The 57,671-nt window shown below is 54.2% G+C and carries 47 protein-coding genes, 2 tRNA genes, 3 pseudogenes and 1 other annotated feature (1 of these 53 only partly in view); of the genes and pseudogenes, 29 read left to right on the top strand and 23 right to left on the bottom strand.

The annotated features are described in order from the left end of the window. The 6 genes from OGY62_RS10215 to OGY62_RS10190 all read left to right on the top strand — a co-directional run. On the top strand, positions 1-165 hold the 3' end of the coding sequence (locus OGY62_RS10215; RefSeq protein WP_286459713.1) for a CmpA/NrtA family ABC transporter substrate-binding protein. Its footprint begins 1,095 nt before the window's first position; the window shows 165 of its 1,260 coding nt (coding positions 1,096-1,260); its start codon lies off the left edge, out of view; it ends in the stop codon at positions 163-165. A 1-nt stretch (position 166) separates the two neighbouring features. Then, positions 167-1,048 (top strand): nitrate ABC transporter permease, encoded by an 882-nt coding sequence (ntrB, locus tag OGY62_RS10210; RefSeq protein WP_012132174.1) that lies wholly within the window; start codon positions 167-169, stop codon positions 1,046-1,048. 10 nt (positions 1,049-1,058) lie between these two features. After that, entirely contained in the window at positions 1,059-1,847 is a 789-nt protein-coding gene (locus OGY62_RS10205) for an ABC transporter ATP-binding protein (RefSeq protein WP_012132175.1), read from the top strand. A gap of 9 nt (positions 1,848-1,856) precedes the next feature. Beyond that, on the top strand, positions 1,857-5,924 hold the full coding sequence (gene nirB / locus OGY62_RS10200) for a nitrite reductase large subunit NirB (protein ID WP_286459711.1): 4,068 nt from the start codon (positions 1,857-1,859) through the stop codon (positions 5,922-5,924). Next, a complete protein-coding gene (locus tag OGY62_RS10195; protein WP_286459709.1) occupies positions 5,921-8,533 on the top strand; it encodes a nitrate reductase in 2,613 nt (870 codons plus the stop codon). The genes nirB and OGY62_RS10195 overlap by 4 nt, the downstream gene beginning before the upstream one ends. A gap of 94 nt (positions 8,534-8,627) precedes the next feature. Further along, the gene (locus tag OGY62_RS10190; RefSeq protein WP_024130295.1) at positions 8,628-10,034 is read left to right on the top strand and encodes a YchO/YchP family invasin; all 1,407 of its coding nucleotides are present in this window, start codon (positions 8,628-8,630) and stop codon (positions 10,032-10,034) included. On the opposite strand, the gene narL is transcribed toward OGY62_RS10190, so the two are convergent. Beyond that, complete coding sequence (narL, locus tag OGY62_RS10185; RefSeq protein ID WP_012132179.1) at positions 10,035-10,685, bottom strand: two-component system response regulator NarL; 651 nt, start codon at positions 10,683-10,685, stop codon at positions 10,035-10,037. After that, positions 10,678-12,474, bottom strand: coding sequence for a nitrate/nitrite two-component system sensor histidine kinase NarX (gene narX, locus OGY62_RS10180; protein WP_286459707.1), 1,797 nt, complete (start codon positions 12,472-12,474; stop codon positions 10,678-10,680). Before narX ends, narL begins: the two co-directional genes overlap by 8 nt. Before the next feature lie 359 nt (positions 12,475-12,833). Between narX and OGY62_RS10175 the strand changes: the two genes are divergently transcribed. The 5 genes from OGY62_RS10175 to narI all read left to right on the top strand — a co-directional run bounded on the left by OGY62_RS10175 (position 12,834) and on the right by narI (position 21,278). Further along, positions 12,834-14,225 (top strand): NarK family nitrate/nitrite MFS transporter, encoded by a 1,392-nt coding sequence (locus OGY62_RS10175; RefSeq protein WP_024130296.1) that lies wholly within the window; start codon positions 12,834-12,836, stop codon positions 14,223-14,225. Positions 14,226-14,618: 393 nt separating this feature from the next. Next, positions 14,619-18,362, top strand: coding sequence for a nitrate reductase subunit alpha (locus tag OGY62_RS10170; RefSeq protein WP_012132184.1), 3,744 nt, complete (start codon positions 14,619-14,621; stop codon positions 18,360-18,362). Continuing rightward, positions 18,359-19,894: a nitrate reductase subunit beta gene (gene narH, locus OGY62_RS10165; protein WP_012132185.1), complete on the top strand. Its 1,536-nt coding sequence runs from the start codon at positions 18,359-18,361 to the stop codon at positions 19,892-19,894. Before OGY62_RS10170 ends, narH begins: the two co-directional genes overlap by 4 nt. Next, positions 19,891-20,601 carry a nitrate reductase molybdenum cofactor assembly chaperone gene (gene narJ / locus OGY62_RS10160; protein WP_012132186.1) on the top strand — a complete coding sequence of 237 codons (711 nt, stop codon included), beginning with the start codon at positions 19,891-19,893 and terminating at the stop codon, positions 20,599-20,601. Before narH ends, narJ begins: the two co-directional genes overlap by 4 nt. Further along, on the top strand, positions 20,601-21,278 hold the full coding sequence (gene narI / locus OGY62_RS10155) for a respiratory nitrate reductase subunit gamma (RefSeq protein ID WP_012132187.1): 678 nt from the start codon (positions 20,601-20,603) through the stop codon (positions 21,276-21,278). Before narJ ends, narI begins: the two co-directional genes overlap by 1 nt. Positions 21,279-21,477: 199 nt before the next feature. Here narI and OGY62_RS10150 read toward each other — a convergent pair. The 4 genes from OGY62_RS10150 to OGY62_RS10135 form a co-directional block, all read right to left on the bottom strand. Next, positions 21,478-21,562 (bottom strand) — tRNA-Tyr (locus OGY62_RS10150). 36 nt (positions 21,563-21,598) lie between these two features. Further along, positions 21,599-21,683: transfer RNA gene (locus OGY62_RS10145), tRNA-Tyr, on the bottom strand. 158 nt (positions 21,684-21,841) lie between these two features. Beyond that, a complete protein-coding gene (gene purU / locus OGY62_RS10140; protein ID WP_049011367.1) occupies positions 21,842-22,684 on the bottom strand; it encodes a formyltetrahydrofolate deformylase in 843 nt (280 codons plus the stop codon). Between the two features lie 52 nt (positions 22,685-22,736). After that, complete coding sequence (locus tag OGY62_RS10135; RefSeq protein ID WP_115182331.1) at positions 22,737-23,192, bottom strand: YchJ family protein; 456 nt, start codon at positions 23,190-23,192, stop codon at positions 22,737-22,739. A gap of 111 nt (positions 23,193-23,303) precedes the next feature. On the opposite strand from OGY62_RS10135, the gene rssA reads away from it, so the two are divergent. The 3 genes from rssA to galU all read left to right on the top strand — a co-directional run bounded on the left by rssA (position 23,304) and on the right by galU (position 26,423). Beyond that, the gene (rssA, locus tag OGY62_RS10130; RefSeq protein ID WP_012132192.1) at positions 23,304-24,209 is read left to right on the top strand and encodes a patatin-like phospholipase RssA; all 906 of its coding nucleotides are present in this window, start codon (positions 23,304-23,306) and stop codon (positions 24,207-24,209) included. A gap of 90 nt (positions 24,210-24,299) precedes the next feature. Next, the gene (gene rssB, locus OGY62_RS10125; RefSeq protein WP_104868604.1) at positions 24,300-25,313 is read left to right on the top strand and encodes a two-component system response regulator RssB; all 1,014 of its coding nucleotides are present in this window, start codon (positions 24,300-24,302) and stop codon (positions 25,311-25,313) included. A 201-nt stretch (positions 25,314-25,514) separates the two neighbouring features. Then, complete coding sequence (galU, locus tag OGY62_RS10120) at positions 25,515-26,423, top strand: UTP--glucose-1-phosphate uridylyltransferase GalU (RefSeq protein WP_012132194.1); 909 nt, start codon at positions 25,515-25,517, stop codon at positions 26,421-26,423. A 127-nt stretch (positions 26,424-26,550) separates the two neighbouring features. Here the strand turns inward: galU and hns are convergent, their stop codons facing one another. Then, entirely contained in the window at positions 26,551-26,964 is a 414-nt protein-coding gene (gene hns / locus OGY62_RS10115) for a histone-like nucleoid-structuring protein H-NS (RefSeq protein WP_012132196.1), read from the bottom strand. Positions 26,965-27,505: 541 nt separating this feature from the next. On the opposite strand from hns, the gene tdk reads away from it, so the two are divergent. Continuing rightward, positions 27,506-28,123: a thymidine kinase gene (gene tdk / locus OGY62_RS10110; protein WP_012132197.1), complete on the top strand. Its 618-nt coding sequence runs from the start codon at positions 27,506-27,508 to the stop codon at positions 28,121-28,123. Positions 28,124-28,287: 164 nt separating this feature from the next. Here tdk and adhE read toward each other — a convergent pair whose 3' ends face one another. Beyond that, positions 28,288-30,963 carry a bifunctional acetaldehyde-CoA/alcohol dehydrogenase gene (gene adhE, locus OGY62_RS10105; RefSeq protein ID WP_047463440.1) on the bottom strand — a complete coding sequence of 892 codons (2,676 nt, stop codon included), beginning with the start codon at positions 30,961-30,963 and terminating at the stop codon, positions 28,288-28,290. A 477-nt stretch (positions 30,964-31,440) separates the two neighbouring features. Here adhE and OGY62_RS10100 point away from each other — a divergent pair, with 477 nt between their 5' ends. The 6 genes from OGY62_RS10100 to oppF all read left to right on the top strand — a co-directional run bounded on the left by OGY62_RS10100 (position 31,441) and on the right by oppF (position 38,484). Then, on the top strand, positions 31,441-32,088 hold the full coding sequence (locus tag OGY62_RS10100) for a YchE family NAAT transporter (protein WP_024130298.1): 648 nt from the start codon (positions 31,441-31,443) through the stop codon (positions 32,086-32,088). A gap of 771 nt (positions 32,089-32,859) precedes the next feature. After that, on the top strand, positions 32,860-34,491 hold the full coding sequence (gene oppA / locus OGY62_RS10095; RefSeq protein WP_286459705.1) for an oligopeptide ABC transporter substrate-binding protein OppA: 1,632 nt from the start codon (positions 32,860-32,862) through the stop codon (positions 34,489-34,491). 123 nt (positions 34,492-34,614) lie between these two features. Beyond that, entirely contained in the window at positions 34,615-35,535 is a 921-nt protein-coding gene (gene oppB, locus OGY62_RS10090; protein WP_012132201.1) for an oligopeptide ABC transporter permease OppB, read from the top strand. Between the two features lie 14 nt (positions 35,536-35,549). After that, complete coding sequence (gene oppC / locus OGY62_RS10085) at positions 35,550-36,458, top strand: oligopeptide ABC transporter permease OppC (protein ID WP_047463442.1); 909 nt, start codon at positions 35,550-35,552, stop codon at positions 36,456-36,458. An 11-nt stretch (positions 36,459-36,469) separates the two neighbouring features. Then, positions 36,470-37,483 (top strand): murein tripeptide/oligopeptide ABC transporter ATP-binding protein OppD, encoded by a 1,014-nt coding sequence (gene oppD, locus OGY62_RS10080; RefSeq protein WP_012132203.1) that lies wholly within the window; start codon positions 36,470-36,472, stop codon positions 37,481-37,483. Beyond that, complete coding sequence (gene oppF / locus OGY62_RS10075) at positions 37,480-38,484, top strand: murein tripeptide/oligopeptide ABC transporter ATP-binding protein OppF (RefSeq protein WP_012132204.1); 1,005 nt, start codon at positions 37,480-37,482, stop codon at positions 38,482-38,484. Before oppD ends, oppF begins: the two co-directional genes overlap by 4 nt. Positions 38,485-38,547: 63 nt before the next feature. On the opposite strand, the gene OGY62_RS10070 is transcribed toward oppF, so the two are convergent. Together OGY62_RS10070 and cls are read right to left on the bottom strand one after the other, a co-directional pair. Next, positions 38,548-38,877, bottom strand: a complete 330-nt coding sequence (locus OGY62_RS10070; RefSeq protein ID WP_012132205.1) for an HI1450 family dsDNA-mimic protein — start codon at positions 38,875-38,877, stop codon at positions 38,548-38,550. 34 nt (positions 38,878-38,911) lie between these two features. Further along, positions 38,912-40,372 (bottom strand): cardiolipin synthase, encoded by a 1,461-nt coding sequence (gene cls, locus OGY62_RS10065; protein WP_012132206.1) that lies wholly within the window; start codon positions 40,370-40,372, stop codon positions 38,912-38,914. A gap of 142 nt (positions 40,373-40,514) precedes the next feature. Here cls and OGY62_RS10060 point away from each other — a divergent pair, with 142 nt between their 5' ends. Then, positions 40,515-40,688, top strand: a complete 174-nt coding sequence (locus tag OGY62_RS10060) for a YciY family protein (RefSeq protein ID WP_012132207.1) — start codon at positions 40,515-40,517, stop codon at positions 40,686-40,688. Positions 40,689-40,738: 50 nt separating this feature from the next. Here OGY62_RS10060 and OGY62_RS10055 read toward each other — a convergent pair whose 3' ends face one another. Next, entirely contained in the window at positions 40,739-41,035 is a 297-nt protein-coding gene (locus tag OGY62_RS10055) for a YciI family protein (RefSeq protein ID WP_012132208.1), read from the bottom strand. Positions 41,036-41,259: 224 nt separating this feature from the next. Between OGY62_RS10055 and tonB the strand changes: the two genes are divergently transcribed. After that, entirely contained in the window at positions 41,260-41,970 is a 711-nt protein-coding gene (gene tonB, locus OGY62_RS10050; protein WP_071259038.1) for a TonB system transport protein TonB, read from the top strand. A gap of 57 nt (positions 41,971-42,027) precedes the next feature. Here the strand turns inward: tonB and yciA are convergent, their stop codons facing one another. The 4 genes and pseudogenes from yciA to OGY62_RS10030 form a co-directional block, all read right to left on the bottom strand. Beyond that, positions 42,028-42,429 carry an acyl-CoA thioester hydrolase YciA gene (yciA, locus tag OGY62_RS10045; protein ID WP_012132210.1) on the bottom strand — a complete coding sequence of 134 codons (402 nt, stop codon included), beginning with the start codon at positions 42,427-42,429 and terminating at the stop codon, positions 42,028-42,030. 130 nt (positions 42,430-42,559) lie between these two features. After that, complete coding sequence (locus tag OGY62_RS10040; protein WP_012132211.1) at positions 42,560-43,099, bottom strand: septation protein A; 540 nt, start codon at positions 43,097-43,099, stop codon at positions 42,560-42,562. A 55-nt stretch (positions 43,100-43,154) separates the two neighbouring features. After that, positions 43,155-43,898, bottom strand: a complete 744-nt coding sequence (locus OGY62_RS10035) for a YciC family protein (protein ID WP_049009722.1) — start codon at positions 43,896-43,898, stop codon at positions 43,155-43,157. A gap of 25 nt (positions 43,899-43,923) precedes the next feature. Continuing rightward, positions 43,924-44,013 (bottom strand): annotated as a pseudogene (locus tag OGY62_RS10030) (YkgJ family cysteine cluster protein); the annotation flags it as partial. A 250-nt stretch (positions 44,014-44,263) separates the two neighbouring features. Between OGY62_RS10030 and ompW the strand changes: the two are divergent. The 3 genes and pseudogenes from ompW (at position 44,264) to OGY62_RS10015 (ending at position 46,847) form a co-directional block, all read left to right on the top strand. Continuing rightward, the gene (gene ompW / locus OGY62_RS10025) at positions 44,264-44,902 is read left to right on the top strand and encodes an outer membrane protein OmpW (RefSeq protein WP_047463524.1); all 639 of its coding nucleotides are present in this window, start codon (positions 44,264-44,266) and stop codon (positions 44,900-44,902) included. A 125-nt stretch (positions 44,903-45,027) separates the two neighbouring features. Continuing rightward, positions 45,028-45,303: pseudogene (locus tag OGY62_RS10020) on the top strand (hypothetical protein). 74 nt (positions 45,304-45,377) lie between these two features. Then, positions 45,378-46,847 carry a GGDEF domain-containing protein gene (locus OGY62_RS10015; RefSeq protein ID WP_047463528.1) on the top strand — a complete coding sequence of 490 codons (1,470 nt, stop codon included), beginning with the start codon at positions 45,378-45,380 and terminating at the stop codon, positions 46,845-46,847. A gap of 51 nt (positions 46,848-46,898) precedes the next feature. Here OGY62_RS10015 and trpA read toward each other — a convergent pair whose 3' ends face one another. From trpA to trpL, 6 genes are all read right to left on the bottom strand, one after another. Beyond that, a complete protein-coding gene (trpA, locus tag OGY62_RS10010; RefSeq protein WP_049009727.1) occupies positions 46,899-47,705 on the bottom strand; it encodes a tryptophan synthase subunit alpha in 807 nt (268 codons plus the stop codon). Then, the gene (gene trpB / locus OGY62_RS10005) at positions 47,705-48,898 is read right to left on the bottom strand and encodes a tryptophan synthase subunit beta (RefSeq protein WP_012132217.1); all 1,194 of its coding nucleotides are present in this window, start codon (positions 48,896-48,898) and stop codon (positions 47,705-47,707) included. Before trpB ends, trpA begins: the two co-directional genes overlap by 1 nt. A 10-nt stretch (positions 48,899-48,908) precedes the next feature. After that, positions 48,909-50,270 (bottom strand): bifunctional indole-3-glycerol-phosphate synthase TrpC/phosphoribosylanthranilate isomerase TrpF, encoded by a 1,362-nt coding sequence (trpCF, locus tag OGY62_RS10000; protein ID WP_502873549.1) that lies wholly within the window; start codon positions 50,268-50,270, stop codon positions 48,909-48,911. Continuing rightward, positions 50,271-51,866, bottom strand: a complete 1,596-nt coding sequence (gene trpD, locus OGY62_RS09995) for a bifunctional anthranilate synthase glutamate amidotransferase component TrpG/anthranilate phosphoribosyltransferase TrpD (RefSeq protein WP_286459700.1) — start codon at positions 51,864-51,866, stop codon at positions 50,271-50,273. Continuing rightward, entirely contained in the window at positions 51,866-53,428 is a 1,563-nt protein-coding gene (locus OGY62_RS09990) for an anthranilate synthase component 1 (protein ID WP_286459697.1), read from the bottom strand. Before OGY62_RS09990 ends, trpD begins: the two co-directional genes overlap by 1 nt. Positions 53,429-53,451: 23 nt before the next feature. Continuing rightward, positions 53,452-53,546 (bottom strand) — a sequence feature (Trp leader region). Next, the gene (trpL, locus tag OGY62_RS23305) at positions 53,523-53,567 is read right to left on the bottom strand and encodes a trp operon leader peptide (protein WP_353654535.1); all 45 of its coding nucleotides are present in this window, start codon (positions 53,565-53,567) and stop codon (positions 53,523-53,525) included. Its footprint overlaps the feature before it by 24 nt. A 135-nt stretch (positions 53,568-53,702) precedes the next feature. Between trpL and rnm the strand changes: the two are divergent. From rnm to rluB, 3 genes and pseudogenes are all read left to right on the top strand, one after another. Then, positions 53,703-54,583, top strand: a pseudogene (gene rnm, locus OGY62_RS09985) (RNase RNM). Next, positions 54,580-55,200: an L-threonylcarbamoyladenylate synthase gene (locus OGY62_RS09980; protein WP_012132222.1), complete on the top strand. Its 621-nt coding sequence runs from the start codon at positions 54,580-54,582 to the stop codon at positions 55,198-55,200. Before rnm ends, OGY62_RS09980 begins: the two are co-directional and overlap by 4 nt. Before the next feature lie 100 nt (positions 55,201-55,300). Next, positions 55,301-56,176: a 23S rRNA pseudouridine(2605) synthase RluB gene (gene rluB / locus OGY62_RS09975; protein ID WP_012132223.1), complete on the top strand. Its 876-nt coding sequence runs from the start codon at positions 55,301-55,303 to the stop codon at positions 56,174-56,176. Between the two features lie 91 nt (positions 56,177-56,267). Here rluB and cobO read toward each other — a convergent pair whose 3' ends face one another. Together cobO and OGY62_RS09965 are read right to left on the bottom strand one after the other, a co-directional pair. Then, positions 56,268-56,858: a cob(I)yrinic acid a,c-diamide adenosyltransferase gene (cobO, locus tag OGY62_RS09970; protein WP_112002048.1), complete on the bottom strand. Its 591-nt coding sequence runs from the start codon at positions 56,856-56,858 to the stop codon at positions 56,268-56,270. Then, a complete protein-coding gene (locus tag OGY62_RS09965) occupies positions 56,855-57,616 on the bottom strand; it encodes a YciK family oxidoreductase (protein WP_047463540.1) in 762 nt (253 codons plus the stop codon). Before OGY62_RS09965 ends, cobO begins: the two co-directional genes overlap by 4 nt. Positions 57,617-57,671 lie beyond the last annotated feature (55 nt).

Raw genomic sequence — 57,671 nt, 5'->3', positions numbered from 1 at the left:
ATTAACCGCACGGACATCTGGCGGGACGCCGCCGCAGCGGTAGGCGGCATCACGCCGCCTTCTCAGCTGTTACGCACCAGCACCCTCATGGATGGTTCCGTATGGACCGGGCGGGACCCCGAACGTTACGCCAACAGTTTCACTCTCCATCATCAAGGGGCCTGACATGAAAACAGTACAAAACGCGCAAAGACGCATCCCTGAACCCGCCGCCGGTGAAGTGATTACGCTGCCGCCCGTTACGGTGCGCAGGCGTAATCCGCCGCTGTCGCATCTGATGCGAACGCTGGCGCAGCGAACCGTTCCCGCATTGCTGGGGCTGGCGCTGCTGGTGGTGGGCTGGCAACTGGCGGCCATTAACAGCAAAGGCTTCCCGACGCCGCTCAGCACCCTTGATTCCGCGCTGACGCTGTTTGCCGACCCGTTTTATAACGGTGGGCCTAATGATATGGGGATTGGCTGGAATGTGCTGGCGTCGCTACAGCGTGTGGCGATTGGTTTTGGGCTGGCGGCGCTGGTGGGTATCCCGCTTGGCTTCCTGATCGGCCGGTTCACCTTTTTCTCGCGCATGTTTACCCCGCTGATCGCGCTGCTGCGACCGGTCAGCCCGCTGGCCTGGTTGCCAATTGGCTTGCTGCTGTTTCAGAAAGCGGAACCGGCATCAAGCTGGACCATTTTTATCTGCTCTATCTGGCCGATGGTGATCAACACCGCCGAAGGCGTGCGCCGCATCCCACAGGATTACCTTAACGTTGCCCGTGTCCTGCAACTCCCGGAATGGACGGTGATGCGCCGTATTCTCTTTCCGGCGGTTCTGCCTGCGGTGCTGACCGGCGTGCGCCTGTCTATCGGCATCGCCTGGCTGGTGATTGTGGCGGCGGAAATGCTCACCGGCGGCCTTGGCATTGGCTTTTGGATCTGGAACGAGTGGAACAACCTCAATGTGGAAAACATTCTCATCGCTATCGTCATCATCGGCGTGGTTGGCCTGCTGCTGGAGCAGGGTTTAATGCTGGTGGCGCGTCGTTTTAGCTGGCAGGAAAAATAAGGGGAACACCATGAAACCGTTAATTCAGGTACAGGCCGTCAGTCAGCGTTTTTCTACCGCCAGCGGCGAATTTCTGGCGTTGCAAAACGTCTCTTTCGACATTCATGAAGGTGAAACCGTCAGCCTTATTGGGCATTCCGGCTGCGGGAAATCGACGCTGTTGAATCTGATTGCCGGAATTACGCTCCCTACCGACGGGGGGCTTATTTGCGACAACCGGGAAATCGCCGGGCCGGGGCCGGAAAGGGCGGTGGTCTTTCAGAATCACTCGCTGCTGCCGTGGCTGACCTGCTTCGATAACGTTGCGCTGGCGGTTGATCGGGTCTTTCGCCGCACGATGGGGAAAACAGAGCGTCGGGAATGGATTGAACACAATCTTGAACGGGTGCAAATGGGGCACGCCATGCACAAGCATCCGGGAGAAGTGTCCGGGGGGATGAAGCAGCGCGTCGGCATCGCCCGGGCGCTGGCGATGAAACCCAAAGTGCTGCTGATGGATGAACCGTTTGGCGCGTTGGACGCCCTGACGCGCGCGCATTTGCAGGACACGGTGATGCAAATCCAGCAGTCGCTCAATACCACCATTGTGCTGATTACCCACGATGTGGATGAAGCGGTGCTGCTCTCCGATCGCGTGCTGATGATGACCAACGGCCCGGCGGCGACGGTAGGCGACATTTTGCCCGTCACGCTTCCTCGCCCGCGTAATCGCGTGCAGCTGGCTGACGACAGCCGATACCACCAGCTGCGCCAGCAGATTCTTCACTTCCTCTACGAAAAGCAGCCGAAGGCGGCGTAGGGAGGCGGTATGACGCAGCGACTGGTCATTATCGGCAACGGGATGGCTGCCACCCGTCTGGTGGAGGCGCTGTTGGCGCAGGCGCCGCAGGCCTTCACGATAACCGTGGTGGGGGAAGAACCGCAGCATGCGTATAACCGCATTCAGCTTTCGCCCGTACTGGGCGGCGAAAAGCGCTTTGCGCAGACGCTGCTGCATCCGCCTGAGTGGTATCAGCGCCACGGCGTCACGGTGCTGACGGGGGAAGCCGTCATCGCCGTTGACGCGATAGCGCGTACGGCCACCACCACCGGTCGAACGCTGGCGTGGGATGCGCTGGTGTTTGCCACCGGCTCGGTTCCGTTTATTCCGCCGATCCCCGGCGCTGATTTACCCCATGTGCATGCTTTTCGCACGATTAACGATGTGGACAGCATCCTGCATGGCTGCGGGCCGGTTGCCGTGCTGGGCGGCGGTGTGCTTGGGGTCGAGGCGGCTGCCGCGCTGCGACTAAAAGGTGACAATGTCACGTTAATTCATCGCGGCAATCGGTTCATGGAGCAACAGCTTGATGAGCAGGCCGGGGAACTGCTGGCGGAGCACCTTGTCGCACGCGGGATTGACTGTGTGCTGTCGTCCGGTATCGACAGGATTACGCCTGATGACGTCACGTTGACGAACGGTTGCGTGCTGTCTGCAACGCGCGTGGTGATTGCCACTGGCGTAAAACCCAATACGGCGCTGGCGCAGGCAAGCGGGGTGCTCTGTCAGCGTGGAATTGTGGTGGACGGGCAACTGCGCACGGCGGTGGCGGGGATCAGCGCGATAGGCGAGTGCTGTGAAATCGACGGGCAGACCTGGGGGCTGGTCGCGCCCTGTCTGGCGCACGCGGAGGTGCTGGCGGCCCGCCTGGCGGGAACCCCCGGCGCTGATTTTCACTGGCAGGACAGCGGTACGCGTCTGAAGGTGACGGGTATCGATCTGTTCAGCGCCGGGGAGGTAAACGCCACGGCGGGTGATGACCTGCTGCGCACATTTGACCCGCTGAGCGGCCATTACCGTCGTCTGCTGATCCGCAATGGACGGTTACAGGGGGTGCTGCTGATGGGCGATTGCCGCAGCGCCGCGCCGTTGACTGATTTGCTGGCGCAGGCTGCGTCGGCGAATCCTGACTGGTTATTCGACAGATTTGATACGCAGCCTGCGGCTGCAGGACAGGTGACTATGACAAAACCCACGTTGGCTGTTGTTGGACACGGTATGGTTGGCCACCATTTTCTTGAGCAATGCGTTAGCCGCAATTTGCATCTTGACTATCAGATTGTGGTCTTTGGCGAAGAGCGTTATGCCGCCTATGACCGCGTTCATCTGTCGGAGTATTTCGCCGGGCGCAGCGCAGAATCGCTCTCGCTGGTGGAAGGCGATTTTTTTGCCCGCCACGGTATTGAGCTGCGGTTGTCGCAATGCGTTACGGCGATCGATCGGGATGCCCGCGTTATTCGCACCGCCAGCGGACATGAAACGCACTGGGATAAACTGGTGCTGGCAACCGGATCATATCCCTTTGTTCCGCCGGTGAAAGGCGGTGATTCAGCGGCGTGTTTCGTCTATCGCACGCTGGACGATCTGGATGCGATTGCCGCGAAGGCAAAACACTCTCGCCGTGGGGTGGTGATTGGCGGCGGGCTGTTGGGGCTGGAGGCGGCGAACGCCTTGCGGCAATTAGGGCTGGAGACGCATGTTGTCGAGTTCGCGCCATCGTTAATGGCGGTTCAGCTTGATAACGCTGGCGCGGCGATGCTGCGCGAAAAAATCGAGGCGCTGGGCGTGAGCGTGCATACCTCGAAATCCACTGCGGAAATTGTCTCCACCCCGCAAGGGTTACAGTTGGTGTTTACGGATAGTGAGCGTCTGGAGACGGATATGGTGGTGTTTTCTGCCGGTATTCGCCCGCAGGATGCGCTGGCGCGCGGCGCCGGACTTCGTATCGGAGAACGCGGCGGGGTGTGTATTGATAACCACTGTCTGACCTCTGACGCGGATGTTTTTGCCATCGGTGAATGTGCGCTCTGGGACGGCAGGGTGTTTGGGCTGGTTGCGCCGGGCTACCAGATGGCGCGCGTGGCGGCAGCGCAGTTGGCCGGTGAAGATGCGGCGTTCAGCGGGGCGGATATGAGCACCAAACTCAAATTGCTGGGGGTGGATGTGGCCTCGTTCGGCGATGCGCAGGGGCGCACGCCAGGCGCGCAAAGCTATCAGTGGACGCATGGCCCGGAGCAAATCTACAAAAAAATTGTGGTCAGCGCGGACGGCAAGACGCTGCTGGGCGGCGTGCTGGTGGGTGATGCGGCGGATTACGCCACGTTATTGCAAATGATGCTTAACGGTATGGCGCTGCCCGGACAGCCGGAATCGCTGATTTTACCTGCTTTGGCGGGCAGCGCGCCGAAAGCTTTGGGCGTTGCGGCATTACCGGACAGCGCGCAAATATGCTCTTGTCATAACGTCAGCAAGGCGGACATTTGCCAGGCGGTCAGCGCGGGCGCAACGGAGATGGGCGCAATCAAGCAGTGCACCAAAGCGGCAACCGGCTGCGGTGGGTGCAGCGCGCTGGTGAAACAGGTGATGGAGTTCCAGCTGGCGGCACAGGGCGTGGAGGTTAAAAAGGATATCTGCGAACACTTTGCGTACTCGCGACAGGAGATTTACCACCTGGTGCGGGTGAACCGCATCCACACCTTTGAGCAACTGATTAGCCGCTATGGTCGCGGGCATGGTTGTGAGATTTGCAAACCACTGGTGGGCTCGGTGCTGGCCTCCTGCTGGAATGAGTATCTGCTAAAACCTGCGCATCTGCCGTTGCAGGACACCAACGATCGTTATTTTGCCAATATCCAGAAAGACGGTTCGTATTCCGTTGTACCGCGCATGGCGGCAGGCGAGGTGACGCCGGATGGGCTGATTGCCATAGGCGAAATCGCCAAACGTTATCAGCTCTACAGCAAAATTACCGGCGGGCAGCGTATCGACTTGTTTGGCGCGCGCCTCGAACAACTGCCGGATATCTGGCGCGATCTGGTTGCTGCCGGTTTTGAAACCGGGCACGCCTACGGGAAGTCGTTGCGCACAGTGAAATCCTGCGTCGGGTCAACCTGGTGTCGCTATGGCGTTCAGGATTCAACCGGTCTGGCCGTCACGCTGGAGAACCGCTACAAGGGACTGCGCGCCCCGCACAAAATCAAAATGGCGGTCTCCGGCTGTACCCGCGAGTGTGCCGAAGCGCAGGGGAAAGACGTTGGTGTGATCGCCACCGATAAGGGCTGGAACCTGTATGTCTGCGGAAACGGCGGTATGAAGCCGCGTCATGCGGATCTGTTCGCCAGCGATCTGGATGACGCCACGCTGATTAAATTCGTGGATCGCTTCCTGATGTTCTATATCCGTACCGCCGATCGCCTGCAACGCACCAGCACCTGGATGGATAATCTTGAAGGGGGCATCGACTATCTGCGCGAGGTGGTTATACACGACAGCCTGGGTATCGGCGACGAGCTTGAACAAGAGATGGCGCGGATTGTGGAAACATACCAGTGTGAATGGCAAACCACGCTGAATGATCCGCAGCGTCTGGCGCTGTTCCGCGCCAGCGTGAACGGCGACGAACCGGATGAAGCCGTAGCGCGCCAGATGCTACGTGGGCAACCGCAGCTGGCGAAACCGGCGGCGCCAGCGAGAACCATCCTGCCGAAAAAACCCTGGCAGGAGGTTTGTCAACTGGAGGAGATCCCCGAACAGGCGGGCATTGGCGCCCGTCTGGGCAACCTGCAAATTGCGCTGTTTCGCTTTGGTCAGACGATTTACGCCCTTGATAACCATGAACCCGGCAGCGACGCAAACGTGCTTTCCCGGGGAATTCTGGGGGATGCCGGCGGTGAGCCCGTTGTCATTTCACCGCTCTACAAACAGCGTATTCGCCTGCGCGATGGTCGACAGTATGACAGCGGTGAACCCGTTGTGCGCGCCTGGCCGGTGAAAGTCGAAGCGGGCAAGGTATGGGTGGGGAATCAGGCGCTACTGCTGCGTGCGGAGGCGTCATGAATGAAACCCGGACAACGTGCCCTTACTGCGGCGTCGGCTGTGGAGTGATCGCCCGCGTCAGCGAACAGGGCGTCACGGTTCAGGGCGATCCCGATCACCCGGCCAATTTTGGGCGACTGTGTGTGAAAGGCGCCGCGCTGGGGGAAACCACCGAACTGAGCGGGCGGTTATTACACCCGCAGGTTAACGGTGAAACGGTAAGCTGGCAGCAGGCGCTGAACACGGCGGGCGAGCGCCTGCGCAGCATCATCACGCAATATGGCCCAACGTCGGTGGCTTTCTACGCCTCGGGACAACTGCTGACGGAAGACTACTATGCGGCGAATAAACTGATGAAGGGATTTATCGGTGCGGCCAATATCGATACCAATTCGCGCCTGTGCATGTCGTCAGCCGTTACGGGCTACAAACGCGCGTTTGGCGCGGATGTGGTGCCATGCAGCTACGAAGATATAGAGCGCAGCGATCTGGTGATTCTGGTCGGCTCGAACGCGGCGTGGACGCATCCGGTGCTCTATCAGCGCCTGGTGCAGGCGCGAAAAGAGAACCCGTCCATGAAAGTGGTGGTGATTGATCCCCGGCGCACCGCCACCTGTGATATTGCGGATATGCACCTTGCTCTGACGCCCGGCAGCGATGGCGGGCTGTTTGTCGGGCTGCTGCACGCCATCGTGACAAGCGGCGAACATGACGTCGATTTTGATGATGCGCAGGCGGCGTTTGCCCGCGCCAGCCGCTGGCCTGTTGAGCGAGTCGCGCAATTTTGTGGTCTGGAACCCGCGGAAATCCGCCGGTTTTATGATGGTTTTCTGACCGCGCCGCGCGCAATCACCCTTTACACGATGGGGATTAACCAGTCCGCCAGCGGCAGTGATAAATGCAATGCGATCATTAACGTACACCTTGCCAGCGGTAAATACGGGCGGGAAGGCTGCGGGCCCTTTTCGCTGACCGGACAGCCAAATGCGATGGGAGGGCGTGAAGTCGGCGGGCTGGCGACACAGCTGGCGGCGCACATGAATTTTGAGCCGCAGGATCTGTCGCGGGTTGCCCGTTTCTGGGGCACGGAGCGGCTGGCGCAGACGCCGGGGCTGATGGCGGTGGATCTGTTCGACGCTATCGCGCGCGGCGAGGTGAAGGCGGTGTGGATCATGGGCACGAATCCGGCGGTATCGCTGCCGGACACTCATGCCGTTTGCCTGGCGCTGTCTGCCTGCCCGTTGGTCATTGTCTCGGAGGTGGTGGCCGATACCGATACCAGTCGACTGGCGCATATCCGGTTTCCGGCGCTGGCCTGGGGGGAGAAAAACGGCACCGTGACCAACTCTGAACGGCGCATCTCGCGTCAGCGCACATTTTTAACTGCCCCCGGCGAGGCCAGAGCAGACTGGTGGATTGTCGCGCAGATGGCGAAACAACTCGGTTTTGGCGAGGCATTCGCCTGGCAGGATGCGTGGGATGTCTTTCGGGAACACGCTGCGCTGTCGGGGTTTGAGAATGACGGCGACCGCGCGTTTGATATTGGCGCGCTGGCGGATCTGAACCGCGCGGCGTGGGATGAAATGGCGCCTGTCCGCTGGCCAGTCAGCCGTCACCACGGAGCGCTGGACTTGGCTCGCGGCTGGCATCGCAATAAGCGTCTGCGGCTGGTGCCCGTTGAACCGGAGGGCATGAGAACGCGCTGTGACGCGCTCTATCCGCTTATTTTAAACAGCGGCCGCCTGCGCGATCAGTGGCACACCATGACCCGAACCGGAACGGTGGTTCGGCTTATGCAGCACATTAGCGAACCGATTGTTGAGGTTTCACCGTCCGATGCCGCCCGTTTTCACCTGGTGGATGGCGCATTTGGCCGTATCAGCTCCTCGCGCGGGGTAATGGTCGCCAGAGTGGTGATTCAGGCCGGCTTGCGGGAAGGGACGGCGTTTACGCCGATGCACTGGAATAATCGCTTTGCCCGGCAGGGAAGGGTGAATGCGCTGGTCGCGCCCGTCTGCGATCCTCAATCTGGGCAGCCGGAGAGTAAACAAACGGCGGTGCGCATCACGCCGTGGCAGCCGCGCTGGCAGGGGGAACTGTTCATCCGCGAAGAGATAACCTTTCCTCCTTTTGTTCACTGGTGGCGTAAAGCGGCGGAAGGCGTGGCGCGTTTCACTCTCGCAAGCGATCGTGACGATCGCGACTGGTTGCTGGCGATGTGCCGCGAACAGCGCTGGCAATTGCAGACCGCGCAGACGCCGCAGGGGCTGAATATTCTGGCCTGGCAGGCGGGACAATTAATGCTGGGGTTCTGGTCAGATGCGATAAAACCCGAAACAGACGATGCGGCGGTGATTGCCGCGTTCCGCCATCCGCCGGAAAACGCCCCTGAACGGCATGGCCTGTTGAGTGGCAAACCGGGCGGCGGGATGCCCGACCAGGGACGCATTATCTGTAGCTGCTTTAGCGTGGGGGAGTGTGCTATTCAGCAGGCTATCGCACAAGGGTGCGACTCCGTTCAGGCGCTGGGCAAAACATTACGCTGCGGCACCAACTGCGGCTCATGCGTACCGGAGCTGAAAGCGCTGCTGGCGCAAACGGCATCCGCCGGAAGCCTGGGATTCTCCTGAAAATGCGATAAAGGGCTGCAAAACGCGGATGGAAACGTTATGGTTTTAGTTAATTGTGAGATTTCATTCGTTTAATGTAAAAGCAGCTGACAATTTGAGCCGTATTGTTTATCGCCCTCTTTCCCTTTGCATACTCTTGCTGCTGGCAGGCGGTACTGCCAGCGCGCAATCCTCGTTTATTCAACAGGCGGAAAATCCCTTCGATAACAACCAGGATGGTTTACCTGATTTGGGCATGACGCCTGAGTCACACGAAGGTGAAAAACAGTTTGCTGAGATGGTGAAAGCCTTTGGCGAAGCGAGCATGACCGACAATGGGCTGGATACCGGCGAGCAGGCGCGTCAGTTTGCGTTTGGCCAGGTGCGGGACGCCGTGAGTGAACAGGTTAATCATCAACTGGAGTCCTGGCTTTCGCCCTGGGGGAATGCGAGTGTCGATCTCAGGATTGATAACGAAGGGAGCTTTACCGGCAGTCGTGGGGGCTGGTTTATTCCCTGGCAGGACAACACGCGGTATCTGACCTGGAGTCAACTCGGGCTGACTCAGCAGGACGATGGCCTGGTCAGTAATGTCGGCATCGGCCAACGCTGGGCGCGCGACGGCTGGCTGTTAGGGTACAACACTTTTTATGACAATCTGCTGGATGAAAATCTGCAACGGGCGGGATTTGGCGCGGAAGCGTGGGGCGAATACCTGCGATTATCCGCCAATTACTACCAGCCTTTCGCTTCCTGGCATGAACAGACCACCGCCTTAGAGCAGCGTATGGCGCGCGGCTACGATGTTACCGCGCAGATGCGTATGCCGTTTTATCAACACCTCAACACCAGCGTCAGCGTGGAACAGTATTTCGGCGAACGGGTGGATCTGTTTGACTCAGGCACGGGATACCATAATCCGGTAGCGGTAAAACTGGGGCTTAATTACACGCCGGTGCCGCTGGTGACGGTGACGGCGCAACATAAACAGGGCGAGAGCGGGGTGAGCCAGAATAATCTGGGGTTGAACCTGAATTACCGTTTTGGCGTGCCGCTGAACAAACAGCTGTCGGCCAGCGAGGTGGCGGAGAGTCAGTCGTTGCGCGGCAGTCGCTATGACAACCCGCAGCGCAATAATCTCCCGACGATGGAGTATCGTCAGCGTAAAACGCTCACTGTTTTTCTGGCGACGCCGCCGTGGGATCTCCAGCCTGGCGAGACGGTGCCGCTGAAGGTGCAGATCCGCAGTCGGCATGGCGTTCGTCATGTGACGTGGCAGGGCGATACGCAGGCGCTGAGTCTGACGGCAGGAGCGAAGGCGGACAGCGCAGAGGGCTGGACCATTATCATGCCGGCCTGGGACAGCAGCGAAGGGGCGACAAATCGCTGGCGGTTGTCGGTCGTTGTTGAAGATGAGCAGGGCCAGCGTGTCTCCTCCAATGAGATCACGCTATCACTGACTGAACCGTTTATGGCGATGCCCGATAACGATCCGCGCTGGAAGCTGCTCCCGGAGGAGTAATCAGAAGATGCGTTCCTGATGCACCCATACCGCCGCTTCGACGCGTGACTTCAGCTTCATCTTCTTCAGCATATGTTTCACATGCACTTTGACCGTACTCTCGGTGATATCCAGGCGGCGGGCGATCATTTTATTCGGCAGCCCCTGGGCGATCAGCTTCAGGATATCGCGTTCGCGCGGCGTCAGTTGGGTCACGTCGCGGTCAGAGGTCGCGCGGTTTGCCCGCAGGCTGGCGGCCAGAACCGGCGTTAACGCTTCGCTCAGCACCATTTCGCCAGCGGCCGCTTGCTGTAAGGCTTTCAGCAGATCTTCCGGCTCCATATCTTTTAACAGATAGCCGTCTGCGCCGCGCTTCAGCGCCGTCACCACGTCTTCTTCATGATTGGACACGCTGAATACTACGATACGGCCTGACAGTGATTTCTCACGCAGCTTATCCAGGGTTTCCAGACCGTTCATGCCCGGCATGTTCAGATCCAGCAGGATCAGATCGGGATCAAGAGACTCTGCCAGCTCAATACCCTGCTCGCCATTACTGGCTTCGCCGATCACGCTAATATCGGGCGCCATGCTGACAAGCTGTTTAACACCGGTCCGTAACATCGGATGATCGTCGATCAGCAGGATGGTAGCCGGTTCCTGATTACTCATGGGTATCTCCTTGGACTTCTGTGAAGTTTGTTTCGGGAATAAAGGTGACAGCAACTTCCGTACCGCCCGTCTCACGACGGCGTACACGACAATCGCCACGCAGGCTCTGCGCGCGGTCACGCATAATAATCATGCCATAATGGTTACTGCGCTCGGCGTTTTCTGGTACGCCGCAGCCGTTGTCTTTTACTGTCAGTTTGACCTGATTGCCATTTTGCACCACGGCGACGGCCACCTCATCGGCATGGGAATGCTTGAGGGCGTTACTTAACGCTTCGCGGGCAATTTGCAACAGGTGGATAGCCTGATGCGACGGCACCCGTCGCGGCGGGAGCTGATAATCCAGCTTCACCGTAAAACCAAATCGGGCGCTATATTCCTGACAGCTCGCCTCCAGCGCAGGCCGCAGGCCGGGTTCGGTCAACTGTAACCGGAAGGTGGTCAACAGTTCACGTAGCTGTACCCAGGAGGTATTCAGTTCGTTGCGGATCTGGCTGAGCAACTCGCGGCTGCCTTCCGGCAACGTCGCGCCCTGCATTTGCAGACAGCTGACCTGCATCTTCATGCAGGAGAGCGATTGTGCAATAGAATCATGAAGTTCGCGGGCAATGGTGGCACGCTCTTCCATCACAATCAACTGTTGCTGGCGTTCCTGATTTCTGTCCAGCGCCAGCGTAGCGGTCAATTGCTCGACCAGCGTATCAATCATCTGCTGCTGATCGTGACTCAGATGGCGCCCGTGCGGCAGCGTCGCCAGCAGAATGCCGTATTGCGTATGGGCATCGGTAAGTCGCCATTTCAGCGTGGTGCCGCCGTTGATCGCGGGCAGCGCGCCGCGCGGGCAGAGGTGGCACCCTTTGTCATCACAACTGCTGTCGGACTGGCAGGTGAACTCCTGATGATTATCTTCATCTTCCAGGTCATAAACCCGCAGTTCAATATCGTGCAGCAGCGTCAGGTTTTGCAGGCCGTTCAGCACCGGGGAGAGGCGCTCGCACAGCGGCACCTGGGAATGCAGGCGGCGGTTGGCCTGCCACAGGAATGAGAGGATCTGGTTTTTATGCTCCAGCCCGGCCGTCTTTTCCTGCACGCGTTGTTCCAGTACGGCGTAACTTTCGGCCAGTTCTTCTGACATGTTGTTGAGCGCTGAGCCTAACATCGCCATCTCATTGCGCCCGCTGATATGCGCCCGCTGGGTGAAGTCGCGCTGGCTGACGGCTCGCGCCATCGAAAGCAGTTGTTTCCACGGTTGCAGCAGGCGCGCCCGTAGCCAGATGATCGTAAAGACGAACAGCAACGCCATAAAGATGGCCATTAACCGATGCACCATCACCACGCGCTCAATGCGCAGCTCGGTCGTGTGATCAAAGGCGGTGACTAACCGATCCAGACCGGTGACAAAACGCATAACATCGCCGGCAACGGCGTTTCTGTCCTGCGCGCGTTGCAGCCCTGGCGCCAGTTCCGTATGCCAGTAGTCCTGTAGTGCGCGAAGCTGCTCTTGTTGCCCGTCGCGTTCCGCAGCGCGGGTCAGTTCAGGGCTGAACGCCGTCTGTTTCATCTCATCCAGCAGTTTTTGGTCGTGGGCGCTCAGCGGCACTGCTGCCAGCAGGCGATAGCTCTGCATACGCAGCGAACCGGCCTTGTTGATCGCATGGGCGCTGCCTTGTACGCCCTGAACCAGCCAGCCAGAGATAGCCATGCCCGCCACACCGATAGCGGTGGACAGGAGAACAATAAGCGCCAGTTGGTTGACCAGCGTGAGTGGAGAGAGACAACGTTTAAACATGTAGACTTCTTCCTTCAGGCTTCCTGCTCAGGAAACCTTAATGAATGACGATTCTGCCGGGATGCTCACCGAGGGGCGTTTCGACAGTGACGTTATTCTCAGCCATACCCTGGAGTATACCCATACCTATAACGAGTTACCTCTTAATTGCTGGTGGTGGGAGGGGATCGCGAAGCCGGGGGGTAGGGTTATACAGCACCGTGAAAAACCACATCTTTTTTGTCGACAAAGCCTACTCACTAAGGGGCATGATAATTTTTAGCCGCGAATAATGACGGCTTTTCCTTTGATTTATATCAACTTACCCCCGGCTGTAAACCCTAATGTGGCAGACATCGAATCGAGTAACAGAGGTGTCTATGAGTCACTCATCTGCCCCCGAAAGGGCATCTGGAGCTGTAATCACAGAATGGCGGCCGGAAGATCCCGCTTTCTGGGAACAGCGTGGTCATCGTGTTGCCAGCCGCAACCTGTGGATTTCCGTCCCCTGTTTGCTGCTGGCGTTTTGTGTATGGATGTTATTCAGCGCCGTCGCGGTGAATTTACCGAAGGTCGGTTTTAACTTCACCACCGATCAGCTGTTCATGCTGACCGCCTTGCCGTCTGTTTCTGGCGCATTACTGCGTGTGCCGTACTCCTTTATGGTTCCTCTGTTTGGCGGCCGCCGCTGGACGGCGTTCAGCACCGGGATTCTGGTCATTCCTTGCGTATGGTTAGGTTTTGCCGTGCAGGACACCTCCACGCCGTTTAGCACCTTTATTCTGATTTCTCTGCTGTGCGGTTTTGCCGGCGCGAACTTTGCCTCCAGCATGGCTAACATCAGCTTCTTCTTTCCAAAACAGAAACAGGGTGGTGCGCTGGGTCTGAACGGCGGTTTAGGCAACATGGGCGTGAGTGTTATGCAGCTGGTCGCGCCGCTGGTGGTCTCGTTGTCTGTCTTTGCCGTATTTGGCAGTCACGGTGTGGAACAGCCGGACGGTTCGCAGCTGTATCTGGCGAACGCCGCCTGGATTTGGGTGCCGTTCCTGGCCATTTTCACCCTGGCCGCCTGGTTCGGTATGAATGAGCTGGCGACCTCGAAGGCTTCGCTGAAAGATCAGTTGCCGGTACTTAAACGTGGGCACCTGTGGATGATGAGCCTGCTGTATCTGGCGACGTTCGGTTCATTCATCGGCTTCTCCGCCGGGTTTGCGATGCTGTCTAAAACGCAGTTCCCGGAAGTACAGATCCTGCATTATGCCTTCTTCGGGCCGTTAATCGGCGCGCTGGCCCGTTCTGCGGGCGGGGCAATTTCCGACCGTCTGGGCGGAACGCGGGTGACGCTGGTTAACTTTGTGCTGATGGCGATTTTCAGCGCCTTACTGTTCCTGACCTTGCCTTCTAACGGCCAGGGCGGCAGCTTTATCGCCTTCTTCGTTGTCTTCCTGGCGCTGTTCCTGACTGCCGGGCTGGGCAGTGGGTCTACTTTCCAGATGATCTCCGTTATTTTCCGCAAGCTGACGATGGACAGGGTTAAAGCGGAAGGGGGTTCTGAAGAGAAAGCGCTGCGTGAAGCCGCGACCGATACCGCAGCCGCATTGGGCTTTATCTCTGCGATTGGCGCAATCGGCGGTTTCTTTATTCCGAAAGCATTCGGGACATCTCTGGCATTAACCGGCTCACCGGTCGATGCGATGAAAGTGTTCCTGATTTTCTATATCGCCTGCGTAGTCATCACCTGGGCGGTATACGGACGTCATTCTAAAAAATAAAAAAGTAATTGTTTGATTATCCATTGCGCGGCGTTAGACCGCGCTTTTTTTTGCCTGTTTTTAGTTACAACATACTTATTTATAAATAAATAGCGCCGGTTTGTCAGAACAGCGTTCATTTATGCCTTGCAGGAGGCATACCCCTTAATACCCACTTATAAAGAATTTAACATTTACATAATGGATGGATTTGAAAATATTTATATTAATCAGCATGTTGAGTGAATAAAAATAATCCTCCTTAAGGGGTATGTCAAAAAACACCCCCGATTTTCATCCCCGTCTGCCTTGATCGTTATCAATTCTGACGCCCTTTCAGAGCGTTACCTTCACAGCCAATCCAGCAATGTCGATTTATCAGAGAGCCGTCAGGCTCCAAACAGGAGAAACCCGATGAGTAAATTCCTGGACCGGTTTCGCTACTTCAAACAGAAGGGCGAAACCTTTGCCGATGGGCACGGCCAGCTTCTCGAAACAAACCGGGACTGGGAGGATGGATACCGCCAACGTTGGCAGCATGACAAAGTCGTGCGTTCAACCCACGGGGTAAACTGTACCGGCTCTTGCAGCTGGAAAATTTATGTGAAAAACGGTCTGGTCACCTGGGAAACCCAGCAGACAGACTACCCGCGTACCCGCCCGGATATGCCGAACCATGAACCTCGCGGCTGCCCGCGTGGCGCGAGCTACTCCTGGTATCTCTACAGCGCAAACCGCCTGAAATATCCGCTGATGCGTAAGCGCCTGATGAAAATGTGGCGTGATGCGAAAAAACTGCACAGCGATCCGGTAGAAGCCTGGGCTTCCATCATCGAAGACGCCGATAAAGCAAAAAGCTTCAAACAAGCGCGTGGTCGTGGTGGCTTCGTTCGTTCTTCCTGGCAGGAAGTGAACGAACTGATTGCGGCATCCAACGTTTATACCATCAAAAATTACGGTCCCGATCGCGTGGCGGGCTTCTCGCCGATTCCGGCAATGTCGATGGTCTCTTACGCATCCGGTGCTCGTTACCTGTCTCTGATCGGCGGGACTTGCCTGAGCTTCTACGACTGGTACTGCGACCTGCCGCCTGCGTCTCCGCAGACCTGGGGCGAGCAGACGGACGTACCGGAATCCGCTGACTGGTACAACTCCAGCTACATCATCGCCTGGGGCTCTAACGTTCCGCAGACCCGTACCCCGGATGCCCACTTCTTTACTGAAGTGCGTTACAAAGGCACCAAAACAGTTGCCGTTACGCCTGACTACGCTGAAATCGCCAAGCTGTGCGACCTGTGGCTGGCGCCGAAGCAGGGGACTGACGCCGCAATGGCGCTGGCGATGGGCCACGTCATGCTGCGTGAATTCCACCTTGATAACCCGAGCCAGTATTTCACCGATTACGTCCGTCGCTATACCGACATGCCGATGCTGGTGATGCTTGAAGAACGCGACGGTTACTATGCCGCTGGCCGTATGCTGCGCGCCGCCGATCTTATTGACGCGCTGGGTCAGGAAAACAACCCGGAATGGAAAACCGTTGCCATCAACACCCGCGGCGATATGGTTGCGCCGAACGGTTCTATTGGCTTCCGCTGGGGCGAGAAAGGCAAATGGAACCTCGAACAGCGTGACGGTACGTCAGGCGAGGAAACCGAACTGCAACTCAGCCTGCTGGGTAGCCAGGACGATATCGCAGAAGTGGGCTTCCCGTACTTTGGCGGTGAAGGCACTGAACACTTCAACAAAGTCGAGCTGCAAAACGTTCTGCTGCACAAGCTGCCGGTGAAACGCCTGCAACTGGCGGACGGAACCACCGCGCTGGTGACTACCGTTTACGATCTGACGATGGCGAACTATGGCCTGGAACGCGGTCTGAACGACGAAAACTGCGCAACCAGCTACGACGACATTAAAGCCTATACTCCGGCGTGGGCAGAGCAGATAACCGGCGTACCGCGTGCGCAAATCACTCGTATCGCCCGTGAATTTGCGGATAACGCCGATAAGACGCATGGTCGTTCAATGATCATCGTCGGCGCCGGTCTGAACCACTGGTATCACCTCGATATGAACTATCGTGGGCTTATCAACATGCTGGTGTTCTGCGGCTGTATCGGTCAGAGCGGCGGCGGCTGGGCGCACTATGTCGGCCAGGAAAAACTGCGTCCGCAGACCGGCTGGCAGCCGCTGGCGTTTGCTCTTGACTGGCAGCGTCCGGCGCGTCACATGAACAGCACCTCCTATTTCTATAACCACTCCAGCCAGTGGCGCTACGAGACGGTTACCGCGCAGGAACTGCTGTCGCCGATGGCGGATAAATCCCGCTACAGCGGTCATCTGATCGACTTCAACGTGCGTGCTGAACGCATGGGCTGGCTGCCGTCTGCGCCGCAGTTGGGCACCAACCCGCTGTACATCGCGCGTGAAGCGGAAAAAGCCGGGATGACGGCGGTGGATTACACCGTTAAATCGCTGAAAGAAGGCTCGATTCGTTTTGCGGCGGAGCAGCCGGAAAACGGGAAAAACCACCCGCGTAACCTGTTTATCTGGCGCTCGAACCTGCTGGGTTCATCCGGTAAAGGGCATGAGTACATGCTGAAGTACCTGCTGGGTACGGAAAACGGTATTCAGGGCAAAGATCTGGGTATGCAGGGCGGCGTGAAGCCGGAAGAAGTGGAATGGCAGGATAACGGTCTTGACGGCAAACTGGACCTGGTGGTGACGCTGGACTTCCGTCTGTCGAGCACCTGCCTGTACTCCGACATCGTGCTGCCGACCGCCACCTGGTATGAAAAAGACGACATGAATACCTCGGATATGCATCCGTTTATTCACCCGTTGTCTGCCGCCGTTGACCCGGCCTGGGAATCGAAAAGCGACTGGGAAATCTATAAAGGCATCGCGAAGAAATTCTCTGAAGTCTGCGTGGGACACCTTGGCAAAGAAACCGATGTGGTGACGTTGCCTATTCAGCACGACTCCGCTGCCGAACTGGCGCAGCCGCTGGACGTGAAAGACTGGAAAAAAGGCGAATGCGACCTGATCCCAGGTAAAACCGCGCCGCACATCATTCCGGTGGAACGCGACTACCCGGCGACGTATGAGCGCTTTACCTCTATCGGCCCGCTGATGGAGAAAATCGGCAACGGTGGCAAGGGTATCGCCTGGAACACTCAGAGCGAAATGGATTTGCTGCGCAAGCTCAATTACACCAAAGCTGAAGGCCCGGCAAAAGGCCAGCCGATGCTGAATACCGCGATTGATGCCGCCGAGATGATCCTCACGCTGGCGCCGGAAACTAACGGCCACGTAGCGGTGAAAGCCTGGGCAGCGCTGAGTGAGTTCACCGGTCGTGACCATACGCATCTGGCGACCAATAAAGAAGAAGAGAAAATCCGCTTCCGCGATATTCAGGCGCAGCCGCGCAAAATTATCTCCAGCCCGACCTGGTCTGGCCTGGAAGATGAACACGTCTCTTACAATGCCGGTTATACCAACGTTCACGAGCTGATTCCGTGGCGTACGCTGTCTGGCCGCCAGTCCCTGTATCAGGATCATCAGTGGATGCGTGACTTTGGCGAAAGCCTGCTGGTTTACCGTCCGCCAATCGACACGCGTTCAGTGAAAGCGGTGATGGGTGAGAAATCTAACGGCAACCCGGAAAAAGCACTCAACTTCCTGACGCCGCACCAGAAGTGGGGTATCCACTCTACCTACAGCGACAACCTGCTGATGCTGACGCTGTCGCGCGGTGGGCCGATTGTCTGGATGAGCGAAACCGATGCCAAAGATCTGGGTATTGAAGATAACGACTGGATCGAGGTCTTTAACAGCAACGGTGCGCTGACGGCACGCGCGGTGGTAAGCCAGCGTGTTCCGGCCGGGATGACCATGATGTACCACGCGCAGGAACGTATCGTTAACCTGCCGGGTTCAGAAATTACCCAGCAGCGCGGCGGTATTCACAACTCGGTAACCCGTATCACGCCGAAGCCGACCCACATGATCGGCGGCTATGCGCAGCTGGCCTACGGCTTTAACTACTACGGTACGGTCGGTTCAAACCGCGATGAGTTTGTTGTGGTGCGTAAGATGAAGAACATTAACTGGTTGGATGGCGAAGGCAATGACCAGGTACAGGAGAGCGTAAAATGAAAATTCGTTCACAAGTCGGCATGGTGCTGAATCTCGATAAATGCATCGGCTGCCACACCTGTTCAGTGACCTGTAAAAACGTCTGGACCAGCCGTGAAGGTATGGAATACGCCTGGTTCAATAACGTGGAAAGTAAGCCTGGCGTCGGTTTCCCGAACGACTGGGAAAATCAGGAAAAATGGAAAGGCGGCTGGGTCCGTAAAATTAACGGCAAACTGCAACCTCGCATGGGCAACCGTGCGATGCTGCTGGGTAAAATCTTCGCTAACCCGCATCTGCCGGGCATTGATGATTACTACGAGCCGTTTGATTACGACTACCAGAACCTGCATACCGCGCCGGAAAGCAAGCATCAGCCGATTGCGCGCCCGCGCTCGCTGATCACCGGTCAGCGGATGAACAAAATCACCAGCGGTCCGAACTGGGAAGAAATTCTGGGCGGCGAATTTGAAAAACGCGCCAAAGACCAGAACTTCGAAAACATGCAGAAGGCGATGTACGGCCAGTTCGAAAACACCTTCATGATGTATCTGCCGCGTCTGTGCGAGCACTGCCTCAACCCGGCGTGCGTGGCGACCTGCCCGAGCGGCGCCATCTACAAGCGTGAAGAGGACGGCATCGTCCTGATTGATCAGGACAAATGCCGCGGCTGGCGTATGTGCATCACCGGTTGTCCGTACAAGAAGATCTATTTCAACTGGAAGAGCGGGAAGTCCGAGAAGTGTATTTTCTGCTATCCGCGTATTGAAGCGGGTCAACCGACCGTATGTTCCGAAACCTGCGTGGGTCGTATCCGTTACCTTGGCGTGCTGCTGTATGACGCCGATGCGATTGAAAGCGCAGCCAGCACGGAGAACGAGAAAGATCTGTATCAGCGCCAACTGGATGTGTTCCTCGATCCGAACGATCCGGCGGTCATTGAACAAGCGCTGAAAGACGGCGTTCCGCAGAGCGTTATCGATGCGGCGCAGCAGTCCCCGGTTTACAAAATGGCGATGGACTGGAAGCTGGCGCTGCCGCTGCACCCGGAATACCGTACGCTGCCGATGGTCTGGTACGTGCCGCCGCTGTCACCGATTCAGTCTGCGGCGGACGCCGGCGAACTGGGCAGCAACGGCATCCTGCCGGACGTGGAAAGCCTGCGTATTCCGGTTCAGTACCTGGCGAACCTGCTGACCGCAGGCGACACCCAGCCGGTACTGCTGGCGCTGAAACGTATGCTGGCGATGCGTCACTACAAACGTGCGGAAACCGTTGACGGTAAACTGGATACCCGTGCGCTGGAAGAGGTGGGTCTGAGCGAGGCGCAGGCGCAGGAAATGTACCGTTACCTGGCAATTGCAAACTATGAAGACCGTTTCGTTATCCCGAGCAGCCATCGTGAGCTGGCGCGTGAGGCGTTCCCGGAGAAAAGCGGTTGCGGCTTTACGTTCGGCGATGGTTGCCACGGTTCAGATACCAAATTCAACCTGTTCAACAGCCGCCGCATTGATGCCATCGATGTGAGCAGCAAAACGGAGCCGCACCAATGATTGAACTCGTCATTGTTTCGCGTCTGCTCGAGTACCCGGATGCTGCCTTATGGCAGCATCAACAGGAACTTTTCGATGCACTCGCGTCATCCGAAAACCTGGATAAAGAAGATGCCCAGAGTCTGGCGGTTTTCCTGCGCGATCTCACTGCGCAGGAGATGCTGGATGTACAGGCAAGCTACAGCGAACTGTTTGATCGCGGTCGCGCCACGTCGCTGTTGCTGTTTGAGCATGTTCATGGCGAATCCCGCGATCGCGGCCAGGCAATGGTCGATTTGATGGCACAGTACGAGCAGCACGGCCTGCAACTCGACAGTCGTGAGTTGCCTGACCATTTGCCGCTGTATCTGGAGTATCTGGCACAGTTGCCGAAAAACGACGCGCTTGGCGGCTTGCAGGACATCGCGCCGATTCTGGCGTTGCTGGGCGCACGTCTGCAACAGCGGGAAAGTCGCTATGCGGTGCTGTTCGATCTGCTGCTGAAGCTGGCTAATACCGTTATCGACAGCGACAAAGTGGCAGAGAAAATTGCGGATGAAGTCCGTGACGATACCCCGCAAGCACTGGATGCCGTCTGGGAAGAAGAACAGGTGAAATTCTTTGCTGAGCAGGGTTGCGGCGAGTCGGAGATTTCCGCTCACCAGCGTCGTTTTGCCGGGGCTGTCGCTCCGCAATATTTGAATATCACCACCGGAGGACAGCAATAATGCACTTCCTGAATATGTTCTTCTTTGATATCTATCCGTACATTGCCGGGTCAGTGTTCCTGATTGGCAGCTGGTTGCGCTATGACTACGGTCAGTACACCTGGCGTGCGGCTTCCAGCCAGATGCTGGATCGCAAAGGGATGAACCTGGCTTCGAACCTGTTCCACTTCGGTATTCTGGGGATCTTCGCGGGTCACTTCCTGGGGATGCTGACGCCGCACTGGATGTACGAAGCGTTCCTGCCGATTGAAGTGAAGCAGAAAATGGCGATGATTGCAGGCGGCGCTTGTGGCGTGATGACGCTGGTCGGTGGCGTACTGCTGCTCAAACGCCGTTTGTTCAGCCCACGCGTGCGTGCAACGACCACGGGAGCGGATATTTTGATCCTTTCTCTGCTGGTGATTCAGTGCGCGCTGGGACTGCTGACTATTCCGTTCTCTGCGCAACATATGGACGGTAGCGAAATGATGAAACTGGTGGGATGGGCACAATCTGTGGTGACGTTCCACGGCGGCGCGTCTGAGCATTTAGAGGGCGTAGCGTTCATTTTCCGCCTGCACCTGGTGCTGGGGATGACGTTGTTCCTGCTGTTCCCGTTCTCGCGCCTGGTTCACATCTGGAGCGCGCCGGTCGAGTACCTGACGCGTAAATACCAGGTCGTGCGCGCCCGTCGCTGATACGGCTTTGCGTGCGGCTAAACCCTGCTTCGGCAGGGTTTTTTTATGCCTGTCTGCCGGATGGCGGCTGCGCCTTATCCGGCCTACGATCGGACATAAGATGTGGTTATGTAATCATGTAGGCCCGGTAAACGGAGTGCCACCGGGCAAAATATGGAACACAGGAATTTAATTTGGCTGGGGTGCAACAGATAAATAATGGTGGTGGGGGAAGGATTCGAACCTTCGAAGTCGATGACGGCAGATTTACAGTCTGCTCCCTTTGGCCACTCGGGAACCCCACCAGGGGTAATTCAAATTGTAGAGGTCTTGCGAAGAGATGGTGGTGGGGGAAGGATTCGAACCTTCGAAGTCGATGACGGCAGATTTACAGTCTGCTCCCTTTGGCCGCTCGGGAACCCCACCACGGGGTAATGCTTTGTACTGGCCTGCTTCCTGTTGGGAAGCGGGGCGCATCATATCAAATGACACGCCGCTGTAAAGCATTCCTTTGCTTAAAATGAACTGTTTGCGTACTTTTCATCCGTAACGGAGTAAAGCTAATCAATTCATATCGTTGACGATTACAGAATGATGGTGCGATTCCCGTAAACAAACACACGCTGGGCCAGCACCTTATACAATGCGCGGCTTAACACATTCTTTTCAACATCACGCCCTGCTCGCATCATATCCTCAGCCGTATAGGTGTGATCGACATGAATTACGTCCTGCATAATGATCGGGCCTTCGTCCAGATTATCGTTCACGTAGTGCGCGGTAGCGCCGATAATTTTCACGCCACGCTCATAAGCCTGATGGTAAGGACGTGCGCCAATAAAAGCCGGCAGGAACGAATGGTGAATATTGATAATCTTATTCGGGAAGCGGGAAACGAATTCCGGCGTCAGGACGCGCATATACTTAGCCAGCACGACATAATCAGGCTGGTGCGCATCAATGGCGTCCGCCATCTGTTTATCGTGCTCGTCGCGCGTTAACCCTTCGTGGCTGACCAGCTCGAAAGGAATATCGAAACGTTCAACCAGAGGTCGCAGGGTTTCGTGGTTGCCGATTACGGCGGAAATCTCAACGTCGAGCCCGCCATAGTTGGCTTTCATTAACAGATCGCCCAGACAATGCGCTTCTTTGGTGACCAGAATGACGACGCGGCGACGCCCGGCAGGATTTAACTCGCGTACAGAACCCTCCGGTAATGCGCTGTCGAGATCGGCAAGCAGCGTGACATCATTAAAAATGCCTTCCAGCTCTGTGCGCATAAAGAAGCGCCCGGTCCGGTGGTCAACAAATTCGTTGTTTTGCACGATATTGAGTTCGTGCTTGTAGCAGATATTTGTAATACGCGCGATGAGGCCCTTCTGATCGGGGCAGATAGTGCGCAGAACTTTTCGTTGTAGTGAATGCATTACCGGGTAAATCCTGTTTAATGTGTTTGCTGTATCAGCACTGTCAGGCGTTTTAGCCGCAGCACTTTTTAAATTTTTTGCCGGACCCGCAGGGGCAGGGATCGTTTCGACCAAACTGGGGGCGCGTACCGTCAATATAGTACCACTGACCGTTTTCTTTTAAGAAACGCGAACGTTCAATAATCGCGCCGGGTGTTCCCTGTTCGATAAAACGGGCCACAAAACTGACATACCCTGTGTTTTCCGCGTCTGACCCGCTCTCTTCAAAAATGGTCAACCCAAGCCACTCAGTATGGGCGAACCCCGCGACAATATCGTCCCGAAAGGCGGTTGCACCACATGCGGGATGCCAGGTTCTAATCAGGTAATTTGCGTCTTTCATCACAAAAGCGCAGTAGCGAGAACGCATGAGATGTGACGGATCGGGTGCAACTCGCTCACCGGACACAATAGGGCCGCAACATAGGCTATACTCGACAGCGCTACCGCAGGGACAAAGCTGAGACACAATCATCTCCCTGGATAAAAAAAACGGCGTACAAACGCCAGGGTAGCGCTATGTTAACCGAGTGGTGACGATGTTGCTACGTCTGGAAGCCAGGGGAAGTTTTTACGTACGATGAGAAAAATTAAAATAGGGCTGGCGCTAGGTTCCGGCGCCGCAAGAGGATGGTCGCATATTGGTGTCATCAAAGCCCTGAAACACATGGGCATTGATATCGATATCGTGGCGGGATGTTCAATTGGTTCGCTGGTTGGCGCCGCATACGCCTGCAATAAACTGCCCGCGCTTGAACAGTGGGTGTGCTCATTCAGTTACTGGGATGTCCTGCGCCTGATGGATCTCTCCTGGCGCAGAGGAGGGTTGCTGCGCGGCGAGCGCGTCTTCAATCAGTACCGGAACGTTATGCCGGTACTGGATTTTGAACAATGCACCCGACGTTTTGGTACGGTGGCGACCAACCTGAGTACAGGGCGAGAATTGTGGTTTACCGAAGGCGACCTGCACCTTGCGGTTCGCGCGTCTTGCAGTATGCCTGGCCTGATGTCTCCGGTGGCGCATAACGGCTACTGGCTGGTGGATGGCGCCGTCGTTAACCCTGTTCCCGTTTCTCTGACGCGTGCGATGGGCGCCGATATTGTTATTGCGGTCGATCTTCAGCACGATGCGCACCTCATGCAGCAAGATCTTCTGTCTTTGAATGTCAGCAATGATAACGACGAGAGTGATGATTCGCTCTCCTGGCATGCGCGTTTGAAAGAGCGCCTCAGCAGCATGACTTCACGCCGTGCGGTCACCGCGCCAACGGCGATGGAGATTATGACAACGTCCATTCAGGTGCTGGAAAACCGCCTTAAACGCAACCGAATGGCAGGCGACCCGCCGGATATTCTGATTCAACCGTTCTGTCCGCAAATATCCACGTTGGACTTCCACCGTGCCAGTGCCGCTATTGCTGCGGGACAACTGGCGGTAGAGAAAAAGATGGACGAACTTTTGCCTTTGGTGCGTACCGACGTTTAACGCACCTTTTATACACACTTAAGCAAATTCTGACAGGCGCGAGCGGCAATAGCATGCCACTATTTACTAAAGCCAGTCAGGGGAGAAAACATGACGCAGCCATTGGTCGGAAAACAGATTCTTATTGTGGAGGACGAGCCTGTATTTCGCTCGCTTCTGGATTCGTGGTTTTCCTCTTTGGGAGCGACAACGGCACTGGCGGGCGATGGTCTTGACGCCCTGGAGTTACTGGGAAGTTTTACGCCTGATCTGATGATCTGCGATCTTGCGATGCCAAGGATGAACGGTCTCAAACTGGTAGAGCATTTACGTAATCGGGGCGATCAGACCCCCATTCTGGTTATCTCGGCGACAGAAAATATGGCAGATATCGCCAAAGCGCTGCGACTGGGCGTTGAGGACGTCCTGCTAAAGCCAGTGAAAGATCTCAATCGTCTGCGGGAAACCGTCTTCGCCTGCCTCTATCCCAATATGTTTAACTCTCGGGTTGAAGAAGAAGAACGCCTGTTTCGGGACTGGGATGCGATGGTTGATAACCCGGTGGCGGCAGCAAAGCTGTTGCAGGAGTTGCAACCTCCGGTTCAGCAGGTTATCTCGCATTGCCGAATCAATTACCGCCAACTTGTTGCGGCAGACAAACCCGGTCTGGTGCTGGATATTGCGCCGCTGTCTGATAACGATCTCGCTTTTTATTGCCTCGACGTGACGCGGGCAGGGGATAATGGCGTACTGGCCGCGTTATTACTGCGGGCGCTATTTAATGGCTTATTACAGGAACAGCTCGCTCATCAGAATCAGCGTTTGCCGGAACTGGGGGCGTTATTGAAACAGGTCAATCATCTGCTTCGGCAAGCGAATTTGCCGGGACAGTTTCCGCTATTAGTGGGTTATTACCACAGCGGTCTTAAAAATTTGATACTGGTTTCAGCAGGCCTGAATGCGACGTTAAATACCGGTTCTCACCAGGTACAGATCAGTAATGGCGTTCCGCTGGGCACATTGGGCAATACCTACCTGAACCAATTAAGCCAACGCTGCGGGTCATGGCAGTGCCAAATTTGGGGCGCGGGCGGACGTTTGCGTCTTATGTTGTCTGCGGAATGAGCAAATGAAAAGGCAAAGTGAAATTGATTTACCCGCCTTTCTCTGTGGGTGCTACTATCAGCGCCAGATTATACGTATTTGTCTTAATTATACTAACACGCGTCCTTTTCGGAACTGAGGCTTGTACCAGTGCTGATATACTCGGATGCGATACAGATTGATGAACACGTTCAATACATGAACAGTCCAGGAGATTTTTAAATGGCTGCCCTAAATTCGAAAGTCAAAAAAGCCGTTATCCCGGTCGCGGGATTAGGAACCAGGATGTTACCGGCGACGAAAGCGATCCCGAAAGAGATGCTGCCGCTGGTTGATAAGCCATTAATTCAGTATGTCGTGAATGAATGTATTGCTGCGGGCATCACTGAAATTGTGCTGGTGACGCACTCTTCCAAAAACTCGATCGAAAACCATTTCGATACCAGCTTCGAGCTGGAAGCCATGCTGGAAAAACGTGTTAAGCGTCAGTTGCTGGAAGAGGTGCAATCTATTTGCCCTCCGCACGTAACGATTATGCAGGTGCGTCAGGGGCTGGCGAAAGGCCTGGGTCATGCCGTATTGTGCGCGCATCCTGTTGTTGGTAATGAGCCCGTCGCGGTGATTCTGCCGGACGTTATTCTGGATGAATACGAATCCGATCTGTCTCAGGATAACCTTGCTGAAATGATTCGTCGTTTTGACGAAACCGGCTGTAGCCAGATTATGGTTGAGCCTGTTGAAGATGTTACCGCGTACGGCGTTGTTGATTGCAAAGGCGCGGCGTTAGCACCGGGCGAAAGCGTGCCGATGGTTGGCGTTGTAGAGAAGCCGAAAGCGGATGTCGCGCCGTCTAATCTCGCGGTAGTTGGCCGTTATGTCCTGAGCGCGGACATCTGGCCTCTGCTGGCGAAAACCCCTCCGGGAGCGGGCGACGAAATTCAGCTGACCGACGCGATTGATATGCTGATCGAAAAAGAAACGGTCGAAGCCTACCATATGAAGGGCAAAAGCCACGACTGCGGTAATAAATTAGGTTACATGCAGGCGTTCGTTGAATATGGCATCCGTCATAATTCTCTGGGCGCTGAATTTAAAGCATGGCTTGAAGATGAGCTGGGTATTAAGAAGTAAGCGGTATAATCTGAAAGGCGCGGCGCTGTTTAACAGCGCCGTTTTTTTTGCCCTGAACAGACGAGGTATGGGGGAAGGGCAAAAAAAATCCCGCCACTGGCGGGATTTTAAGCAAACATATTCCGAATTATCCCTTGATCAGGAAATCGTCCAGTTGTTTACCTTGTTCTTCCATCGCTTTTTTGATCACTGCCGGTGTACGACCCTGGCCAGTCCAGGTTTTCGTTTCACCGTTTTCATCAACGTAGCTATATTTAGCCGGACGAGCAGCGCGTTTAGCTTTAGTGCCAGATTTAACGGCAGCCATGCTATTCAGCAGTTCGTTCGGATCAATACCGTCGGCAATCAGCATTTCACGATATTGTTGCAGTTTACGGGTACGCTCTTCAACTTCAGCTGCTGCGGCGCTTTCTTCTTCGCGACGCTCGTTAACAACAACTTCTAATTTTTCCAGCATTTCTTCAAGCGTTTCCAGGGTACATTCTCTTGCCTGTGCACGAAGAGTACGGATGTTGTTCAGAATTTTAAGTGCTTCGCTCATTGTAGTAATCTCAAACTTATATTGGGGGTGGTTTGTTGAGCTAATAATAGAGCGATAAATTCAGATGTGCAATAGCCTGGAATGTAAGGAATTCAAAATTGCTCTTTATTAAGTACAGATATTAATTATCCCATCTTAAATTTTTCTTGAAGAACCGCACAAAAAAGAGCTTATTGGCAACGAGGTTACTCCTGGCATAACGTTAAAATTCCAGGATTTTAGTCACATTTTATCAGGGTGGAATAGGCTGTCATTGCAGTAATTTCAACCTTTTGTATTAGTTTCCCTTACGGGAAAGTCCTAATACGTTGCCACATTTATGAGGAAGCGTAACAATAAGTATGAGCGCCCGGTTATGCGATGAGATGATAAGCAGCATTGATGAATATCTTAGGCACAATTTGTGAAGGAATGTGTATAACCGAACGATGTTTGCTCAATTCTTTATACCGGAGGCGTGACGAGGCGCCCCCGACATGCCGGTAAATTATGATACAATCCCGCCCAATCTTTATTTCAGCCAGGTGAGGGCCTGCTGCCAATGGCACAGCTATATTTCTACTATTCGGCAATGAATGCGGGTAAGTCGACTGCATTGCTGCAATCTTCATACAATTATCAGGAACGCGGGATGCGTACCGTTGTATATACAGCGGAAATTGATGACCGCTTCGGCGCCGGTAAAGTCAGTTCGCGTATCGGTCTCTCCTCGCCAGCAAAATTGTTTAACCAAAATTCATCGTTGTTTGAAGAGATTCGCACCGAGAATGCGCAACAGACAATACATTGCGTTCTGGTTGATGAGTGTCAGTTTTTGACTCGCCAGCAGGTGTACGAATTATCTGAGGTTGTTGACCAACTGGATATTCCGGTGTTGTGTTACGGACTGCGTACTGATTTTCGTGGCGAGTTATTTGGCGGCAGCCAATACTTACTCGCGTGGTCAGATAAGCTCGTCGAATTAAAGACAATCTGTTTCTGTGGCCGTAAGGCAAGCATGGTATTGCGTCTTGATCAGGCTGGCAGACCTTATAATGAAGGGGAGCAGGTTGTGATTGGTGGGAACGAGCGTTATGTCTCCGTATGCCGCAAGCATTACAAAGAAGCCCTTGCCGAAGGCTCCCTGACGTCGATTCAGGAGAAACACCGCCACGCGTGATTGCACGCGTTCTGTAGGCCGGATAAGGCACTTGTGCCGCCATCCGGCGACCCCTACAACATTACGCAGAACCTGTAGGCCTGATAAGGCGCTTGTGCCGCCATCAGGCAAAAAAAAGCCCCCGAAGACGGGGGCTTTTTCAGAATGTCGCCTGGGCTAACGAATTAAGCAGATTTCTTCGCTTTCTTGTCAGCTTTCGGTGCGGCAGCTTCTTTCTTCGCAGCAACTTCACCTTCAGTGAATTCACGGCCGTAGTAGGTATCCAGCAGAATCTGTTTCAGCTCGGAGATCAGCGGGTAACGCGGGTTAGCGCCGGTGCACTGGTCATCGAATGCATCTTCAGACAGCTTGTCTACATGAGCCAGGAAGTCAGCTTCCTGCACGCCAGCTTCACGGATAGACTTAGGAATACCCAGTTCCGCTTTCACGCTTTCCAGCCATGCCAGCAGTTTCTCGATCTTAGCGGCAGTACGGTCGCCCGGTGCGCTCAGACCCAGATGGTCGGCGATTTCTGCATAGCGACGGCGAGCCTGCGGACGGTCATACTGGCTGAACGCAGTCTGCTTGGTCGGGTTGTCGTTCGCGTTGTAACGGATAACGTTACAAATCAGCAGGGCGTTTGCCAGACCGTGCGGAATGTGGAACTGAGAACCCAGTTTATGCGCCATAGAGTGGCACACACCCAGGAAGGCGTTCGCAAACGCGATACCGGCGATAGTCGCTGCACTGTGAACGCGTTCACGCGCTACCGGGTTTTTAGACCCTTCGTGGTAGGACGCTGGCAGGTTTTCTTTCAGCAGTTTCAGCGCCTGCAAAGCCTGACCGTCAGAGAACTCAGATGCCAGTACGGAAACGTAGGCTTCCAGAGCGTGAGTGACCGCATCCAGACCACCGAAAGCACACAGAGACTTCGGCATGTCCATAACCAGGTTCGCATCGACAATCGCCATATCCGGCGTCAGCGCATAGTCTGCCAGCGGATATTTCTGACCGGTCGCATCGTCGGTCACAACAGCAAACGGCGTTACTTCAGAACCGGTACCGGAAGTGGTAGTGATTGCGACCATTTTCGCTTTCACGCCCATTTTCGGGAACTTGTAGATACGCTTACGGATGTCCATAAAGCGCAGCGCCAGTTCTTCGAAGTGAGTTTCAGGATGTTCGTACATGACCCACATGATTTTCGCCGCATCCATCGGGGAGCCGCCGCCCAGCGCGATAATCACGTCTGGTTTGAAGGAGTTCGCCAGCTCTGCGCCTTTACGAACGATAGTCAGCGTCGGGTCAGCTTCAACTTCAAAGAAGACTTCAGTTTCAACGCCAGCCGCTTTCAGCACGGAGGTGATCTGGTCAGCATAGCCATTGTTGAACAGGAAACGGTCGGTCACGATGAGCGCACGTTTGTGGCCATCAGTAATCACTTCATCCAGCGCGATTGGCAGAGAGCCACGGCGGAAGTAGATAGATTTCGGAAGTTTGTGCCACAACATGTTTTCAGCTCGCTTAGCAACGGTTTTCTTGTTGATCAGGTGTTTCGGACCAACGTTTTCAGAGATGGAGTTACCACCCCAGGAACCACAACCCAGAGTCAGGGAAGGTGCGAGTTTGAAGTTATACAGGTCGCCGATACCACCCTGAGAAGCCGGGGTGTTAATCAGGATACGCGCGGTTTTCATCATCTGACCGAAGTAAGCAACGCGTTCTGGCTGGTTGTCCTGGTCGGTGTACAGGCAGGAGGTATGACCGATACCGCCCATTGCAACCAGTTTTTCTGCTTTATCAACAGCGTCTTCGAAGTCTTTAGCGCGATACATTGCCAGCGTCGGAGACAGTTTTTCGTGAGCGAACGGTTCGCTATCATCAACAGCCGTTACTTCGCCGATCAGAATCTTAGTGGTTTCTGGTACGGTGAAGCCTGCCAGTTCAGCAATTTTATATGCCGGTTGACCAACGATAGCCGCGTTCAGCGCGCCATTTTTCAGGATAACGTCCTGAACGGCTTTCAGCTCTTTGCCTTGCAGCAGGTATCCGCCGTGGCTGGCGAAACGTTCGCGAACTGCGTCATAAACGGAGTCAACAACAACAACGGACTGTTCAGATGCACAGATTACGCCGTTATCGAAAGTTTTGGACATCAGTACGGAAGCCACCGCACGTTTGATATCTGCTGTTTCGTCGATAACAACCGGCGTGTTACCTGCACCAACGCCGATAGCCGGTTTACCAGAGCTGTATGCAGCTTTAACCATGCCCGGACCGCCTGTCGCCAGGATCAGGTTGATATCAGGGTGGTGCATCAGCGCGTTAGACAGTTCAACGGAAGGTTGATCGATCCAGCCAATCAGGTCTTTCGGCGCGCCCGCAGCGATAGCCGCCTGCAAAACGATGTCAGCCGCTTTGTTCGTTGCATCTTTGGCGCGCGGATGCGGAGAGAAGATGATTGCGTTACGCGTCTTCAGGCTAATCAGAGACTTAAAGATCGCAGTAGACGTCGGGTTAGTGGTAGGTACGATACCGCAGATGATACCAATCGGTTCAGCAATGGTGATAGTCCCGAAGGTGTCGTCTTCAGACAGCACACCACAGGTTTTTTCATCTTTATAGGCGTTATAGATGTATTCGGAGGCGAAGTGGTTTTTAATCACTTTATCTTCGATGATACCCATGCCGGATTCGGCAACGGCCATCTTAGCGAGGGGAATTCGAGCATCTGCGGCAGCCAGAGCGGCGGCGCGGAAGATTTTGTCAACCTGTTCTTGAGTGAAACTGGCATATTCACGCTGGGCTTTTTTCACACGCTCTACGAGTGCGTTAAGTTCAGCGACATTAGTAACAGCCATAATGCTCTCCTGATAATGTTAAACTTTTTTAGTAAATCATCTGCTCGATACGAGAGTATAGACAGATTGACGAAAGTTTGTATAACAGTCTGAAAATCAAACGGTTACTTAACGTCCATTTCGCTCTGATTTACTAAAAGAGCTTAAGCGATAGCGTTATCTAACTCTAACGCGTTACCTCCAGGTGGCGTAAGCAAGGTTACTCACTTCTGAGTAGTAATTGCGTGATCCAGATCAAATTTAAGCAAAGCTGACACCTTTCAGCAGCCCATTTGAGCCATTTCCGCCAAGTGTTAATAAATAGTGGTGATGAATAGAGGTGAAGTTAGCATAATCTACACATATTTATAACACCGAGAAATAGTCGTAATTTCAAGCAGTCAGGAGGTGAAATATGCTGACAAAAGGCGTATCTTCAGCGCGTTTTTCACCATTTTTATCGACATCATTTATCCGGCTAACGTTTCGGAGCTAACCGTGACCCAAACGCTTTTTGATTTTCCTGTTTATTCCAAGTTTTTCATAGGGTTATTTGCGCTGGTAAACCCGGTGGGGATTATCCCCGTCTTTATTAGTATGACTAGCTACCAGACGGCAGCGGCGCGCAACAAAACAAATCTCACGGCAAACCTGTCGGTAGCCATCATTTTGTGGATTTCGCTCTTTCTCGGAGATGGCATTTTGCAACTCTTCGGCATTTCGATCGATTCGTTCAGAATTGCTGGTGGGATTCTGGTAGTGACGATCGCGATGTCGATGATCAGCGGGAAGCTGGGTGAAGATAAGCAAAATAAACAGGAAAAATCAGAGACCGCCATTCGCGAAAGTATTGGCGTGGTTCCGCTGGCCTTACCATTAATGGCAGGGCCGGGGGCCATTAGTTCGACGATTGTGTGGGGAACGCGTTACCACACCATTATGCATTTAATCGGCTTCTCTGTGGCCATCGCTCTGTTTGCGTTCTGTTGTTGGGGAGTGTTCCGCATGGCGCCCTGGCTGGTGCGGTTATTGGGGCAAACGGGCATCAACGTCATTACGCGTATTATGGGCTTGTTGCTGATGGCATTGGGCATTGAATTCATTGTTACGGGGATTAAAGCGATTTTCCCCGGTTTACTGAATTAACGATCCTGACCGATAAAACGGAGCCGCTTCAGGCTCCGTTTCTTTTCCATTATCAGTAAATCTTCTCACTAAAGTTGAAATTCAGCGTTGAAATAATAAAAGATACTGATAATGTTTATGCCTCTTTGTTATTGATTCTATTATAAATTATTCTAATAACACTCACGCCTGCCGTTATGTCGCCTGTTATTTTCTTAACATCATACTCTGGGGCTTGATGAAGGATTATCGAAATGTTATTAGTTATTTCAACGCTCTCTCAGATGAATGTGCTAAATAATAACCAATTGTTAAATTTATGTGCATTTTTGCCTGACGGCAGCAACAGAACGAGGTCAGACTGTGGGTGAGTGGTTAACGTATTGACTGGGCAAATAATTTTTCCTAAACGTCTCTTTTGGAGATGTCTTTCTGGTCAAAAATTTTTCCGTAAAAGAGAATTAGTTAACAAATCTGTAAAATGTATTGGCGGTTAAGAAACGCATTTGGTACTTTCCGGCCAGATATTTTGCAGAAGATTTTGCGGTGATGAGAATTATTTTCAATAAGCTTCTTGCACCAGACAGAATAAATGTCCGTCTCTGACAGGGGAGGCGGATACGGAATCGACGTAAGGCGATCGTACGAATCGTCAGAATAAATAAAGTCGGTGATAGCAAAGCAGTAAACGACCTGGCAGCAGCAAAATCTCCAGTGCTGTACAGGACCCTAACGGGATTAAACAGGCTGGTTAAGAAAACCAGTAATTATAATGAGTGGAGTACAAACACAATGTCCAACATCACAAAAAAAAGTTTGCTGGCGGCGGGGATTTTCACTGCGCTAATCGGCGGGAATGTCGCAATGGCCGCAGATGTCCCGGCGGGTGTTCAGCTGTCTGACAAGCAGACGCTGGTTCGCAATAATGGTTCTGAAGTTCAGTCTCTCGACCCACATAAAATTGAGGGTGTCCCGGAGTCAAACGTCAGCCGCGACCTGTTTGAAGGTTTACTGATCAGCGACGTTGAAGGCCACCCGTCACCGGGCGTCGCTGAAAAGTGGGAAAATAAAGATTTTAAAGTCTGGACATTCCATCTGCGTAAAAACGCAAAATGGTCAGACGGCACGCCTGTTACCGCGCACGATTTTGTATATAGCTGGCAGCGCCTGGCGAATCCGAATACCGCATCACCGTATGCCAGCTATTTGCAATACGGGCACATCGCGAATATCGATGACATTATTGCGGGCAAAAAACCGGCGACCGATCTCGGCGTAAAAGCCATCGACGATAATACGTTCGAAGTGACGCTGAGCGAACCGGTGCCTTATTTCTACAAACTGTTGGTTCACCCGTCCGTTTCTCCGGTTCCTAAAGCGGCTGTGGAAAAATTTGGCGAGAAATGGACCCAACCTGCGAATATCGTGACCAACGGCGCGTATAAACTCAAAAACTGGGTCGTCAACGAGCGGATTGTTCTGGAACGTAATACCCAGTACTGGGATAACGATAAAACGGTTATCAACCAGGTGACTTATCTGCCAATCTCTTCTGAAGTAACTGATGTTAACCGCTACCGCAGCGGTGAAATCGACATGACCTATAACAACATGCCGATTGAGTTATTCCAGAAGCTGAAAAAAGAGATCCCAAATGAAGTGCGCGTTGACCCGTATCTGTGCACTTACTATTACGAAATTAATAACCAGAAAGCGCCGTTTAACGACGTGCGCGTTCGCACCGCGCTGAAACTGGCGATGGATCGCGACATTATCGTTAATAAAGTGAAGAACCAGGGCGATTTGCCAGCCTACAGCTACACCCCTCCGTATACCGATGGCGCGAAACTGGTTGAGCCTGAGTGGTTCACATGGTCACAGGAAAAACGTAACGAAGAAGCGAAAAAACTGCTGGCGGAAGCCGGTTATACCGCCGATAAGCCGTTAACGTTTGACCTGCTGTACAACACCTCCGATCTGCATAAAAAACTGGCGATCGCGGTCGCGTCAATCTGGAAGAAAAACCTGGGCGCCAACGTGAAGCTGGAAAACCAGGAGTGGAAAACCTTCCTTGATACCCGTCATCAGGGGACGTTTGATGTCGCGCGTGCGGGCTGGTGTGCAGACTACAATGAACCGACGTCCTTCCTGAACACCATGCTGTCCGACAGCTCAAACAACACCGCTCACTATAAGAGCCCGGAGTTTGACAAGCTGATTGCCGACACGCTGAAAGTGACCGACGAAGCGCAACGCACCGAGTTGTATGCCAAAGCGGAACAGCAGCTTGATAAAGATTCTGCGATTGTGCCGCTCTATTACTATGTGAACGCGCGTCTGGTGAAACCGTGGGTAGGCGGCTATACCGGTAAAGACCCGATGGATAATATCTACGTTAAGAACTTGTATATTATCAAGCATTAATGGCAAAGCGTGGGGCAAATGTGTTTTGCCCCACAGTGTCTTATTTTCATCGCACTATAAACATCTCTCTTTCAGTGCGTCTGAATGACGAGATGTAAAGGCACACGCCAGAAGGTACGGGCAATGTTAAAATTTATTTTACGTCGCTGTCTGGAAGCGATTCCGACGCTTTTTATACTTATTACGATTTCGTTCTTTATGATGCGTCTCGCACCGGGAAGCCCTTTCACCGGAGAGCGCGCATTACCGCCGGAAGTGCTGGCGAATATCGAAGCGAAATACCATCTTAATGATCCCATCATGACGCAGTACTTCAGCTATCTGAAACAACTGGCGCATGGCGATTTTGGGCCTTCGTTTAAATATAAGGACTATACGGTCAACGATCTGGTGGCGTCGAGTTTCCCGGTTTCGGCGAAGCTGGGCGCAGCCGCCTTTTTCCTTGCCGTTATTATTGGCGTGAGCGCGGGCGTGATTGCGGCGCTGAAACAAAATACGCGCTGGGATTATACGGTGATGGGGGTGGCAATGACCGGGGTCGTGATTCCCAGTTTCGTGGTCGCCCCCTTATTAGTCATGATATTTGCCATCACCTTAAAATGGCTGCCCGGCGGCGGCTGGAATGGCGGGGCGCTGAAATTTATGATTTTGCCGATGGTCGCGCTGTCGCTCGCCTATATCGCCAGTATCGCCCGTATTACCCGTGGCTCCATGATTGAAGTGTTGCACTCCAACTTTATCCGTACCGCGCGCGCAAAAGGTTTGCCGATGCGCCGGATTATCTTCCGTCATGCCTTAAAACCGGCGTTGTTACCCGTACTGTCTTATATGGGCCCGGCCTTTGTCGGTATCATTACGGGTTCAATGGTTATTGAGACGATTTATGGTTTGCCGGGGATCGGGCAACTTTTCGTGAACGGGGCGCTGAACCGCGACTATTCGCTGGTGCTGAGTCTGACCATTCTCGTCGGTACGCTCACCATTCTGTTTAATGCGATTGTCGATGTGCTGTACGCCGTTATCGACCCGAAAATTCGTTACTGATACTGGAGCTCGCTATGATGTTAAGTAAGAAAAACAGCGAGACGCTGGAGAATTTCAGTGAGAAGCTGGAGGTTGAAGGGCGCAGCCTGTGGCAGGATGCTCGCCGTCGTTTTATGCATAACCGCGCGGCGGTGGCCAGCCTTGTCGTTCTGGTCATTATCGCGCTGTTTGTCACACTGGCGCCGATGCTGTCACAGTTCACCTATTTCGATACGGACTGGGGCATGATGTCCAGCGCGCCGGATATGGAGTCGGGCCACTATTTTGGTACGGACTCCTCCGGTCGCGATCTGCTGGTTCGTGTGGCGATAGGCGGGCGAATCTCGCTGATGGTCGGCATTGCTGCCGCGCTGGTGGCGGTGGTTGTCGGTACGCTGTACGGGTCGCTGTCCGGCTATCTTGGCGGCAAAATTGACTCCGTAATGATGCGTCTGCTGGAAATCCTCAACTCCTTTCCGTTTATGTTCTTCGTCATTTTGCTGGTGACCTTCTTCGGCCAAAACATCCTGCTGATTTTTGTGGCGATCGGGATGGTCTCCTGGCTGGATATGGCGCGTATCGTTCGCGGGCAGACGTTAAGCCTGAAACGCAAAGAGTTTATCGAAGCGGCGCAGGTTGGCGGCGTCTCAACGGTCAGCATTGTTGTGCGTCATATTGTGCCGAACGTGCTGGGCGTGGTGGTGGTTTATGCATCTCTGCTGGTGCCGAGCATGATCCTGTTTGAATCCTTCCTCAGCTTTCTGGGTTTAGGTACGCAGGAGCCGCTGAGCAGTTGGGGCGCATTGTTGAGCGATGGCGCGAACTCCATGGAGGTCTCACCCTGGTTGCTGTTGTTCCCGGCGGGTTTTCTCGTTGTGACCTTATTCTGTTTTAACTTTATCGGCGATGGCCTGCGTGACGCCCTCGACCCGAAAGATCGTTAAGGAGTGCAGCCATGAGCGTAATTGAAACCTCAACCGCGCCACTCGCGCAACAACGGGCTAACGCACTGCTGGACGTGAAAGATCTTCGCGTGACGTTTAGTACACCCGACGGCGATGTGACGGCCGTAAACGACCTGAACTTTACGCTGCGTGCCGGGGAGACCTTAGGCATTGTCGGCGAGTCAGGTTCAGGCAAATCGCAAACGGCGTTTGCGTTGATGGGGCTGCTGGCGGCGAATGGCCGCATTGGTGGTTCTGCGACGTTTAACGGCCGCGAAATTCTCAACCTGCCGGAGCGTGAACTCAACAGGCTACGCGCTGAACAAATCTCAATGATTTTTCAGGACCCAATGACCTCTCTTAACCCGTACATGCGGGTTGGCGAGCAGTTAATGGAAGTGCTGATGCTGCATAAAGGTATGAGCAAGGCCGAAGCGTTTGAAGAGTCTGTCAGAATGCTGGACGCGGTGAAAATGCCGGAAGCGCGGAAACGGATGAAGATGTATCCGCATGAGTTTTCCGGCGGGATGCGCCAGCGTGTGATGATTGCGATGGCGCTGCTGTGTCGGCCGAAATTACTGATTGCGGATGAACCGACAACCGCGCTGGACGTGACCGTTCAGGCGCAGATCATGACGCTGCTTAATGAACTGAAACGCGAATTTAACACGGCGATTATCATGATTACGCACGACCTTGGCGTCGTGGCCGGTATTTGCGATAAGGTGCTGGTGATGTACGCCGGTCGTACGATGGAATACGGCAAGGCGCGCGACGTCTTTTACCAGCCTGTTCATCCGTATTCCATCGGTTTGCTCAATGCGGTTCCGCGTCTGGATGCCGAAGGGGAAACGATGCTGACCATTCCGGGCAACCCGCCGAACTTGCTGCGCTTGCCTAAAGGGTGTCCATTCCAGCCGCGTTGCCCGTATGCGATGGAGATTTGCAGTTCAACTCCACCCCTGGAGGAGTTCAGTCCGGGGCGTTTGCGCGCCTGCTTTAAACCGGTGGAGGAGCTGGTATGAATGCTGTGACCCAGGAGAGAAAAGTGCTCCTCGAAATTGCCGATCTCAAAGTGCATTTCGATATCAAAGATGGCAAACAGTGGTTCTGGCAGCCGGCGAAAACCCTGAAAGCGGTCGATGGCGTTACGCTGCGATTGTATGAAGGTGAAACGCTGGGGGTGGTTGGGGAATCCGGCTGCGGTAAATCGACCTTTGCGCGGGCGATTATTGGTCTGGTGAAAGCGACCGATGGCCGCGTGGCGTGGTTAGGGAAAGATCTGCTGGGGATGAAACCTGATGAATGGCGGGACGTACGCAGCGATATTCAGATGATTTTCCAGGACCCGCTGGCGTCATTGAACCCACGCATGACCATTGGAGAAATCATCGCTGAACCATTACGCACCTATCATCCAAAATTGCCGCGCCAGGAAGTGCGCGATCGGGTGAAAGCGATGATGATGAAGGTGGGGCTGCTGCCGAATCTGATTAACCGTTACCCGCATGAGTTTTCCGGCGGCCAGTGCCAGCGTATTGGTATCGCGCGTGCTCTGATCCTGGAGCCGAAGCTGATTATTTGCGATGAGCCGGTTTCGGCGCTGGACGTGTCGATTCAGGCGCAGGTGGTGAATCTGCTGCAACAGCTACAGCGTGAAATGGGGTTATCGCTGATCTTCATCGCTCACGATCTGGCGGTGGTGAAGCATATTTCCGATCGTGTGCTGGTGATGTACCTGGGTCATGCGGTGGAATTGGGAACCTACGATGAGGTGTATCACAATCCGCTGCACCCTTATACCAAAGCGCTGATGTCCGCCGTGCCGATTCCCGACCCGGATCTGGAAAAGAACAAGACGATTCAGTTGCTGGAAGGGGAATTACCGTCACCCATCAATCCACCGTCGGGGTGTGTTTTCCGCACGCGTTGCCCGATTGCCGGGCCAGAGTGTGCGAAAACCCGACCGGTGCTGGAGGGCAGTTTCAGGCATGCGGTTTCCTGCCTGAAGGTGGACCCGCTATAAATTTAAGGGCTGACATGATGTCAGCCCTTTTTTTGGCATCAGCCCGATCGCTCGACGTCTTTCTTATTCACGCCAAAGGATATGGCAAAGTTTGTGATCTTTTTCGCGGCATAACAGCACGCGGGCAAAAATATCGTTAATTTCGCCGTCTTCGCTATCCGCCAGGCCAATCACGACTTCGGCAAAAAAGTCAGGGTTGAGGTCAAAATCAACGTGTTCCTGCCAGTCTTCTGACGGATCGAATAACTCCGCGCCGCCGCGCTCTTCGAACTGTAAATTGAACAGAATAATATCTGCCGGATCGAGATTATCTGCCGCCAGTTCGAGAAAAATATCATAAGCCTGCTCAAGCGTTTCATCTTCAGTCAGGCGATTGTTCAGATCCATTTCCATAATGACTACCCGTTTACCGTCTCTTGGGCACGTTTTACAGCAACGGACTGAAGAAGTAAAACAGTCGCTCAGTAATCCGCTGCCATAATGGCCGTTTTACCCACAGGCGGGCATCAAGCAGGCGAGAACGTGAAATATAATCATCCTGAACCGCAGCCAGATCGCCGCCGAATCCGGCGTCGTCAATCACCAGCGTGATTTCAAAATTTAACCACAGACTGCGCATATCCAGGTTCACAGTGCCAACCAGACTCAGCTCGCCATCCACCAGCACGCTCTTGGTGTGCAATAATCCACCTTCAAACTGATAGATTTTGACTCCGGCGGCCAGCAGTTCAGTGAAAAAGGCGCGGCTGGCCCAGCCGACCAGCATGGAGTCATTTTTACGCGGCAGGATGATGCTGACATCCACGCCGCGCTGCGCCGCCGTGCAGATCGCGTGCAATAAATCGTCGCTGGGGACGAAATAGGGCGTTGTCATGATCAGATATTCACGAGCGGAATAGGCTGCCGTCAGCAGCGCCTGGTGAATCAGATCTTCCGGGAAGCCTGGCCCTGAGGCGATAGTATGAATGGTGTGTCCGCTGGCCTGCTCAAACGGCATGATATTGACGTCTGGAGGCGGCGGCAGGATGCGTTTACCCGTTTCGATTTCCCAGTCGCAGGAGTAGACAATCCCCATCGCGGTCGCTACCGGGCCTTCCATTCTCGCCATCAGATCAACCCATTGTCCCACGCCGGCGTCCTGTTTGAAGAAACGCGGATCGACCATATTCATGCTGCCGGTATAGGCGATGTAGTTATCAATCATCACCATCTTGCGGTGCTGGCGCAAATCCATACGGCGCAGAAAGACACGCATCAGATTGACCTTCAGCGCCTCAACCACTTCAATTCCGGCGTTACGCATCATGGCCGCCCACGGGCTGCGGAAAAAGGCCACGCTCCCGGCGGAGTCCAGCATCAGACGGCAATGAATGCCGCGTCGCGCCGCCGCCATCAGCGACTCTGCAACCTGATCCGCCATGCCGCCGGGCTGCCAGATGTAGAACACCATCTCAATGTTATGGCGCGCCAGTTGAATGTCGCGGATAAGCGCCTGCATCACATCGTCAGAGTCGGTCAGCAGTTGCAGCTGATTACCTTTAACGCCAGCGATTCCCTGGCGTCGCTCACACAGCTTAAACAGCGACGAAGCGACGCTGCTGTTCTCTTCGGCGAAAATGTGTTTACAGGCTTTGAGGTCGTTCAACCACTTCGCAGTGGACGGCCACATCGCTCTGGCGCGTTCGGCGCGGCGTTTCCCTAAATGCAACTCGCCGAATGATAAATAAGCAATAATCCCTACCAGCGGCAGAATATAGATGATTAAGAGCCAGGCCATCGCGGAGGGAACGGCGCGTCGTTTCATTAAAATACGTAACGTCACACCGGCAATAAGTATCCAGTACCCCAGAATGACCAGCCAACTCACCACTGTGTAGAAGGTTGTCATAAATTTAAAAATCCTTTTGAAAGCGTATTGTTAAGAGTTTACGCATCAGGCTTCATCTGGCAAATAAAAACACCGGAAAAGCGCTGGTCTGCTCCCGACGAGAGGGTATAATGCCTGCTCTGGCACTGTAAGAGTAGTTAACATGAAGCGTAGTAGAACGGAAGTGGGACGCTGGCGCATGCAACGTCAGGCTAGCCGCCGTAAAGCGCGTTGGCTTGAAGGACAATCGCGTCGTAATATGCGTATCCACTCAATCAGAAAATGCATTCTCAATCATCAACGTAACACGTTATTGTTTGCGATTCACAGCATCTGATACAACCAGGGCACCGTATTCGGTGCCCATGAATGCAAACCCCGCCTGATTTAAAAGACTTTCTTATACGGTTTTACAGAGACTTGCGCATACACGCCCGCAGCCACATACGGGTCTGCGTCTGCCCAGGACTGCGCTTCTTCCAGCGATTCGAATTGTGCAATCACGGTTGAGCCGGTAAACCCGGCGGCACCGGGATCGTTGCTGTCGACGGCTGGCATAGGGCCTGCGGTCAACAGTCGGCCCTCATCATGGAGCAGTTGCAGGCGCGCCAGATGGGCAGGGCGGACGGAAAGACGTTTTTCAAGAGAATCGGCGATATCCTGAGCGTAAATGACATACAGCACGGGTAGAGCTCCTTAATCGGTAAAAGTCGTTAATTACGTTATTGGAAAGGTCTTTCAACTGCAACGCAAAGATAACGACTTTGTTAAGACCGTGCATAACACAGGGACTTTTTGCGGTAATATTGCGTTTTAAATGCGGCTTACCGTGATGTCTTATTGAATATGATTGCTATTTGCATTTAAAATCGAGGCCTGGTTTTTTAACTGAAACGATTATGACTTCAATGACCCTTGATTTACCTCGTCGCTTTCCCTGGCCGACGTTACTTTCCGTTGGCATTCATGGTGCTGTAGTGGCGGGTCTGCTGTATACCTCGGTACATCAGGTTATTGAACTGCCTGCGCCCGCGCAGCCGATCTCAATCACAATGGTCGCGCCTGCCGATCTTGAGCCACCACAGGCGGTTCAGCCGCCGCCGGAACCCGTCGTCGAACCTGAGCCGGAACCTGTTCCTGAGCCGCCAAAAGAGGCGCCGGTGGTGATTGAGAAGCCGAAACCTAAGCCGAAGCCAAAACCTAAACCGGTGAAAAAGGTTCAGGAGCAGCCTAAACGTGATGTTAAGCCTGCTGAACCGCGCCCGGCCGCACCGTTTGAAAATACGGCGCCGTCACGTCCGACAACGAATACCGCAGCGGCAACCAGCAAACCGGCCGTCAGTGTTCCTGCGGGGCCTCGCGCGTTGAGCCGCAACCAGCCGCAGTATCCGGCACGAGCGCAAGCGTTGCGTATTGAAGGCCGCGTGAAAGTGAAATTCGACGTCACTTCAGACGGGCGAGTGGAGAATGTTCAGGTGCTTTCCGCTCAGCCGGCGAACATGTTTGAGCGTGAAGTGAAAAACGCGATGCGCAGATGGCGCTATGAAGCAGGGAAACCGGGGTCGGGCTTGGTGGTTAATATCATCTTCCGTCTGAACGGCACCACGCAGATCGAGTAATCGCGATCCCCTTAAATCGTAGAGCGGATAAGGCGGCGCACCGCCTTATCCGGTAATTCATGCCTGAACCGGCAGCGGGCGAGGTTTACCGTCACTGTCTACCGCCACATAGATGAACAGCGCCTCGGTTGCTTTATAACGCTGGCCGATTGGCTCTGACGCCACCTTTTTCACCCACACTTCAATATTAATGCTGACAGACGTTGTGCCGCGTTTAACGCAGCGGGCATAACAGCATACGACGTCGCCTACGGCGACAGGGCGCAGAAAACTCATTCCCTCAACGCGCACGGTCACTACGCGACCATGAGCAATTTCTTTAGCCTGAATCGCGCCGCCAATATCCATTTGAGACATGAGCCAGCCGCCAAAAATATCGCCGTTAGCATTGGTATCGGCGGGCATGGCCAGCGTGCGTAAAACCAGTTCGCCCTGAGGAGCGTTATTTGTTGTTGTCATTGTAGAACCGACTGTGAAGAAAGATTTCAGGCGCGAATGCTACTATGATTTGCGCAGGGAGAACAGAGGGGAAACGCGCGTCAGGCTGGCGTGAAGGGGATGCCAGACCAGACGGTCTGGCAAACAGAACTCAGGATTTATCTTCCTGCGGCAGATGGCGGTAAATGTAGACCCCGCTCAGAAGGGTAAAAATCAGCGTCAGCGCGGTTAAACCGAACACTTTGAAGTTGACCCAGATGTTTTGCGGCAGCCAAAACGCGATGTAGATATTGGCGAGCCCGCAGAGGATGAAAAATACGGCCCATGCCAGGTTCAGCTTAGACCAGACCGGCTGCGGCAACGTCAGTTCTTTCCCTAACATGCGTTGAATCAGCGGCTTTTTCATGACCCACTGGCTTATCAGCAGCGCACCGGCAAACAGGCCGTAAATCACCGTCACCTTCCACTTAATAAACTCATCGTTGTGGAAGAAAATGGTCAGGCCGCCAAACACGGCAACCAGAACGAAAGTGATCAACGCCATCTTTTCGACCTTGCGATAGCGAACCCAACTGTAGATCAACACAATGGCTGTCGCGACAATCAGGGCGGAGGTCGCCGCATAGATGTCGTACAGCTTATAAAAAGCAAAAAAGACAACCAGCGGTAAAAAATCAAGAAACTGCTTCATTCTTCGATTCCGTAATCAAAAGTTTTGGGCAAACCGGCCCTTAACACGTTCAGGGTTATTGGCGAATCAACATATACAGGCGGAACAAATAGATGAGCAATATGGCGGAAATCAAATTGCTCAGCGTATTCGCCAACACTGCGCCAACATTCGGCGTCAGCGCTGCAAAGCTGGGGGCAAACAGCAGCAAGAGCGTTTTCGCCAGTAACCAGCCGATCACCGCCGGAGCGACCAGTCGCATATTAGACCACGCCAGACGCATACTGTTGCGCATGGAGGCAAATACGCCCATCTTGTCCTGAACCAGCATCACCGGCGCAAGCGCCAGCAGAATCGCCATCAAAATCCCCGGTACGACAATCAGCATAATACCGATTTGCACTAACAGGGTAGTCAGAAAAATCAGGACAAACAATTTAGGTAAAACCGGCGCGCTGGCACCGATAGCACGTAATGCGCTGACCCGATGACCGGCGGAAATCAGCTGGATCATCAGCAAAACGCCCCCTGCCAGGATCGCATTGCCAATGAGTCCTGAAAATGTTGATGCCGCTGAAGCCCGTAATAATATTTGCTGCTGTTCCGGCGTCATGTTCTGCACCAGATCGAACAGGCCAACGCTACCGGTCAGATGGTCCCCTTCACTGAGTTGCGCGATTTGGGCATCGCTGGGGGAAAAGGCATGACCTAAAACCACCGTAATAAATGCGCACAGCAACGAAACCAGCAAGATGGTTACAAATTGATTACGGAAAAAGTTCCCCGTGTCACGGTAAACGGACTTCGCCGTGATAGACATGCACTCTCCTTGAGTTTTGCAGGTGTTAATTTGCGGGCAATTGTACCCTGGATAACTCTACAGTGGCAGCATCACGGGGTGTATGGAAAAGCATATCTTTGTAAAGCGCGGGTAATTTTGGCTGCGAAAGCGCCAGCCGTCCTCTCTTTTACAATCCATCCGCCTGGTTGAAAAAAGCCATTTATCACTAAAATTCGGAAAATTTGATTCAAACGGCTTTAACCAGGATTTTAGATGCAAGTTCTAAATTAATCTGGATCAATAAAGGTTAAATTACAGGGCCTAATGTGATCTGTATTGGATCACTTATTACTCCATTGTAGGTATATTCGTGACGCATTTATAACCATAACGATGGAGCGGATATGAAAAAGTTAACAGTGGCAGCCCTGGCAGTAAGTACTCTTCTCTCTGGTAGTGCGCTTGCGCATGAGAGCGGTGAGTTTTTTATCCGTGCGGGCTCGGCGACCGTGAGACCGACGGAAGGGGCAGGCGGAACGCTGGGGCATCTGAACGGTTTTGACGTCAGTAACAATACGCAACTCGGTTTGACTTTTACTTATATGGCAACCGACAACATTGGTATTGAACTGCTGGCGGCGACGCCGTTCCGTCATAAAATTGGGACAGGGGATACCGGTGATATCGCTACCGTGCGTCACCTGCCGCCGACATTAATGGCGCAGTGGTACTTTGGCGACGCCAGTAGCAAACTGCGCCCTTATATTGGCGCGGGTGTAAACTACACCACCTTCTTTGACGAAGGTTTCAACAACAATGGTAAAGAGACAGGGTTGTCCGATCTGAGTCTGAAGGATTCCTGGGGAATGGCCGGGCAGGTGGGTATGGATTACCTGATTAACCGGGACTGGTTAATTAACATGTCGGTCTGGTATATGGATATCGATACTACCGCAAGCTATAAACTCGGTGGTGCCCAGCAGCATGACAGCGTCCGCCTCGACCCGTGGGTATTTATGTTCTCTGCCGGTTATCGTTTCTGAGTTTATATGACCCATCTAAAAAGCGGGCTGTCTTACAGCCCGCTTTTTATATTCTGCTGATTTCAACATCATACCTCTCCCTGAGATGCTATCTTTGAAACAAGCCTGTTTTGAGAGCATTGACGATGATAGTAACTCAAGCCCTTCTGCAACAAAAAATCGCGACCCTGGAATCGATAGTCAGAGATGAAGAGGCTGAGTTCACTTTACAGGCGCTGCGTATGCTGCTGGATGCAATGCATTAGATTGATGTGCTGGAAGAGAATATTGCTACGCCCGTCCGTTTACCTTATTGCAGTTCGAGTCCGGTTTGTGAGATTGAAGCCGGGTACGCCGCTGGCGTCAGTGACTGCCGTGAGGCTATTCGCAGGGCGGGATACCCGATTGAAGGAGATGATTAATCACTGAAAACTGTACTGTATCAGCAAAATCTACTAACGTATTCGGCCCCGCGATTCAGGCTTAAGGTGCCTCAGTGAAGATTGTTCAGGACAGCCTAAGAAATAGCCAGGCGTTGTTGATGTCAGCGCTTATCACTTTACTTTTTACTTCACTGTATCTCTTTATTATTTATGAACAACGACAGGCCGTTGTGAATGAAGGGATGAGTCGTCTGCAAACGCGGATGATGGATATTTTCAACGATAACGAACTCATCGCCGATGCGACAGGGGTTCGCTATCACCAGATCAAAAATGCCGGGCAGTGCGGCAACCTCTCAAGGTTTTCCCCCAGAGATGCGGATTCATGGGGAATCAATGCCGACCGGGCGCGGATCCATTCCGCAACGGGCACTATTGTTTCCCGCCAGCCCAATATTAACGCTTTATGTATGTTTGCGGCGGCGGAGTTTATTCGGGATCGGATGAACACCCTTAATCCGGGGGATTATGCCGCGCATCGCTACATTATCGCCAAAGATGCCAGCTATTTTTATTGGTTCACGCCAGCAGATGCAAAACCCTTCTATTTTAGCGACTCTAAAATGGCGGGCGATATCACCGACTTTTTCTTACCGCCCGTGGGCTTTTATACGCGTCTGCTGCAAAAGAATGTCAAATCCAAGTCGCTCAGTTCAACGGACTTTTATACGGACAAAATCACGAATGAAAAAGCGTACAGCGTAGTCAGTTATATTTACGATCTTTCTGGAAAAGAGATCTCCGATCATATCGTTGCGTATCTGGTGTATGACCATTCTAAACCTGAGCTACAGGAGGCGCTGACGGAGGCCTTTGAACATCATATTCCACCCGGCCTTAATGTGGCTCTGGTGCATACGCCCACGCAGGAAAATCTCTGCCTGAGCGGTGATTGCCAGCCTGTCGCCGGGGAGTCCATCCGCGCAATGTCTGCAAAATATGCGTTCCATTCCTCGCTCTCTCTGCATCGGTTCGTCAGATACGACACGCAGGCCGGGATTGCGATTCTGCTGGCGCCATTCTTCTTTATCCTGATCTTCCTCGGCTTAAAATACTGGCTGAACGCGAGCGACCTGAAGGTGTATATCGACTCGCTGACGGGCTGCTTTAACCGCAAGATCCTTGATATTGTGAAGCGCAGGGACTTAACGCGCAGCTGCGTGGTGCTGCTGGATTGTAATAAGTTTAAAGCCATCAACGACACCTGGGGGCATGTGGCGGGAGACCGGGCGTTGCAAATCATCGCCAACAGAATGCTCTCTAACACCCGCACCAGTCATGACCTGGTGATTCGTACCGGCGGCGATGAGTTCGTTATTTTGCTTTACCGTGCGCAGATTGGTGACGCGATAGCCATCGCGGAGCGGATAACCGGCCAGATAAATGATTATGCATTTATGGTTGATGGTCATGTTGTACCGCTGTCGGTGTCATGGGGCGTCGCAGAAGTAACCCGCGATCTGGATACGGCTATTCAGCATGCGGATAACGAAATGTACAAAATGAAGCAGATGAGGGAATGACAGGATTGGCCCGATAAGCATGGCATTATCGGGCCTGTTGCCTGCGCAATATTATGCGCGGGTCGCGGCTTTCATTGCCGTGACAAACGCTTTCAGCTCGGTCAGCATCTGCCCGGGGTTTGCGACGTTTTTCTCAATGAGCTTAACGATTGCTGACCCGGAAATCGCCCCGGCGGCGCCGGCTTCAATAGCACCTGTAACCTGTTCCGGGGAAGAGATGCCAAAGCCCTGCAACGGGGGCGCGGCGTTATACTCTTTCAGTTTTTCCACCAGATGATGCAGCGGTAATGCGGCGCGGTTTTCTGCGCCCGTCACGCCTGCCCGCGAAAGCAGATAGGTATAGCCGCGGCCATAAGAGGCTATCTGGCGCAACAGATCGTCATCGGCATTGGGCGGGCAGATGAAAATCGGCGCCACGTTGTAGCGTAATGCCGCCTGACGGAAGGGCGCAGACTCCTCAACAGGCACATCCGCCACCAGTACGGAATCCACGCCGACTTTCTCGCACTGCGCGTAGAATTCGTCGATCCCTTTGCTGAACACCAGGTTGGCGTACATCAGCAGACCAATCGGAATCGTCGGGTGTTTCTGACGAATCAGCGCCAGCATCTCAAAGCATTGCGTAGGCGTTACGCCTGCGGCAAACGCGCGCAGCGTGGCTTCCTGGATGGTCGGCCCGTCTGCCAGCGGATCGGAGAACGGAATGCCGAGTTCAAGGGCGTCGGCGCCGGCTTCAATCAGCGTATCAATAATGTTCAGTGACTGTTCAACGGAAGGATCGCCCAGGGTCACGAAGGGGACAAATGCGCCTTCCTTGCGATCCTTCAGCTGTGCAAACAGGTTTTCATAGCGTTCCATCAGATTTCCCCTCGCGCTTTCAGAATATCGTGTACGGTGAAAATGTCTTTGTCGCCGCGACCGGAAAGGTTAACGACCAGCAATTGTTCTTTTTCTGGATTTTCACGCATCATTTTCAGGGCGTGAGCCAGGGCATGGGACGACTCCAGCGCCGGAATAATCCCTTCATGCAGACAGAGCGTTTTAAAGGCTTCCAGCGCTTCGTCATCGGTGATCGACACATAATCGGCGCGACCAATGCTGTTCAGATACGCGTGCTGCGGCCCAACGGACGGGAAATCCAGCCCGGCGGAAATGGAGTAGGACTCTTCAATTTGCCCTTCTTCGGTTTGCATCATCGGCGCTTTCATGCCGAAATAGATGCCTACGCGGCCATGCTTCAGCGGTGCGCCGTGCTCGCCTGTTTCAATCCCGTGGCCGCCAGGTTCGACGCCAATCAAACCCACGCTGGTTTCGTTGATGAAGTCCGCAAACATGCCGATTGCGTTGGAGCCGCCGCCCACGCAGGCAATCACGGCATCCGGCAGACGACCTTCTTTTTCGAGGATTTGCGCTTTTGTCTCTTCCCCGATCATGCGCTGAAATTCACGGACGATGGTCGGGAACGGGTGCGGGCCCGCCGCAGTTCCGAGCATATAGTGCGCGGATTCATAGCTGCCGGACCAGTCGCGAAGCGCTTCGTTGCAGGCGTCTTTCAGGGTGGCGGAGCCGCTGTGTACAGGGATCACTTCCGCGCCCATCAGTCGCATACGAAAGACGTTTGGCGACTGACGCTCGACGTCTTTTGCGCCCATATAGATACGGCATTTCAGACCGAGCAGGGCGCTGGCGAGCGCGGAAGCCACGCCATGCTGACCTGCGCCCGTTTCGGCGATAATCTCTGTTTTACCCATGCGTTTCGCCAGCAGCGCCTGACCCAGTACCTGGTTTGTTTTGTGCGCGCCGCCGTGCAGTAAATCTTCACGCTTCAGATACAGCGTGGTTTTGGTGCCGGCGGTGATATTCTGGCATTTGGTCAGCGCGGTTGGACGGCCTGCATAGTTCTTCAGCAGATCGGCAAACTGGGCCTGAAACTGTGGATCTTTCTGCGCGCTGACGAACGCTTCTTCCAGCTGGCGCAGGGCAGGCATCAGAATCTGCGGGACATACATGCCGCCAAATTCACCAAAGTAGGGATTGAGTAATGTTGTCATGTTTTCTTCCTTAATATGCGCGCAGTGTCTGAAAGACCGAGGCCAGAAGGTGTGCATCTTTGATGCCCGGCTGTGACTCTACACCAGAATTAAAATCGAGACCGGCACAGCCGGTTTTTGCCGCTTCCACGCAGTTGTCTGCGCCTAATCCGCCCGCCAGCAACACGTTGTCCAGCGTTTCACCGTTCAATAACGACCAGTCAAAACGTTGGCCGCTGCCGCCCTGGCCGTTATCAAGAACGTACTTATCAACGTGCTGGTAATCACGAGCTGGCAGTGTGTCGCCCACGCTAAGCGCTTTCCAGATTTGTACCTGTTCCGGTAATGCGGCGCGCAGAGCATCGACATAAGCCAGGTCTTCACTGCCATGCAGTTGCACGGCCTTGAGCGACAAGGTGGTCGCTTTTTCACATACCTCGGTGATAGCGGTATTGCGGAATACGCCGACATATTGCAGGGGGGCTGCGGCTATCACCTCGCGCGCCTGGTCGAGATTTACGACGCGAGGCGACGAGGGAACAAAAATCAGCCCGCCATAAATGGCGCCTGCTTCGTAAGCGGCTTTTGCATCCTGCCCGCGCGTCAGGCCGCAGACTTTGTTCTCGCCAAGCAGCACGCGACGCACGGCGGCGTGCAGATCGTCATGGGACATCAGCGCAGAACCGATCAGAAAACCGTTAGCGAAGTGGCTTAGCTCGCGCACCTGTGCATAGGTGTTAATCCCGGACTCGCTGATCACGGTCACGCCGTGCCCCAGTTTTGGCGCAAGCTGACGGGTACGGTTAAGGTCAATCGACAGATCGCGCAGGTCGCGGTTATTAATACCGACGACTTTCGCACCCAGTGCGATGGCGCGCTCCAGTTCTTCTTCGTTACTGACTTCCGTCAGCACGCCCATTTTCAGACTGTGGGCGACGGCGGAAAGCTGGCGATATTGCTCGTCATCCAGTACGGAGAGCATCAGCAGACAGGCATCGGCCTGGTAGTAACGCGCCAGATAGATTTGGTAAGGATCGATGATGAAGTCCTTACACAGAACCGGCTGCGGCGCGATACGGCTGACAACAGTGAGAAAGTCAAAACTCCCCTGGAAATATTTCTCATCGGTCAGAACGGAAATCGCCGACGCGTAATGTTTATAAACACCGGCAATCTGCGCGGGGTCGAAGTCATCACGAATCACCCCTTTGGAGGGGGACGCTTTTTTACACTCCAGAATAAATGCGGTACGCGTGCCTTGCAGCGCATCATAGAAATGGCGGGCACTTGGCTGAACCTCATTCTGGAAACTGGCTAACGGTTGTTGTTGTTTACGGGTTTCTACCCAGATCGCCTTATCCGCGACGATTTTCGCTAAAACGGTTTGCATCATTTACCCTCTTGCCGCCAGTGCGGTAACCCGGTCATAAGCTGCGCCACTGCGCAGTACATCAATCACAGTTTGCGCATTGGCCTTTAAATCTTCCTTACCATGCAGGCGCATTAACATGGCGACATTCGCAGCGACAGCGGCCTCGTGAGCGGCTTCACCTTTACCTTGTAACAAGCGGGTGAGAATGTCACGGTTTTCTTCCGGCGTGCCGCCTGCCAGCTGTTCCTGGTGATACGGGGTGAGGCCGAAGTCTTCCGCCGTGAGCTGGTAGCTCTTGATTTCGCCGTCGTGCAGTTCAGCCACAATGGTTGGCGCATGCAGCGACACTTCATCCATACCGCCGCTGTGAACCACCGCCGCACGCTGATAACCCAGTACCCGCAGAGTTTCGGCAATGGGCAGCACCAGCTCCGGGCTGTAGACGCCAATCAGCGCCAGCGGCGGGTGAGCCGGGTTGATCAGCGGCCCCAGCACATTGAACAAAGTGCGGGTTTTAAGCTGCTGGCGAACCGGCATCGCATGACGGAAACCCGTATGGTATTTCGGTGCGAACAGGAAGCAGACGCCCAGGTCGTCCAGCGCCTGACGCGATTTATCGGCGTTCATATCCAGATTGATACCGAATGCCGCCAACAGATCGGACGAACCGGATTTACTGGAGACGCTGCGGTTGCCATGTTTGGCCACCTTCAGTCCGCAGGCCGCCGCCACAAAGGCGCTGGCGGTGGAAATATTGATGCTGTTGCTGCCATCACCGCCGGTGCCGACAATATCGGCAAACAGATAGTCCGGGCGCGGGAACGGCGCGGCATTTTCCAGCAGCGCGGTGGCGGCGCCAGCGATTTCATTCGGATGTTCGCCACGCACTTTCATACTGACCAGCGCCGCCGCCAGTTGTTCTGGCTTCAGTTCGCCACGGACCACGGCAGAAAAAAGCTGGTGGCTTTCCTGCTGGGTCAAGGTTTGCGCCTGGTACAATTTTTCCAGAATCGGTTGCAGCGTATTGGTCGGCTCCAGTTTTTGTTGCGCCCAGGCCAGCGTTTGTTCCAGCAACAGCGCACCTTGCGTAGTAAGAATGGACTCCGGGTGGAACTGAAAACCACAGACGCGATCCGTGTCGTGACGTACCGCCATCACCATGCCGTTAAAATGGGCGTTAATCGTCAGCCCCGCAGGCACGTTGCTGCCCACCAGAGAGTGATAACGAGCAACCGGCAGCGGGTTCACCAGACCGGCAAACATCGCCTGTCCGTCATGTTCAATGCTCGATGCTTTACCGTGGAGAATCTCGCCCGCCTGACCGACGTAGCCACCGTAGGCTTCAACAATCGCCTGGTGTCCGAGGCAGATGCCGATAATGGGCAACTTGCCGCGCAGACGGGTCAACAACTCCGGCATACAACCGGCTTCGCTGGGGACGCCTGGCCCTGGAGAAAGCATCAGCACCGGGTTTTTCATCGTCGCAAGACGGTCGATTAAGGTCTGCGCCGGGATATGGTTACGGTAAATCACCACATTGTGGCCGTTGGCCCGTAGCTGATCTGCCAGGTTGTAAGTAAAAGAGTCGATGTTATCGAGCAGCAGAATGTCAGCCATTAGAAAATCTCCTGTGCATGGTGCGCGGTGGCAATAGCACGCAGAACCGCGCGCGCTTTATTACGGGTTTCGTCGGCTTCAGACTGCGGAACAGAATCCAGCACGATTCCGGCACCGGCCTGCACGGTGGCGATGCCGTCTTCCACCAGAGCAGAGCGAATCACAATGCAGGTATCAAGATCGCCATGCGCGGTGAAGTAGCCCACCGCACCGCCATAACTGCCGCGACGACGCCCTTCGGCACCGGCGATAAGCTGCATGGCGCGAACTTTTGGCGCACCGCTCAGCGTGCCCATATTCATACAGGCGCGGTAAGCATGCAGCACATCTAGATCGCTGCGTAATTCACCCACCACGCGGGACACCAGGTGCATAACGAACGAATAACGATCGACTTTCGTCAGGTCGGCAACGTAGCGGCTGCCGGGAGTACAAATGCGCGCCAGATCATTACGCGCCAAATCGACCAGCATCAGGTGTTCAGACAGCTCTTTATGGTCGGTGCGCATCTCCAGCTCAATGCGGCTGTCGAGATCGCGATCCAGCGAGCCGTCGGCACGGCGACCGCGCGGGCGCGTGCCGGCGATGGGGTAAATCTCAATCTGGCGACTGGTCGCGTCGTACTTCAGCGAGCTTTCCGGGGAGGCGCCAAACAGGGTGAAATTGTTATCCTGCATAAAGAACATGTATGGACTTGGGTTGCTCTTTTTCAGTACGTAATAGGCCGCCAGCGGTGACGGGCAGGGTAATGAGAAGCGGCGGGAAGGCACCACCTGGAAAATCTCTCCTGCGCGAATCGCTTTCTGCATGGTACGCACAACGGCGCCAAACTCTTCGTCGCTCTGGCTGCATTCGCAGCGCATTTGCGGCACTGGTGTAACGGGCAACGGCGGCGCGGGTTCGGTTAATTGCTGCGTCAGCTGCGCGAGGCGCGCCGTCAGACGCTGTTTTTCCGCTTCATTATCGGTAAAGAGGCTTGCCTGAATACGGGTGCTTTTCTTCTGATGGTCAATCACCATCAGCGTTTCCGCCAGATAGAAACAGTAATCCGGGCAGCGATTACCGGCTTCCAGTTGCGGTAACGCTTCAAATCCCGCCACCAGGTCATAGGCAAACAAACCGCCGAAAAACATGGCTTCGCGCTCTTCAGCAGGCACATTCACCAGGTTCTGCAACAGACGGAATGCGTCAAATACCGACAGCGAACACAGACGCGCATCCTCATCTAACAGCGGACTTACTGCGGGAAAGCGCAGCTTCCGGTTGCCGGGCAGCGCTGTATTTTCAACGCCTGCGGGCAGCGCGGCATCCAGCAGCGGGAGCAGGGATGCACCGTTATCCGTTAACGCTTCGATAGTGACAGTGTCACCCAAAGCGGTAATGCGCAGCGCGCTATCGACCAACAGCAGGCTTTTTAGATCATTTTTACTGTCGATATCAGCGGATTCCAGCAGCAGCGTTGCCGGGCGGTCGCCACAAACCTGATGGAACAACGCCGTCGGGTTCTCACGGTAGGCGGCATTGCAGGAAAGCAATTCGAGTGTTGGTTTTTGTATTTGCATCGTTATTCTCATTCATTCTGTTCAAAAAAAAGCCCGCTCATCTGGCGGGCCGGGTATCTGGTTGCTTATTGCAGACGTCATACACTGCCCGAAATCAGGAAGTGCGCCACCAACCGTGCAGTACGAATGTTGTTTTCATCTCAGATACCTTCTTTATGTGAACTTGCGTACTAGTTAACTAGTTCAATGAAATAAAGTCAACACCTGATTTCAGTATATTTGCCGGAACCGTTATGATGTTTGTGAAAGAACATTTATTAAGACGGGAGCCGCCTTGAGCGACACGAATTACGCAGTGATTTACGACCTGCACAGTCATACAACGGCGTCCGATGGTCGGTTAACGCCAGAAGCGTTAGTACATCGTGCGGTAGAGATGCGAGTCGGCACACTGGCGATCACCGATCATGACACCACAGCCGCTATTCCGGCGGCAAGAGAAGAAATTTCACGTTCCGGGCTTGTCCTGAACCTGATTCCTGGCGTGGAAATTTCAACTGTCTGGGAAAATCATGAGATCCATATTGTGGGTCTGAATATCGACATTGCGCATCCGGCGATGTGCGCGTTCCTGGCGAAACAAACCGAACGTCGTCAGCAGCGTGCGCGTCTGATTGCCGAGCGTCTGGAGAAAGCGCATATTCCTGGGGCGTGGGAAGGCGCTTTGCGGCTTGCCGACGGTGGGGCCGTGACGCGCGGGCATTTCGCCCGTTTTCTGGTGGAGTGCGGCAAAGCCGGGAGCATTGCCGATGTTTTTAAAAAATACCTTGCGCGTGGGAAAACCGGATACGTTCCGCCACAGTGGTGTACAATAGAACAAGCTATTGATGTGATTCATCATTCTGGCGGTAAGGCAGTATTGGCCCATCCGGGCCGCTACGACCTTAGCGCTAAGTGGCTGAAAAGGTTGATTGCGTATTTTGCGCTGCATCGCGGTGATGCGATGGAAGTGGCGCAATGCCAGCAGTCGCCCAATGAGCGAACCCAACTGGCGACCTATGCGCGCCAGCACCATTTATGGGCATCACAAGGCTCTGATTTTCATCAGCCGTGCCCGTGGATTGAACTGGGTCGCAAGCTCTGGCTGCCAGCAGGCGTCGAAGGCGTATGGCAGTTGTGGGAAGAGCCACAAACACCACAGTGAGGGAAGTATGAGCCAGTTTTTTTATATTCATCCTGAAAACCCGCAACAACGGCTGATCAATCAGGCGGTTGAAATTGTGCGTAAAGGCGGGGTGATTGTTTATCCAACCGATTCCGGCTATGCGCTGGGTTGTAAAATCGAAGATAAAGGGGCGATGGAGCGCATCTGCCGCATTCGCCACCTGCCGGACGGGCATAACTTCACGCTGATGTGTCGGGATCTGTCTGAGTTATCGACCTATTCGTTTGTCGATAACGTCGCCTTTCGCTTAATTAAAAACAATACGCCGGGCAACTACACTTTTATCCTGAAGGGAACGAAAGACGTGCCGCGCCGCCTGTTACAGGAAAAACGGAAAACAATCGGTCTGCGCGTGCCGTCGAACCCGATCGCGCTGGCACTGCTGGAAGCGCTGGGCGAACCGATGCTCTCCACCTCGCTGATGCTGCCCGGCAGCGAATTTACCGAGTCCGACCCGGAAGAGATCAAAGACCGCCTGGAAAAACAGGTCGATTTGATCATTCACGGCGGTTACCTCGGCCAGCAACCGACCACGGTGATTGATTTAACCGATGATTCCCCGGTTGTCTTGCGCGAAGGCGTTGGTGACGTTAAACCTTTCTTATAAGGGCGCAACTCTGTATACTACGCGGCCTTAAAATGGCGCTGTAAAGCGCCGTTGATTCTCCTGTTCGACGCCTGTGAAGGCGACACCTGAAGGAAGCTCTATGAGCGAAAAGTTACAAAAAGTGCTGGCTCGCGCTGGCCACGGTTCTCGCCGTGAAATTGAATCCATTATTGAAGCAGGTCGCGTAAGCGTTGACGGCAAAATCGCCACGCTTGGCGATCGCGTTGAAATCACGCCGGGTCTGAAAATCCGTATCGACGGTCATCTGATCTCGGTGAAAGAGTCTGCGGAACAAATTTGTCGCGTTCTGGCCTATTACAAACCAGAAGGTGAGCTGTGCACCCGTAACGACCCGGAAGGTCGTCCTACCGTTTTTGATCGCTTACCGAAACTGCGCGGCGCGCGCTGGATTGCCGTAGGTCGTCTGGATGTGAATACCTGCGGTTTGCTGTTGTTCACGACGGATGGCGAACTGGCGAACCGTCTGATGCACCCGAGTCGTGAAGTTGAGCGTGAATACGCCGTGCGCGTATTTGGTCAGGTTGATGACGCCAAGCTGCGTGACCTGAGTCGTGGCGTTCAACTGGAAGATGGCCCGGCGGCGTTTAAGACCATCAAATTCAGCGGTGGTGAGGGTATTAACCAGTGGTACAACGTCACGCTGACCGAAGGGCGTAACCGTGAGGTACGTCGTCTGTGGGAAGCGGTTGGCGTGCAGGTTAGCCGACTGATCCGCGTGCGCTATGGCGATATTCCATTGCCGAAAGGGCTGCCGCGCGGTGGCTGGACCGAACTGGACCTGGCGCAGACCAACTATCTGCGTGAACTGGTGCAGCTGGCGCCGGAAACCACCTCCAAAGTGGCCGTCGAGAAAGACCGACGTCGTATGAAGGCGAACCAGATTCGCCGTGCGGTGAAGCGTCACAGCCAGGTTGGCGGCGGTCGTCGTTCAGGCGGTCGTAACAACAACGGTTGATGCTGAATGCCCGGTGGCGCTTACGCTTACCGGGCCTACGTTTTGCCTGTAGGCCGGATAAAGCGTTTACGCCGTCATCCGGCACCGTTTCCTAATAATCAATTCCCATCTGGGCCTTTACGCCCGCTTCAAAAGCATGTTTGACCGGACGCAGCTCGCTGACCGTGTCGGCCAGTTCCAGAATATCGCGATGACAACCGCGACCGGTAATAATTACCGTCTGATTCTGCGGACGGGCATTTAAGGCATTGATGACCTCTTCAAGCGGCAGATAGTCATACGTCACCATGTAGGTCAGTTCATCCAGCACGACCATATCCAACGTTGGGTCCGCCAGCATACGTTTGCCATGTTCCCAGACAGCCATACAGGCTGCGGTGTCGGTTTCGCGATTTTGCGTTTCCCAGGTGAACCCGGTCGCCATCACCTGAAACTCCACGCCGTGGGGCTCCAGCAGATTGCGCTCGCCGTTAGGCCATGTGCCTTTAATGAACTGCACTACGCCCACTTTTTTACCGTGGCCGACGGCGCGCGTTGCGGTGCCGAATGCCGCCGTGGTTTTGCCTTTACCGTTGCCGGTAAACACGATGATGATGCCGCGTTCGTCCTGCGCCGCCGCAACGCGGGCGTCGACCCGGTCTTTCACACGCTGCTGGCGTTGTTGATAGCGTTCTTCAGTCATTGGGCGATTCCTGGTTTACGGCCCGGCTGGGCATCAAAAGTCATGCCGGTTTTACGGCGGCTGTCATCGCCCATCAGCCACAAATAGAGGGGCATGATATCGGCGGGCGTTTTTAACTTCTGTGGATCTTCCGTAGGGAAGGCGCTGGCGCGCATACTCGTGCGCGTGCCGCCTGGGTTGATGCAATTTACACGTAAGGGGTGGTTCTGGTATTCGTCCGCCAGTACCTGCATCATGCCTTCGGTGGCGAATTTAGAGGTGGCGTAAGCGCCCCAGTTGGCGCGTCCCTGACGACCGACGCTTGATGAGGTAAAGACCAGCGAACCGGCGTCGGATTTAAGTAATAAAGGAAGCAGCGCCTGGGTCAGCATGAATGTCGCATTGACGTTAACTTGCATAACATCCTGCCAGACGTGCGGATTTTGTTCGCTCATTGGGCAGATATCGCCCAATAACCCGGCGTTATGCAGAACGCCATCCAGTCGTGGATAGTGCGCTGCAATCCGCTGGCCTAACTGGTGGCACTCTTCAGCGGTGCAGGTCAGTAGATCCAGCGTAAACCACTGTGGCAATGCGCCTGTATCTTCGGCGACAGTCTGTGCGACCTGACGCAGTTTTTCTTCATTTCGACCCAGCAAAATGACGTTTGCGCCGTAGCGCGCATAGGTGAGCGCGGCTTCGCGGCCAATGCCATCACTGGCGCCAGTGACCAGAATAATGCGATTTTGCAATAGATCTTGTTTAGGTTGGTAATGCACGGCTACTCCTCGGCGACGCGTTGGGTCACCCTGCCAGTTGTCTTATCTTCTCTTT

This window comes from Citrobacter sp. CK198, assembly GCF_030333295.1.
In the GTDB taxonomy this organism is placed as follows: Bacteria; Pseudomonadota; Gammaproteobacteria; order Enterobacterales; family Enterobacteriaceae; genus Citrobacter_B; species Citrobacter_B koseri.
Note: the sequence above shows the minus strand (reverse complement) of the source record. Positions and strands in the feature narration are given on the sequence as shown.

Bases quoted from the DNA above. Each gene is read 5' to 3' on its own strand.
- ntrB (WP_012132174.1), top strand. From the start codon at position 167: ATGAAAACAGTACAAAACGCGCAAAGACGCATCCCTGAACCCGCCGCC.
- OGY62_RS10205 (WP_012132175.1), top strand. From the start codon at position 1,059: ATGAAACCGTTAATTCAGGTACAGGCCGTCAGTCAGCGTTTTTCTACC.
- nirB (WP_286459711.1), top strand. From the start codon at position 1,857: ATGACGCAGCGACTGGTCATTATCGGCAACGGGATGGCTGCCACCCGT.
- OGY62_RS10195 (WP_286459709.1), top strand. From the start codon at position 5,921: ATGAATGAAACCCGGACAACGTGCCCTTACTGCGGCGTCGGCTGTGGA.
- narL (WP_012132179.1), bottom strand. From the start codon at position 10,685: ATGAGTAATCAGGAACCGGCTACCATCCTGCTGATCGACGATCATCCG.
- narX (WP_286459707.1), bottom strand. From the start codon at position 12,474: ATGTTTAAACGTTGTCTCTCTCCACTCACGCTGGTCAACCAACTGGCG.
- OGY62_RS10175 (WP_024130296.1), top strand. From the start codon at position 12,834: ATGAGTCACTCATCTGCCCCCGAAAGGGCATCTGGAGCTGTAATCACA.
- OGY62_RS10170 (WP_012132184.1), top strand. From the start codon at position 14,619: ATGAGTAAATTCCTGGACCGGTTTCGCTACTTCAAACAGAAGGGCGAA.
- narH (WP_012132185.1), top strand. From the start codon at position 18,359: ATGAAAATTCGTTCACAAGTCGGCATGGTGCTGAATCTCGATAAATGC.
- narJ (WP_012132186.1), top strand. From the start codon at position 19,891: ATGATTGAACTCGTCATTGTTTCGCGTCTGCTCGAGTACCCGGATGCT.
- narI (WP_012132187.1), top strand. From the start codon at position 20,601: ATGCACTTCCTGAATATGTTCTTCTTTGATATCTATCCGTACATTGCC.
- purU (WP_049011367.1), bottom strand. From the start codon at position 22,684: ATGCATTCACTACAACGAAAAGTTCTGCGCACTATCTGCCCCGATCAG.
- rssA (WP_012132192.1), top strand. From the start codon at position 23,304: ATGAGAAAAATTAAAATAGGGCTGGCGCTAGGTTCCGGCGCCGCAAGA.
- rssB (WP_104868604.1), top strand. From the start codon at position 24,300: ATGACGCAGCCATTGGTCGGAAAACAGATTCTTATTGTGGAGGACGAG.
- galU (WP_012132194.1), top strand. From the start codon at position 25,515: ATGGCTGCCCTAAATTCGAAAGTCAAAAAAGCCGTTATCCCGGTCGCG.
- hns (WP_012132196.1), bottom strand. From the start codon at position 26,964: ATGAGCGAAGCACTTAAAATTCTGAACAACATCCGTACTCTTCGTGCA.
- tdk (WP_012132197.1), top strand. From the start codon at position 27,506: ATGGCACAGCTATATTTCTACTATTCGGCAATGAATGCGGGTAAGTCG.
- adhE (WP_047463440.1), bottom strand. From the start codon at position 30,963: ATGGCTGTTACTAATGTCGCTGAACTTAACGCACTCGTAGAGCGTGTG.
- oppA (WP_286459705.1), top strand. From the start codon at position 32,860: ATGTCCAACATCACAAAAAAAAGTTTGCTGGCGGCGGGGATTTTCACT.
- oppB (WP_012132201.1), top strand. From the start codon at position 34,615: ATGTTAAAATTTATTTTACGTCGCTGTCTGGAAGCGATTCCGACGCTT.
- oppC (WP_047463442.1), top strand. From the start codon at position 35,550: ATGATGTTAAGTAAGAAAAACAGCGAGACGCTGGAGAATTTCAGTGAG.
- oppD (WP_012132203.1), top strand. From the start codon at position 36,470: ATGAGCGTAATTGAAACCTCAACCGCGCCACTCGCGCAACAACGGGCT.
- oppF (WP_012132204.1), top strand. From the start codon at position 37,480: ATGAATGCTGTGACCCAGGAGAGAAAAGTGCTCCTCGAAATTGCCGAT.
- OGY62_RS10070 (WP_012132205.1), bottom strand. From the start codon at position 38,877: ATGGAAATGGATCTGAACAATCGCCTGACTGAAGATGAAACGCTTGAG.
- cls (WP_012132206.1), bottom strand. From the start codon at position 40,372: ATGACAACCTTCTACACAGTGGTGAGTTGGCTGGTCATTCTGGGGTAC.
- OGY62_RS10060 (WP_012132207.1), top strand. From the start codon at position 40,515: ATGAAGCGTAGTAGAACGGAAGTGGGACGCTGGCGCATGCAACGTCAG.
- tonB (WP_071259038.1), top strand. From the start codon at position 41,260: ATGACCCTTGATTTACCTCGTCGCTTTCCCTGGCCGACGTTACTTTCC.
- yciA (WP_012132210.1), bottom strand. From the start codon at position 42,429: ATGACAACAACAAATAACGCTCCTCAGGGCGAACTGGTTTTACGCACG.
- OGY62_RS10040 (WP_012132211.1), bottom strand. From the start codon at position 43,099: ATGAAGCAGTTTCTTGATTTTTTACCGCTGGTTGTCTTTTTTGCTTTT.
- OGY62_RS10035 (WP_049009722.1), bottom strand. From the start codon at position 43,898: ATGTCTATCACGGCGAAGTCCGTTTACCGTGACACGGGGAACTTTTTC.
- ompW (WP_047463524.1), top strand. From the start codon at position 44,264: ATGAAAAAGTTAACAGTGGCAGCCCTGGCAGTAAGTACTCTTCTCTCT.
- trpA (WP_049009727.1), bottom strand. From the start codon at position 47,705: ATGGAACGCTATGAAAACCTGTTTGCACAGCTGAAGGATCGCAAGGAA.
- trpB (WP_012132217.1), bottom strand. From the start codon at position 48,898: ATGACAACATTACTCAATCCCTACTTTGGTGAATTTGGCGGCATGTAT.
- trpCF (WP_502873549.1), bottom strand. From the start codon at position 50,270: ATGATGCAAACCGTTTTAGCGAAAATCGTCGCGGATAAGGCGATCTGG.
- trpD (WP_286459700.1), bottom strand. From the start codon at position 51,866: ATGGCTGACATTCTGCTGCTCGATAACATCGACTCTTTTACTTACAAC.
- OGY62_RS09990 (WP_286459697.1), bottom strand. From the start codon at position 53,428: ATGCAAATACAAAAACCAACACTCGAATTGCTTTCCTGCAATGCCGCC.
- OGY62_RS09980 (WP_012132222.1), top strand. From the start codon at position 54,580: ATGAGCCAGTTTTTTTATATTCATCCTGAAAACCCGCAACAACGGCTG.
- rluB (WP_012132223.1), top strand. From the start codon at position 55,301: ATGAGCGAAAAGTTACAAAAAGTGCTGGCTCGCGCTGGCCACGGTTCT.
- cobO (WP_112002048.1), bottom strand. From the start codon at position 56,858: ATGACTGAAGAACGCTATCAACAACGCCAGCAGCGTGTGAAAGACCGG.